The following is a 57,671-nucleotide window of genomic DNA, read 5'->3' as shown; positions in this document are numbered from 1 at the left end:
CCCAACTCTTGGGAAACGACATGGGACAGGTTGGCAATGGACATGAGCAGAGCAAACAGCGTGGCTTCGATACCAGGGGGGCAGAGTTTGGCGCAGAGAACGAGAACGGGCATAAAGGCAATTTCGCCAATGACGGTGAGAATCACGCTATCTCCTAGACTAAACCACTGATCGCCAATCCCCAAGAGTCGATTCGTATGGGTAACCAGCAGTACCGGGGTGAAGCCAAAAAGGACAGCTATGACGGTACTCCAACCAAAGATTTGCCGGAAGGGAACGGCTTTGAGGAAGCGTTGAAAAATCCAAATGCCAATTAATCCAGCAATACTGGTAAATAGACGCACGCGACCTAGAAATTCCGGTTGAAAGCCTAATTCGTTGGTGGTGAAAAAGAAAAAGGCAGAGTCGGAAGAAGGAGTGGCTTGCCAGAGGAAGAGGAAGAGGGTGGGTTTCCAGATGGAGGGGAGAAATATCGCTTCTTTAAGCTGCGATACTTGGTGTTTGATGGTATTCCATGCTGGAGTAGAGTCAGTTTCTGGGGATTCGACAATCAGCCCCGCTCCTATGGCTACAATTAATGGGAAAATTGCTGTAATGCCAAATACTTGTTGGGGAGTCAGAATTTCTAATAACCATCCGCTTAAATAAGCTGTGATTAATCCTCCTAGGGCTGACGTTCCCCAACAGAGAGATTGTAGCGATCCGACTTGACTGGTGGATTCTGTTCTGGCTCGTTCAACTACAATGGAGTCGGCAATCACGTCACTGATGGCAACGGAAAGGGAGCTAAGGGCGATCGCCCCTGTTGCCATGATTGCATTATCGACAACTGTCGCCAATACTACCCAAGCCAAACTCCCCAACAAACCCGACAAAATCAGGTAGGGACGGCGACGATAGCCCAAAATCGGCAAACCGTCAGACATAAATCCCCACAGGGGTTTAATAATCCAAGGTAGGGCTGCCACTCCCGTGAGCGCTGCCACTTGGGCGGGAGAAAGACCCAAATCATCCTTGAGGAAAAAGCTAATGGCTAATCGAGCCAGACTTAAAACCCCTTGCACGAAATACACCAGCAAAATAGCCAGTAATTCTGGGGTGGGTTCATTACCCAATAGCAGTTTTTTGAACAGATTCTGGGAGCCAGGAGAGGAAAAGCCAATCATGTTACAAATCTTTATATTCTTGAGTAACTATGATAGCGCTCTTGTTGGGTGGGGTGATGGGGAGATAGGGGGACATGACCCATTGCCTATTGCCTATTGCCTATTGCCTATTCCCCATTCCCCATTCCCTCTCTAATCTCTAGATTTCCGCGCTCCGATCGCGGCTGCACCGTAATTAATCCGACAGCCCACATTAAAAATACTTGCGCCACATTCCAAAGGAACCACCTGGTCGTTGAGAATCGCGCTACAACTGACATACTGATCGCCATTGGTATCCTTAACCATACATTCAATCGGGGTTGCGCCGGCCTGTGATGACCAGAGCCTCATACCCAAAGCCGCCACTTCATGTTGCCAAAAGAAAACCGTTAGAGCGATCGTCACTAGAACCGCGCCCACCAGTCCAACTTTCAGTTGCCAACTGGCCAATATATTACTGACCTTGGTTTGCAGAGGTTCCAGAAAACGGGTCTCCTCTTTTTGTTCAGTCACCGTTTCCACGGGTTTAGATAATTCTGAATTTCCTTGAGTTTCAGACATGGTATGGCTCCTGTAGTTTTCAGCTCAAGCGAGTCTTTGTCGATAATTATAGGAGATTTACACAAAAGCTGGCTTCTGTGAACTCCGACTGGTCTCAGAGCCGTGGACTCGGAGATAAAAGATGCAAAACTTAACATAATCTCAGAGAGACTGCGATCGAACATTGGCCCCAGACTCTGATAGACTGATACACTGAAACCGGCTAAATATAAGCATTTCACTGAATTACCTCTAGGGAGAAAAACTGTGATTGAAACCACATTGGGATTAGAAATTATAGAAGTGGTCGAACAAGCGGCGATCGCCTCTGCTCGTTGGATGGGGAAAGGGGAAAAAAACACCGCTGACCAAGTCGCCGTAGAAGCGATGCGCGAACGTATGAACAAAATCCACATGCGCGGACGCATCGTCATCGGAGAAGGAGAACGGGATGACGCTCCCATGCTCTACATCGGCGAAGAAGTCGGCATTTGCTCCCGCGAAGATGCCAAAGAATACTGCAATCCCGATGAATTAGTTGAAATTGACATCGCTGTTGACCCCTGTGAAGGAACCAACCTCGTCGCCTACGGTCAACCCGGTTCCATGGCTGTGCTTGCCATTTCTGAAAAAGGTGGACTCTTTGCTGCTCCCGACTTCTACATGAAAAAACTGGCCGCTCCTCCAGCCGCCAAAAACCATGTAGATATTCGCAAATCAGCGACCGAAAACCTAAAACTGATCTCCGAGTGTCTCGATCGCTCCGTAGAAGAATTAGTCGTTGTCGTCATGGATCGGCCTCGTCACAAAAACCTGATCAACGAAATTCGTAGCGCTGGCGCAAGAGTTCGCCTCATTGCTGATGGAGACGTATCCGCCGCCATTTCTTGTGCCTTTTCCGGAACCAACATCCACGCCCTCATGGGAATTGGAGCCGCTCCCGAAGGAGTCATTTCCGCTGCTGCCATGCGCTGCTTAGGGGGTCACTTCCAAGGTCAACTCATCTACGATCCAGAAATCGTGAAAACCGGCTTAATTGGCGAAAGCAAAGAAAGCAATCTCGAACGTCTACGCAGCATGGGCATCGAAGACCCAGACCGGGTATACAATGCTGAAGAACTCGCCTGTGGAGAAACCGTATTGTTTGCCGCGTCCGGTATTACCCCTGGAACCCTCATGGAAGGCGTTCGCTATTTCCATGGTGGAGCCAGAACCCATAGCCTGGTTATTTCCAGTCAGTCCAAAACTGCCCGGTTTGTAGACACCGTTCATATGGCTGACGCACCCAAAAATATCCAATTAAAATAGGATAACTTTTCAATTACAGTCGTTTCTGCTCTGTAAGATCCCCCCCAACCCCCTTGTTTTAGGAGATGGGGGGATGGGGAGATGGAGGGATAGGGGGTTTAATCATAGGAACTAGAACACCCTAAAACTCTATCTCCATAGGGTCTTCAGTTTCACTGAAGCCATCTTTTGTTTATAATCTGCCCAAAATCTTAGCAAGTTGCCTTAACAAACATTAACCCATGAATGTCGCAGTTATCGGTTTAAGCCATAAAACAGCTTCCGTTGAAGTTCGAGAAAAACTCAGTATTCCTGAACCCCAACTCGAACAAGCCATCACCACCCTCAAGCTCTATCCTCATATTGAAGAAGTCGCTATTCTAAGCACCTGTAACCGCTTAGAAATCTATGTGGTGATTCGTGACAATCAACAAGGCGTTTGGGAAGTTACCCAATTTCTTTCCGAACATAGCCAACTGCCCCTCTCCCAATTGCGTCCTCACCTGTTTATTCTCCTCCATGAAGATGCAATTATGCATTTAATGCGCGTGGCAGCCGGATTAGACAGCTTGGTACTCGGCGAAGGGCAAATTTTATCGCAAGTTAAACAAGGTCATAAACTCGGCCAACAGTATAAAGGTGTGGGTCGGATTCTCAACCGCTTAATGAAACAAGCTATTACTGCGGGGAAACGGGTACGCACGGAAACCAACATCGGTACAGGTGCAGTTTCTATTAGTTCAGCGGCGGTTGAACTTGCCCAAATGAAACTAGAAACCCTGGAAGAATGCAAGATTGCCATTATCGGTGCGGGTAAAATGTCCCGTTTGTTGGTACAACACTTGCTCTCCAAAGGCGGTACTCAAATTAGTATTGTCAATCGCTCCATGCAGCGTGCTGAAGAATTAGCCAATAAATTTAGTGAGGCTTCTTTAGCGCTTCATCCCATGGGAGAAATGATGGAGGTGGTTCAGGCATCGGATTTGGTTTTTACCAGTACTGGAGCAACCCAACCCTTATTAAATCGTGCCAATTTAGAACCCATTGTTAATCCAGAACGCCCCTTAACTTTAATTGATATTTCCGTTCCTCGAAATGTGGATGCTGATGTGAGAGAGTTACCCTCAGTCAAACCCTATAATGTGGATGACTTGAAGGCAGTAGTTGCCCAAAATCAGGAAAGTCGCCGTCAAATGGCGATGGAAGCTGAAAGCTTATTAGAAGAAGAAGTAGAAGCGTTTGAGGTATGGTGGCGCAGTCTGGAAACTGTACCAACGATTAATTGTTTACGTCATAAAGTGGAGACGATTCGCGAGCAAGAGTTAGAAAAAGCCCTTTCTCGTTTGGGGTCTGAGTTTGCGGAGAAACACCAAGAAGTGATTGAAGCGCTCACCCGTGGAATTGTGAATAAAATTCTACACGATCCCATGGTACAACTGCGGGCCCAACAAGATATTGAAGCTCGCAAGCAAGCCATGGAAACTCTGAAGACGTTGTTTAATCTGGAGATTGAGGCGGCTTCTAGTAATCAATATAGCTAGAGGGAATGAATCGTTATCGCTCTTCCTTCTGCTATCCGGTAGATTTCGATCGCCCTAAATCCCCCTTCTTCCGCAGGAGACGGGGGGATGAGGGGAATAATTGGCAGATTTATTTGGGATTAGAAGAAGGCGTGTAGTCGGCGATCGCAAAAATAAAGATTCCATGGATCGCCAACAGTCCCAACCAGCCTAAGCTAAACCAAGTCAGCCAGAGGAGGGTATCAGGCTTAATTTGATGGACAAACCAGAGTCCGGAGTTCGTTGCGGCATATATCGCTACATGGAGCGCAAAGTTCATCCGGTCATCTAAGCGGCGATAGTCTGGATCGTTGTTACGGTCGGGTTTTCGAGGCCAACGTGGAGGCATAGCTGATAGGGCGCTTCGTGCTAAGGAATGGGGAATAGGGAATGGGTATCGTACTCAGGGTTAGAGTCTGTAACCATGCACCTCATAGGAGCGTTAAACGCTCTACCCTCAATGTAGAATAAATCGAATCCTGAATCAATCGGCTCCCTTCGACACTTCGGCTAGGCTGCGGCGCTTCGCTCAGGGAGCGTCAGCCCCTTTGTCCCCATCCATCTCCCCATGTCTCCGTGTCCCCGATTCCCCTATCCCCCTATGGTTCAACTGATTAATATTGGATTTGGTAATATCATTAATGCGAATCGAGTCATTGCGATCGTCACTCCAGAGTCAGCACCGATTAAACGGGCGATCGCCGACTGTCGCGATCGCGGACAATTAATTGATGCCACCTATGGTAGACGCACCCGCGCTGTGATAATTATGGATTCAGGCCATGTTGTCCTATCTGCCATTCAACCAGAAACCGTTTCCCACCGGCTGATGTCTCAAAAGGGTAATCGGGAATCTTAAGGGAGCAGAGGATAACGTTCAGAATACATTGGGAATGATACAAACGGTTGGGACAGGAAAATTAGTGCTTATTACGGGCCCGAGTGGGGTGGGTAAAGGGACGTTAGTGCGATCGCTGCTCGAGCGTCATCCGGATATTTATTTGTCAGTCTCAATGACTACTCGTTCTCCTCGTTCTGGAGAAGTGAACGGTAAAGATTATTTTTTTGTCACTCCAGAACAGTTTCAAGATTTAATTGCTGCGGAGCAACTGTTGGAATGGGCCCAATTTGCTGGTAATTATTATGGCACGCCTCGCCAACAGGTCGAGGAAAAAATCAAGCAAGGAATACTGGTATTATTAGAAATCGAGTTAGAAGGCGCTCGGCAGATTCGCGCCTCCTTTCCCCAAGCTCTGAGACTCTTTATTTTGCCCCCATCGATGTCCGAGTTAGAGCGCAGATTACGCGATCGCCAAAGCGAGTCTCCAGAGGCAATTACCCGCCGTCTCAACCGTGCCATCATCGAAATTGCTGCCGCAGACGAGTTTGATGTGCAAATTGTCAATGATGACTTCGATCGAGCCTTAGCGGACGTTGAGTTGGTCTTATTTCCTGGTCTACCCGAGTTGAGCCTACAATCTTAAGGGATCAATCCTTAGCATAAGAATTAGCCTTTCTCCGATATCCACACCGTTTAAGACTGAGCTGCCATGGCTTCTTCTACCCAACTATCAAATGTCTCTTGATTATCCTCAATCCACTGATTGACATGACGTTCAATATCTTCCGGTTGGTCTTCTCCCTGTTCCATCAGATTATTTTGGTTGCTAATATCTTCAATCGGAATTTGTACGACCTCAAATAACTTTTTCGCCGCAGGATTTTCATCAACAAACTTCTTATTGGCCAAAATTCTCATGCGATCGACTGGGAAACCCAGGTTTTTTCCTTCAGCCGTTGTATCTGCTTCAGTTAACTCCGTTTGTCCTTCTGGTAAATCGGTTTTAGAAACTTGTAACCAAATGGTGTCTTCCCCAGGTTTCAATAAGCTCCCGACCCAAAATGGAGTCCACATATAAAACAGGACAGGTTCACCTTGATTATACCGAACGATGGTTTCAGCAATTAATGCTCCAAACTGCCCTTGATCGTTTTCTACCGTATCTCGCAAGCCGTAAGCGTCCAAATGATGCTCAATGGTCAATTCACAAGCCCAACCTGAGTTACATCCGATTAAGTTGGCTTTACCATCACCATCACTATCAAAAAGTTTAGCAATTTCTGGGTCTTGTAACTGCTCTAAATTGGTAATCTGGTACTTATCTGCCGTCTTTTTGTCAATTTGATACCCTTGTAAAAGGTTGGGGACAATTACTCCAAGTTTGTTTAAGTTGTCCTCACCCCCACTATTTTCATATAGTTGGGTTTGGTTATTTTCCCAATGATTGGTGGTATAGTCCACATCTCCATTGGAGATCGCCACAACCATCGTTGCAGTTTCAAGTTCTGCGGGTTCTGGAGTCTCATATCCCAATTTTTGTAGGGCTTTATTGACAATCTGAGTTTGAAACCGTTCTTCTAACAGACTCGTATGAACGGATTGAACCGTTATTCCAGTACCCGGTAAGTCCGTGTTTTCGGAGGAAACTTCACTCTGAGTAGTTGGAGTATTGGAGGGTTGACAGGCGATCGCCCCTAAGAGCAATCCCCCAACTATCGTACCCCAGGCGACAGTCTTTGTTCTGAATTGGATCATAGTTTAATCAGTTGATACAACAATCAAATATTTCATCTTTTTATTGGGTAACCTTAGCATACGAGGTTACCATGGTGGTCTAATCTTGAAAAATCATCAGACTTCCCGTATAACACGCCACCCAAACTTGATGGGTTTCGGGGTCATAGGTTACGCCAATGGGAGCCGCTTCTGTGGAAACTGTTTGCAGGACTTTCATATCCTGAGTGCGAATCTTACTCAGGGTATCGGAATGGTAATTGACTACGTATAAAAATTGTCCATCATCAGATAAGACCATGCTGCGGGGGGCACTTCCAGTGGAAACTTTACTAACAATTTCTCCAGTTTTGAGGTCTAGTTTCCCGACTTCGTTATCCAGATTAAAACTGACATACAAATAGGATTCTAAGGGGTCTAAATTTAAGTGGCGGGGAGTGACTCCCACTTGGTTAAACCATTGCACAGAATAGTCATTGAGGTTGACTTTGGCAATATTATCCGATCCCATAATGGCAACATAGGCAAATTGAGATTGGGCATCCACTTCAATTCCCCGTGGATAGGCATCGAGGGGAATACGCTTAATTTCTTGGTTCTGTTGGGTATCGATGATACTTAAGTCCCAGCTACACCAGTTGGAAACTAGAACCAGGCGGTTATTGGGGGTGGTGGCTACATATTTGGGTACAGATCCCACCCAGATGACGTTTTCAATTTGCAGGGTTTCGGTGTTGATACGATAGAGGGTGGAGGGGTCAAAGTTGGCATCGGGATGACAGACATCATCTCCAGGACGATTAAATCCGGGGCCGTACATTTGATAGTTGGATACCCAGGCATATTGACCGTTATGAGAAAAGGCGGCTTCTACGGGCGATCCTTGGAAGAGTCCGCTATATTCGGTATGACCAAAGGCTTCTAAATCGACGCGATCGCTGATTGTTCCGACTAAATTATACTCCCGGTCATAGACGGTGACCGTATGGGAATACATCATATTTTGGGCGAAGAATAGACCATTTCCTGAATGTACAATCGATTTAGGCGAGAGGTTCCCACGAATCACGTGGTTGAGTGTCATAGGAGTGGAATCGGCCCAGAGGGTCTGTTGAACAGTGTCGAGTTGCTGTTGATAGTCTGCTTTGAGGCTAGGAATCTGAGTAAACTGGGGATGATCGGGGGGTAGGGTATCGAGGGTTGCGATCGCCTGTTGCCAATAGGATTTTACTTCACGCCATTGAGCCTTAGTTCGTGCGGTAGATGTTAAAGAAGTGGCTTGATTAACCGCATTTTCCACATCTTGCCAGCGATCAGGTGTGGCTTGGGGTTCTGGTGTGGGTTCGGATGCAGCAATTTCCCACTCATACAAAGATTGTGGCACTTCTCCGTCTTGGATCAAGATTTCTGTGGCAAATAGATAAGTACCGAGGATAGACGCAGGTAAGGAAATACCTAAACAGAAGGATTTGAAGCGCCACAGTCGTCTGTATCGTCTGCGTACCTTGCGAGGAACCCTGTCAGCAGGCTTAAGTTTTGGGCTAACACCAGGATGTTTAGCTAAAGTTTGGGTTGAAGATTTGCCCACTCTAGAGGGAGCGTAGGTTAGTAATACCATGAAAGTAGGAACTGTACTGAGTCATTGCTCGTTGTTTTTGAGGGCAGCGATCGTGGATACTCAAAATTAGTATGACCCCACCTGTGTTCCCTAGGATTGTACCGACTTTTGTTCCTTAAGTCTTCTCTTGGTTTCTATGGCATGATTCCAAACTTATCCCATTGCTTACGTTCTTTAACCCCATTGAAACCGTTCTGGGGGCTAGTCAATCCTCTAGGTTGTGAAGGTTTAAGTCATTATCAGCAATGGCAACAGCGGTTTATGAAAGCGCGCTTGCAGTTGGCGTTATGGATTGCATTAGGGTTCATCTTTAGTGTGATTACCCTCAATGGGATGCGGTTTTGGCGACTGGAGGAACCCTTATGGGATTACCAGCTAGGGACTCAAGTGGCGATCGCCCTAAGCCTGTTGACCAGTCTGCGTCTGCTTCCCTTAGCGTCCACCCATCGTCATCTGAATGTCTTATTTCTACTATTTTCCTGGTCTCTTACCCTATTCCCCCTCGTCTCCAATACCGTAAATCCAGCCTCTGAAATCGACTTTTCCGGGTTAATTATTACCTTTTTTACCCAAGCAACCTTGATTTCGGTGCGTTGGCGGCTCCATTTATTCGCTCAAGGGGTAACGGTAGGATTTTATGCTCTGTTCTACTCTATGGAGCATGAGGCTTCTTTTTTCTCCGTGTTAGATTCCTCCTTGCAAGTCTCTATGGTCTTAATCCTGTTTTGGGTGTGCTTGATTTGCGATTTTTCCGTGTATCTCTATGAACGGCTGCAACAGTCCGAATTTAAGAGTCGTCGCCAACTGGAAATGGCTTATCAAGATTTGGAGAAAGCCGAGCGCCAATATCGCAGTATTTTCGAGAACGCGATCGAAGGGATTTTCCAATCGTCTCCAGAGGGACAGTATTTAAGTGTTAATCCGAGTTTAGCCCATATTTATGGTTATGATTCTCCAGAGGAATTGACCGATCTGACGGATATTAGCCAAATGTACGTCGATCCCCATCGCCGTCAAGAGTTCATGGAACTGATTCGCGAGCAAGGTCAAGTGATCGGCTTTGAATCCCAGATTTATCGGCGCGATCGCCAGATCATTTGGATTTGTGAAAATGCCAGAGTCATTACTAATCATCGGGGGGAAATTATTGCCTATGAAGGCACAGTAGAAGACATTACTCGGCGCAAAAGCATGGAAGAAGATATGAGAAAAAATTGGGAACGAGAAAAAGAGTTAAATCAGTTAAAATCTCGGTTTATTGCCATGGCTTCCCATGAATTTCGCACGCCGTTAACCCGGATTTTGGCTTCTGCTGAAGCCTTGGAGCATTACCAAAGCCAGTGGGACTCATCTAAACAACTTAAATATTTGCAACGAATTCAAATCACCGTTAATCACTTGAATTGTTTGTTGAATAATATTTTGATCATGGGGAGGTCAGACTCGGACAAACTTCCGATCAATCCTCATAAAGTTGATTTATATCAGTTGTGTAAAAATTTGATAGAAGAAACAAGCAGTTGTTTAACTCCAAAACACCATTTGAAATTCTTGACTGACGGAACCCCTGAACCGTTGGAAGTCTATCTGGATGAAAGCTTATTAAGACAGATTTTAGAAAACTTACTTTCTAATGCCATTAAATATTCTCCCCATGGAGGTGAAATCAAGTTGAGGATAGAGTATAATACCGACAAAGTTTGTTTTCAAATTCAAGATAGTGGCATTGGCATACCGGAAGAAGACCTTGGATATTTATTTCAATCCTTTCATCGCGGTCACAATGTAGGCAACTTACCCGGTACAGGGTTAGGTTTGGCCATTGTCAAAAAAGCGGTGGATTTACAGCAGGGTGAGATTACGGTAGAAAGCTCACCAGACCAAGGAAGTCTGTTTTCAGTAACCCTGCCATTATATCATTAAGGATAGTTTCGTGATGAAAATAATACTGGTTATTGAAGATGATCCAGATGTTCCGGATATTATATTAGATGTGTTAGAAGCAGAACGATATTGGGCCATTGGTGCAGAACATGGACGTGAGGGAGTTGACTTAGCGATCGCCCATCTTCCAGACTTAATTATTTGTGATGTTATGATGCCAGAATTGGATGACTATGGCGTTTTAAAAGAACTCCAAAATCAACCTCAAACGGCAACAATTCCTTTTATTTTTTTGACGGCGAAATCCACTAAATTTGATCAACGCCAAGGGATGGAGTTAGGAGCAGATGATTATATTACCAAACCATTTATGCGGACTGAGTTATTAAGTGCCATTACAACTCGGTTAAAAAAACAAGAGGTTCAAACCGAAAAAGCCGAAATCAAATTAGATGAACTGCGCCATAGTATCTCCCTCTCTTTTCCCCATGAACTCCGCACTCCCTTAAATGGGATTTTGGTTTCTTCAGAATTCTTACAGCACGATTTTGAGAATTTAGATCATCAAGAAATTTTAGAGCTTTTGGAAAACATTAATATTTCGGAAAAAAGACTCCATCGATTAATTATGAATTTCTTGTTTTATACTGATTTGCAGTTAACAAAAGCCAACCCAAAACGGTTTAGTTCTTTGAGAAGAAAGTCAATAGAATATGTGAATCTTATTATTAAAGAATTAAGTGTAGGGGTTTCTAAAAAACAGCCAAAATCCCGCATGGATGATTTGATTTTAAACGTAAAAGACGCTCATCTGCGGATAGATCGGGAAGGTTTTATTAAACTCTTGGAAGAATTGCTGGATAATGCCTTTAAGTTTTCAGAGCCGGGCACTGAGATTACAGTTTTTGGTGAAATAGAGGGGGACTTTTATCATTTAGCGATTAGCGATCGCGGACGGGGAATGAGTGCAGAACAGATCGCTAATTTCGGTGCTTACCAGCAATTCGATCGGAAAATCTATGAACAACAAGGTTCAGGATTAGGCTTATCGATTGTTAAGGAATTGGTGAATTTATATGACGGAAAATTTACGATTGAGAGTTCTCTCAACAAAGGAACAACCATCCATGTTCTTTTACCCACCCTACCGCAAGCAGAGGAATCTTGATAGACTGAGATTCTATAGTGATTCTACGTTAGGTAGGTATTAATGAGTCTATTTGAAGATCGAGACTTGATGCATCTTCCCTCTGTGTTTATTGGTGGCGAATACAATTGGCAAGCTCAGATTCATGCCGCACAAGTGGAAAGTCAGAAATTGCGGCGCTTACGCCAGCAGTGGAGTTCGGAACGTCCTAGTCATTTCAATCATCCGAAGGGGGGTTCGACTAAAAATTAGGCAATAGGCAATGATGGAGTCCCCGTGTCGTCGCTCCCTGAGCGTAGCCGAAGTGTCGAAGGAAGCGTCCTATTCCTCTATTTCCTATTACTTAACAATTACGGGGGTTCCCAAGGTTGTCCAGTTAAAGAGCCATTGGGCATGATCGACAGCGACATTCACACAACCATGGCTGACGGGTATACCAAATTGATTATGCCAGTAAGCGCCATGGATGGCATAATGACCGGAATAGTACATAGTATAGGGAACGTCGGGTAAATCGTAACCATCTCCTCGCATTCGTGCTAGTTCATGTTTGGATTGGATGGCAAAGCTGCCCCTAGGTGTTTCATGGTAGGCTTTACCGGTGGAGATAATGACGCTGTAGATGGGAATGGAGCCTTCCCAAGCCGTGAGTCGTTGGGTGGCAACGTTAACCTCGATCCAGCGTTGGCTGGAGTTTTTGAGGGTTTGAGTCTGTTCTTCTAGGGTGGGGTTTTGGGCGAAGGTGGGGATAGGTTGAATACCATGCGCTCCAAGAATAATGAGGGTGAGGATAGGAATAATAGCTTTCATGGCAGTGATGCAGAGTCGATCGCTATAGCGCTATGCGCTAGTAATGGGTAATGTCTCAAAACAGAGAGCAAGTGCTATAGCAGAGAAAGGAAGAGTTAGGACACTTTCTATTGCCTATTGCTAAAACAATAACCTAACCGTCCTAACCCACTCCTTAACTGCTATATATTCCTATTTTGCCTGAAGAACTATCGATCATCCATGCGTAATTGTGCTAGGAGTCGGTGGCTGTTTTCGGAAATTGCTTGCCAATTTTGTGCTTTGACTAAAGATGGAGGAAAAAGTTGGGTGGATAACCCAACGCCGATCGCCCCGGCTTTAATTAAATCTAGGGCATTGTTTGGAGTAACACCTCCTGTGGGAATGAGGGGAATATGACCTAAAGGGCCTTGTAAACTTTTAAGATAGTGGCTACCACCAAGAGCTTGAATGGGAAAGACTTTGACACTACTGGCTCCTGCTTGCCAAGCGCTAACAATTTCGGTGGGGGTAAGAGCGCCGGGAATGATGGGAATATGGGCTTTTATCGCCTGTTCAATGAGTGGGGGATGGGTATGGGGTGAAAATAAAAACTCTGCACCGCAGGCGATCGCGTCTTGCATCTGATCGCTGGTGAGTACGGTTCCTGCGCCGATGGTACAGTGGGGTAACTGTTGACGCAGTAAGGCGATTAGATCGGCGGGGCGATCGCTATTCCAGGTAATTTCAATTAAACCCATTCCTCCCTGCGCGACTGCATGGGCAAGTTGCATCCCCAATTTCAGATCGGGAGAACGGATGACGGCGATCGCCCGATAATGATGCAGTAAGTCTAACCACCGTTGCTTGTACATAGGGAATAGAGAACAGGAGACAGGGAATAAGGACAAAAAAAGAAACAAGGCCATTTTAAGAGCCTTGTAATTGAGTCATGGATTGGAATATTTTAAGTTGAGTTGTTGTTGCTTTAGTTGTTAGCAGTACTCCAAGGGCTACAGAGTTGGAGAATGATGCCACAACCGACTACTTTTAACAGTTCTAAGACCCAATATCCCATTTGCATGGGCATTATTTCTGAGGAAACCGAGCGCACGGTTTCAAAGAAGGTTAAGTTGAGTCCCATGGTGCTCATTTGAGGAGTTAAGCCATAGGTGTCTACTAAAGCGATCGCCAATAAAATAACGGATAAGATAAGGGCAGTATGGCGTTTTGCGTCTGAGAGTTGATGTTGATTTTCTAAAACGAGTAAGCCGGTTAAGGTTAAAGCGGCACAGAGAGTTTCTACACGGTTAAAAATCCAAAAAATAGAATAACCAGCCGAGGCAAATCCCGGTTGAGTCATCATTCCAGCCGTATATAAACCTGGCATAATTACCAGATCGATAATGAGGGTTGCACTCAACCAGAATCCTAGAGCGCCTAGGAGGATTTGTTGCCAATTGAGGTTTTTCCCATTTGTTCCAGATAGAGTTCCCATTTCGTTTCTCTCGTACACTCTCTACTTTTTTGTTGTACCGAACTTTTGCCCCAACTGCGTAAGAGTGCAATATTTATTTATATCTATCGGATCGGGTGAACGATTTTTCTAGGATTCACTTCAGTTAATATTGAGAAGTGTAAAGAAAGCTAGCCAAAGGTCATGAATCACCCAAGTGGAGGAAGTCAAAATTTAGGGATATGAATTGAATGGGATTAAGGGATTTCAGGATCAAGCTATGAACGCACAATCCAAGCTCAGAATAGGAGCGATCGCCGCTAGTCTGTTGCTCTTATTGTCCGTAATCTCACTGGAAAGTCAGTCGGTGCAAGCTCAACCCATTTCTGCTTGTACGGCGATTTTAGGGGAAGAAGACCAGGAAAATGACCTAGGGATCTATGATGGTGTTGGCACAGAATTTTACACGAGATATTATGGTAGTCCTGGCGATCGCGTCTCAATTCTGCAAGGTGATCGAGATGGATTGGCGATCGCTAACGATAAATATGGAAACAATTGGGTAAAAGTAGAATTGCTTCAAAGTCAGGCTAGGGGATGGGTACGGCGAGATAATTTGAGTGAATTTGAATGTTATAATGAAGGCAATAGTGGGATACCCACAGGTGTAGTGGTGAAAGCGAAACCCCTACTGTATCGACTGGTAATTTCATGGAGTATCAGGTGATGGATCGACAAGCACTGGTGGTATTTGATATTGATGGGGTTTTGCGAGATGTGGGTCAATCCTATCGTCGAGCGATCGCCGATACAGTGGAGAAATTTACAGATAACCAGTATCGTCCCACTTTAGCAGATATGGATGAGCTGAAAAATGAGGGAATTTGGAACAATGATTGGGAAGCGTCTCAAGAGTTAGTGTATCGCTATTGGGTGAGTCAAGGTCACACGAGGGAGAGTGTGGCACTTAACTATGAGGAACTGGTGGAATTTTTCCAATCTCGCTATCAAGGCAGCGATCGCCAGAATTTCAATGGATATATTACCCATGAACCCTTATTGGTTACGGCGGATTATCTGTATGACTTGAATAACCACGGGATTCTATGGGGCTTTTTTAGTGGAGCAACGCGGGCAGAAGCCAAATATGCTCTAGAGTATCGGTTAAAGCTGTCGAATTTAGCGTTAGTGGCAATGGAAGATGCTCCAGGAAAACCCGATCCAACCGGATTATTTCAGGTGATTGAACAGTTAGATTCCGATCCAACACTACCGGTATTTTATGTGGGGGATACGGTGGCGGATATGAAGACGGTAGAGCGAGCAAGAGCAGAGCAACCGGATCGGTTATGGGTGGCGATCGGCATTTTACCGCCCCATGTGCAAGAAACTCCAGAACGGAGCCAAGCCTATGCCCAACGATTGGAAAGTGCTGGAGCGCAAAGGGTATTTAAAAATGTAGAAGATTTAGCCGTTGATCAGATTGAAGCGTTGATTTAAGTCTGGAATATTTAGATGGAATTTAAAATGGTCTCTCAACTCTACATTAGACCTCTTTCATCAGTCGGTAGAAAATGAAGGGCTTACCTCCATTCCCTATTCCTTGACTTCTCCCAACCCAAGCTGAAGGGTTCTAAACAACTCTATTCCCAAGCGTGAAGCCCGATATACCCTGAGCAACACCAACATCCCTAAAATACACAGCCCTTACCACAGCAATAACCATCCAGGTTTCCACCATTCTCCGGTATGCACTTCTACTAGATCGGAGAGACCAAATAGAGTAAAAATGGGGACTACCCATCGAGAAAGTGTAGCATGGGGGGGAGAGGGAAGGATCGATCTCCAACCTAATCCGAGAGCAAACAGTATCCATAAACTCGCTTCCATGCAGTTACCATGATGATAAATACCCTCTAACACTCGAATTTAAACCTCAGTACTAAGATAATGGAGTTTGAGTGCCAATCCCGATCTCAGTATAGCCAAATCACTTAAAGCCAAAATGAGGCGAATTTTAGCCCAACGGGAGAAACCTAACAGAGGATTAGATAACTTCATGATGGGTGCATCCAATCAAATTACCCAAAAGTTGTCTGTCTTGTGACAACAAGTACGGTAAAATGTTACAAATCTTAATAATGAATCGACAAAATGAGATGTGACAGTAAATATTCATTCATCAAGGAGATTTTATCCAATTGGCGATACTGCTGAATCAATGGATTAATAAAGCATCTGAAAAACTTCCCTTAAGGATAGTTTTAATTGTGCCATTCTTGGTACAAATATTTGTAGTCGTAGGATTAATTGGATATTGGTCTTATCGTAATGGTCAACAAGCCATTGAAGAATTAGCAACCCAGTTACGACAAGAAACCACCAGCCGCATAACCGATCATTTAAACACTTATTTATCCAATCCCCATTTAATCAATCGAATTAATCTTCACGACTTAGAAATGGGGAAACTAGACCTCAATGAGGTGACCTTATTAGAACGTCATTTTTGGCAACAAATACAACTTTTTCCCAATATATCTTATATTTATTTAGCCACACCAAAAGGTCTTTTTAGTGGTTCAGAAAATATCGTGAATGGTCAAGTTAGAACTGCCCATTGGAGCATAGAAGATCCGGACAAAATCTATGAAATTTGGGATGTGGATCAGGCCGGATATCGGACAGAAATATACGATCAATATCCCAATTGGGATATGTTTAGTAAGGCTTGGTATATAGCAGGAAAAAATATAGATAAACCGAGTTGGGGGAAAATTTACGTTTGGTCAAATCGCCCCAAGATCTCTTTGCCAGCCTTAAGACACTATTATAATGAAGATGGAAATCTAGAAGCGGTTTTAGGAGTTGATCTATCTTTGCTAGAGATCAGCACCTTTTTACAAACTTTAGAAATTGGTAAGACGGGTCAAACATTTATAATCGAGCGGAATGGATTATTAGTTGGTTCCTCAACAGATGCATCACCTTTAATTCAAGGAGAAGAAAAACCGCAACGGTTGCCAGCAAGGGATATGGATAATCCATTAATTCAAGCAACTGCAAAATTTTTAGAAAATGAGTTTCCAGATTTTAACGATATATCAGGGAGCCAACAGCTAAAATTCAAACTAGGAGACGAATGGCAGTTAATTCAAGTCACTTCATATCGCGACGAATATGGATTAGATTGGTTGATTGTCGTGATTATTCCTGAATCTGATTTCATGGCTAAAATTAATGAAAATAATCGCACGACTATTTTACTGTGCTTCATAGCTTTAGGTGTGGCAACTATATTGGGAATTATGACTTCCCGATGGATTATCCAAGATATCTTAAGCTTGAATGAAGCCGCAAAAAAAATATCTCTTGGGGACTGGGAGCAGCAGTTAAATATTCATCGTTCCCATGAGTTGACAGAATTGTCTCGATCTTTTATGTTCATGTCCGAAAAACTTAAATCATCTTTTGAAACGTTACAAAAACAAAAAGATGATTTAGATCAAACAAATGTGCGGCTTCAGCAACTCGATCGAATGAAAGATAGCTTTTTAGCCAATACATCCCATGAGCTAAGAACACCATTAAATGGAATTATTGGGATTGCCGAATCTTTGATGGATGGAGTAGCGGGAGAACTCTCTCCTGTCACTCGTTCTAACTTATTTACCATTATTGCTAGCGCTCGTCGCTTGTCAAACTTAGTCAATGATATTTTAGACTTTTCTAAGTTACAACATCAGACCATTACGTTGCAACTCAAACCTGTCGATTTGCATTCAATTGTTGAAATTGTTTTGACTTTATCGAAACCATTAGTCGCTCAGAAAGACGTAAAACTGATTAATAATATCCCTAAAGACTATCCCCCCGCAGAAGCGGACGAAAATCGCTTACAACAAATTTTTTATAACTTGGTTGGTAATGCCATTAAGTTTACTGAGTCGGGAATTGTAGAAGTTAGTGCAGAAGCGCTCAAATCTTCTAGTCATAACTCTGAAATTGCGGTTTCAGTGTCTGATAGCGGGATTGGAATTCCTGAAGATAAATTGGAGAAGATTTTTGAATCTTTTGAGCAAGCAGATGGTTCAACAGAGCGGGAATATGGAGGGACAGGATTAGGGTTAGCAATTACTAAACAATTAGTAGAATTACATCAGGGTAAAATTTGTGTTAGTTCTCAGGTTAATAAAGGCTCAAAATTTACTTTTACACTACCTGTCTCATCTGGTAAAGTGTCTAACAACTCATCAACCTTGACCCTCCCAAGTAGTGAACTCAAAGTAGAAGATAAGTGGGAATCTCTTGAAGAGATACATCAGGTAGAAGTAGAAGAAAAATCACAAATTTTGATTGTGGATGATGAACCGGTAAATCGTCAAGTTTTAGTCAATCATTTATCTTTGAATGACTATGCTATCTGCCAAGCAAGTACCGGTCAAGAAGCGTTAGAGTTAATCGATAATGGATTAAAACCGGATTTAGTTTTGCTAGATGTCATGATGCCCAAAATGACGGGATATGAAGTAACGAGACGATTACGGGAAAAGTTTAATATTACAGAATTGCCCATTTTATTATTGACGGCAAAAAATCAAATTCAAGATATTGTCGCGGGTTTAAAGGTAGGGGCAAATGATTATCTTACTAAACCCATTGCTAAGGATGAGTTATTAGCCCGTTTACGGACTCAGCTCAATTTGAAACGTTTGAAGGCGGAAAACTTGTATTTAAGTGCAGAATTGGATATTATTCGCCGGATGCAAGAGATGGTATTACCCTCTACATCTGAGTTGAGGGCGATCTCCACTTTAGATATTGCTGGATGTATGCAACCGGCGGAAGATGTGGGTGGAGACTATTATGATGTCTTAGTGGAGGGAAATCGCCTCACAATTGGGATTGGTGATGTTACTGGCCATGGACTCGAAAGTAGTATCATCATGATTATGGCTCAAACCGCTGTCCGTACTCTGCAAGAAAGTAAACAAACCGATCCCGTAGAATTCCTATCGATTCTCAATCGCACTCTCTATCACAATATTGAGCGCATGAATTCTGATAAAAGTATGACGCTCGCACTTCTAGACTATAGCAATGGAATCATCCAACTCAGTGGACAACATGAAGAGATGATCGTTGTTCGATACAATGGAGAAGTTGAACGAATTGATACAATTGATTTAGGATTGCCCCTAGGTTTAGAAGCTAACATCAGTCAATTTATTTCCTCTGCTCAAATCGCACTCAACCCTGGAGATGTAGTGGTTTTGTATACGGATGGGATTCCCGAAGCAGAAAACAAAGATAGAGTCTTTTATGGTATTGATAAACTGTGTAAAGTGGTTCAAGCTCATCATCACCAATCGGCTGAAGAAATTCGCCAGGCAATTATTGTTAATGTTCAGAATCATATTGGCCAACATACAGTATTTGATGATATGGCCCTAGTCATTCTGAAACAAAAAGAGCCTCAACTTCCTACTTAATTATTCTCTGAATTCACAAATTTGTTATAGCTCTCTGGATCGGTTCTCAATTGAACATTGAGACTGGGAATTTTTTCTTCTTCTATCAGCTCCAATATTCTAATATTTAAACTCTCTTGAATGTTATAGTAAGAATCTAAGTCTTGTACTTTAACGCGGATATCAAAGACACGAGCATTGCCATCAATCTCTTTTAAAAAGACCGTGCATTTGGCATGCACTCCTTCAATGGAAGGTGCAATCTCTCGGAGACGCTCGCAAATCCGCTGAGTCTTTTTCGCACAGATACCATCAACTCTTAGCTTGAGTAGAATTCCCCACATTAAGGGATCGCCACTACTTCCCACTTGAGTCCAGTTTTCCACAATGCCAGAAATCATCTTCGAGTTAGGGATTTTTACTGTCGAACCCCAGGGGCCAATTTTTAGTTCGGTACTTCTAAAGCCAATATCTATCACTTGAGTGAATCCGCTCAACCCTTGAACCATAATCCAATCGCCTTGGTGATACAGTCCATCGGAGAAAATAATGAAGGTACAAAACCAGTCATAGAGAATATCTTTGAGTAACAAACCGATGGTGATTCCGGCACCGCCGAGTAGTCCAACTAAGGCTCCTGTGGAAGCTCCTAGGAAAATTTCTGCGGCTTTGATCACCATGATAACAATGGCAGCCGTTTGGAATATTTTGGGTAAAAATGGCCTAATTATTTCCTGAAATTCTCCTTCAGAACCAATAATAACTGTAGAAGCAATTTCAGCGAGTAAACTGGAGGCTCGATAAATAATATAAGCCATAATTACGACCCCTAACCAGCTCAATAAGCCATCAAGGGTTTGATTAAGTTTCGGGGTCAGGTTTTCAGAGAGAACTAACTGAATTGCCCAAATCCCTCCTAAGATAACCAGCAAACTAAAGGAAGGCTTGAAAATCTCGACTAGTTCATCATCTAAGGTTGTTTCTGTGGCTGCTGTTATTTGTTCAATCTTACGAATCACCAGTTTAGAAATGACTTGCCGTAAGAATTGAACAATAACCAGAATCAATAAGACAATTATCCATTTAGGTAAGGGGATACTGAATAACTGATAGGTAACCAATTTTTCCCAAATTTCCGCGATCGTCATCGGGTTTCTCTCTCCAACAGGATCAATGATTTAAGTCATAGACGGATTATCGGGTTTGAGAAAATTAATCTGACTATCTTCTGGTGACTTAAACCGAATAATCCGTTGAGGTAACAAAGGTGGAATTCCTGCCCGATCAAAAGCCTCTTTGATCATATCTCGGACAACTCCTTGAATTTCGTCATGGATGCCTCTGGGGTTACTGGTTGGCTTGAGTTTTGTCATGGTGCGAATGATCATATGAGAGGTCGTAAATTCCTCAATTCCATTAAAGTCAATGGGTTCTAAAACTTCGGGGTGATTCGCTTGTAACTCTTCACTAACTTGTCCTAAAATTCCATAGATTTTCTTGACATTTGCTTCATAGGAAATTGGGATATCGACTACGGCATAGATAAAATCTCTAGAATAGTTTACAACCTCTTCAATATTTCCATTACGAATGATATAAACTTGACCATTAGGATGGCGAATGCGAGTCGTTCTGAGTTCAATGGCTTCTACAACCCCTGAAGCGTCTCCTGTCTCCACAAAATCTCCAACTAAATAATAGTTTTCAAATAAAATAAAGAACCCACTGACCATATCGTTAATCAAGTTTTGTGCCCCTAAACCTACGGCTAAACCCAATAAACCCGCTGCGGCTAAAATGGGGGTGGGGTCAATTTCAAAAACATCTAAAATCAAAATACCAGCACCAAAGTATATCAAGTATTTAGATAAACTTTGCATCAGTGGCGTAATCGTCATCCGTCGCTGCTTCTGCGTGTCTGATAAGCTTTGATCGGACAACATAACTTCTTCAAGGAGGAGTTGACCCAACTCAATAAAGACACGACTGAGGAGGATAATGACAATTAAATTAATCAGTTTTTCTCCAATATTGGTCAACCCAGTAATTGCCTGAATTAATCCAATGACTTGGGTGACCATATTGACATAAATCACAGCTTCTAAACAGCGTTTAGCGAAGGGGACTAAATGCTTAAGATTGCTATAATAGCGACTGACTAAGCTGTCTTCCTTAAAATAAGATTCAATGAGATTATCGAGGCTATCAATAATCGAAGTTGCTGCTTGCAAAATGAGGATACTTAAAGCAACAATGAGATACCCAATCAATAGGGTTTTCAAGTAGCTTATGAGTGTTTCTGGTAACTTAAAAGAGTATCCACTGAGATATAAGGTCAGCAGCCAAAGGGTATTGGTGGCATGAAACTTGGTGTTTGCTAAAAACGGATCGGTTTGATCGTAAACAGCAGTTAGTTTAGCAAAAACAGCAAACTCTTTTACTTTTTTACCGGCTGGGTTGAGAACCGGATCAAGATAACGGATAATGGTAAAGGTAACGATAACTAGACCGCTGGTAATAAAGAGTCCAAACAATGTCGTTTGCCATAACTGTTTGGGTATATTTTGAAACAATCCTAGGGTGTACTTGAGTAAGTCTTTTTCACCTCGATAAATCAAAAAGACATTGGATAAAACTATGGCAATACTGAGGAAAAACCAAGAAAATGCTAGGATTTTTTTCGAGTATTTCCGAAGCCTATCAATTTGGCTTTTTTTGTCTTTCAGCCATGATAAGTGGTAGCTTTTCTTGAAGAGGAAATTTATCGCCCATTGCAGCACAATAAAGGCAACTAAAACGACTGCTAACTCACTGATGACAAAGATAAGATTGTATAAGTTTTCCATCATTTTGTTTCTATGGGATCGAATCTCAACCTAAGTTTTTCTGGCTCAACCCTGCTTTACTCATCAGAAAAACTCCTAGTTGTTGGGATTAATCACTCTAAAGAGTGACTGCGTCAAAAAACGCAGTTCCTAAGTATAAATCAAAAACCATGCTATATATATAAAGATTTTTATCTGAAGTTATAAAATCTTTACAGTTTGTGACTTCTATCAATAGGTATTTATAGAAGGAGAGTAGCACATGGATGAGCATTAATACCAATCAGGTGCTGCACCGGTTTGGGGTAATTCTGTAATGGGTTTTACGTTTGATCCATCTCGATTAATTGTAAAAATTAGATCGGAACCATTGCGAGTGGAGCGGAAAGCGAGCTTGAAACCATCGGGTGACCAAGTGGGTTCGAGGTCTCGTCCTGGGTTGCGGGTTAAGTTAACGAGGTTGGTTCCGTCTGCATTCATGAGATAAATATCGGCATCACGGGTAAAGTAACCGGGTTTAAGTTGAAAAGATTCAAAACTAAAGGCAATTTTCTCTCCATCAGGAGACCAAACGGGGGTGTTGTGAATGCCTTCACGATCGCTCAATTGAATGACATTAGAACCATCTGCATTCATGAGATAAATCTGGAAACTCTTGCCATCAGAGCGGTTCGACGTAAACAGGATCTGCTTGCCATCAGGAGACCAATCGGGAGATCGCTCCACTGCCGGATGATGGCTAATATTGGTTTGCCTGGTTCCATCAGGATTCATGACAAAAATATCCTGATTCCCGTTGCGATCGGAACTAAAGGCAATTTTCTCTCCATCGGGCGACCAAGTGGGGTAAAATTCCCAAGCGGGATTGATGGTTAATCGTCGTTGATCTCCACCATCGGCGTTCATCACATAAATTTCCCGATTTAAGTCCCGGTTGGAGACAAAGGCTATTTTACGGCGATCCGGTGACCAAGCCGGTAAGCCATCATCCCGTAAAATATGGGTCAGGCGCTTAGGATAGGAACCATCGTCATTCATGACATAGATGGACATATTGTTTTCCCGCAGGGACTGAAATACAATTTTCGGTCTATTCGCGACAAAGCTATGGGTGGTGGTTTGGCAAAGAATCACCAATAAAAAAGCAAATAAACTTAAGCGAATGGCGATCGCTCCTAATTTAACTAATTTAACTCTCATTGTTGCTCCCTACTCACCACCTTTTGACTCTTCTGCGATCAGCGCGTAAATGATAATCCCAATCAAGACTAAACCTAATGTGATAGATACTAAGATACTCATCATGCAACTAAAAATCCTCCTGAGCTTGAAGTGATTCTAAACTGTTGCACCCTATGTTATAGCAGTTGATAGTAGATAGTAGATACAGCGCTTGGCGCTGGGGAATAGGGAATAGGGTTGTGGTACATAGAGAGAGAGGATTCAAGCTTGTGTTTCATAATGCAAGCAAAGTGCTGTTATGATATCCCAAAGGTGAGGAAAGGGGCGATCGCCACTTCGCCCCTAGTTTCCCTACTCATACTAACCAATGACCCATGACCGATTATCCACTCCCCGCCCGTAGCGATCTCCTAGAAACTACCGATAATATTGGGTTATTTCCTGTAAATTTTTCACTCGAAATCCTTCCCCCTTAGCTGCCATTTGCCATTGTCCATCTTGTAAATAGACTTCTGCCATAATCATCCCAGTCATTCCCGCATAATTGGAACCCGAAAGATTATACCGCGCAATCTCCTGATTATTCGACCGGTTAACCAAGCGCACAAACGCATTTTTGACTTGCGAAAACTCCTGCTTTCGCGATAAGCACTCATAAATATTGACCACAAATACCAACTTTTTGATCCCTGGCGGCAGTTGGTCTAGCGATACTAAAATCTGTTCATCATCCCCTTCTCCTTCTCCCGTCAAGTTATCGCCCAAATGGGTTACTGCTCCTGAAGAATGGCGCAAGTTTCCAAAATAGACTAAATCCGTAACTCCCTTCAGCTTATCTTGGTCGTCCAAGCAGATTACCGACGCATCTAAATCCAGATTGGCCTCTTTTTTTAGAATTCCCAATAATCCCTTTGATTCGACAACATCCCAACCTAATCCACACAGCAAACTTTTCAAGCCCGGAGCAATTTTCTCTAAGGAAATTCGTTGTCCTTTTTCTAGGTTAATCCCCATAATTTTGAGCCTCAGTTACAGATATCGATCCAATAGAGCCTGCAAACCGCCTTGATAACCAGAACCTACTGCATTCATGCGCCATTGTCCATCACGGCGATAGAGTTCTGCCATAATTAACGCTGTTTCAATGGAATAATCTTCGGCCAAAGGATAGCGGAGTAATTCGTTTTTAGTAGAAACATCCACTAAGCGCACATAGGCATTTTCTACCTGACCAAAATTCTGTTTGCGCTTCTCGGCTTCATGAATGGTTACGGTAAACACGATTCGATGAACTTCTGGGGGCACTTTTTGCAAATTGACAATGATTACTTCATCATCACCTTCTCCTTCTCCGGTCAAATTATCCCCCATATGTTCAATGGACTTATGGGTATCGGGACTCACCTTATTATTATAGAAAATGAAGTGCTTATCGGAAATGAGTTTCTCATTTTCTCCCAACAGAAATGCGCAGGCATCTAAGTCAAAATCATAACCGGTATCGGTGGCTTTTACATCCCATCCTAAACCCACAAATACGGCTTGTAAGTTGGGGGCGACTTTATCTAAAGAAATTCGTTGGCCTTTTTGCAGACTGATGCTACTCATTAGTGTCTAAATTGAACGTCAAGGTGTGCAGTAAATCATTTTGATTCTATCCTAGTGTATCGAGTGGTTTAACGGCCTGACCAGGGTCAAAGCGGATTTAATATGAAGATTTGTAACAGAATGCCGTGAGTGCCCTTACACAGATGACAGATAAACAGAAGGGTTCATGACACACTAGGAACATCTGATAAACGATAAACCCTTGATGGTGTGTAATGGATCAAAATCAGCCGGGGGGGAAGGCTCCCTTGTTCGCCAAACTGCAACAGTTAATCCAGGAAACCTGTGCCCAGCCTCCTTTGAGTTTAGAACGGCAAAAAGGATTGGCTCAACTGGTGAAATGGATTCAACATTCCGGCAAACTGTGGAAAGAAGCGGTTCCTCACTATGAGGATGCTCTCCAACAAACCTGGTTTTATGTCTGTCGTAACCTCTGTGAAGCGGCAACGGGGGCAGCTTACGATGCTGAAAAAGGGACAATTATTACCTGGATTAATGCTTATTTGAAGCGTCGATTGCAGGATAACCGGATTGAAGGATTTCAGCAACAAAAAACTAGAGTGCAAGCCTATCGGACTTTTGAGGGAGAAGTGTACGATCCGATCGATGATTTACCGGCTCCTTCTCCGATTCCTCCGGTGTTGGAAGAGATACATGACTGGGTCAAAACTGATGCAGGGGGAAAGTTAAGACGGATTCATATGCGCGATCGCCCCGATGTCAACTGCCAAGTGTTAATTTTACGCCGTTTACCCCCAGAAACATCTTGGAAAGACTTAGCCCAGGAATTTCAGGTTGATAAAAACACCCTGAGCAGTTTTTATTCTCGTCAATGTTTACCCCGCTTGCGGGAATTTGCTCAATCTCAAGGGTATTTTTAGGGAATGGGGAATAGGCAATAGGTTTCAAAACTGAAAAACAGTCCTAACCGACCCATTTTTAATTTTTAATTTTTAATTGAGACATGACTACTATTATTGATGAACATCTGTTAATTCTTCCGATTCCAGAGCGCTATCGCCAATGGGCGAATCAGTTTGCTCAGGAACAACTGACACCGGAAAAAGTGAGGCAAGTTTATGTGAATACGTTGGCGGTTTTAGGGGTTGATGATTGTCTGCAAATGTTGGGCATAGAAACGGATCGAGAAGCGAGTGATAGCTGGAATCCGGTGATGCGATATGGTGGAGATTTAGCCGATCTGGAAGTGGTGAATTTGGGAAAATTAGAATGCCGAGCGGTGCGCGAAGGAGATACGGTTTGTCCGATTCCTTTAGAAGTTTGGTGCGATCGCATTGGTTATGCAATTGTGGAACTAGCAGAGGGCGATCGCCAAGTCACAATCCTCGGTTTTGTCCCCCAAGTTATGGACGAAACTCTGCATTTAGATCAGTTGCAACCCTTAGAAGCCTTACTGGAGCATTTATTTAATTTACGCTCTGCTTCCACTCCAGTTAATCTCTTAACGCCCATGATTCAATTAGGAGAGTGGTTAACGGGAATTATCCCCCCTGGATGGCAAGCAGTAGAAGAGCTATTGAGTTCCGATTTAGTCCTGGGATTTAACTTTAGATCGGCTCAATCTCCTGTAACCCTTCGTCAAGCAAAACCCATTGATGTGGGCGATTTGAGTTTGATCTTAGTGGTAGAAATTGAAACTGCTGTGGATGAATCGATGGATATTCGTCTGCAATTGTATCCAAGTGGAGAGCGAGCCACATTACCCCCAGGAGTAGCATTTGTTTTACTTGGCGATCGCCAAAATCCTCTCTTAACCGCCCTATCCCGTTCTCAAGATCGAGGATTACAACTGCAATTTAGTGCAGAACCCCAAGAAATCGTTAGCATTCAGGTGAATTATAACGATCGAACTTGGACACAAACCGTTCAAATTTAACCGTTATTTATAGCTGTTCTGGGTTAATTCCCTGCGATCGCAGCAATTCAGCAAGTCGTTCAGCTCGTTGGCGTTCTTGCTGTAACTCCAATTCAGCATTTTCTGCTCGCTCGCGTTCCTGCTCTAAATCCAATTCAGCCCTTTCTGCTCGCTCGCGTTCAATTCTCGCTCGTTCATCTCCTGTTAATAGCAAATTACCCTGATTATCCCACCAGCGCAGCCAAGGTAATTCTAAATTTCCATACTGTCCTCGCCAAATTCCTAACTCTACACCCATAGGCTGAATTGGATAATGACTTCGCTCATTGGCAGTCACTAACTCATAGCGATCTTCGATTAAATGATAAACTTCTACACTGGCCTTCTGCACTTCATAGATCGCGTAAAAAGCTGGACGGATGATTTGTTCGTATACCCAAAATTTACCGGGTTTTTGCCCTTTTTTCTGCACTTTCGATAGGGGAGTGGTATCTCGTTCTTCTGAACCATCTCCTGATACAAATTCGATGGCAATTAAAGGAGGAATAAATTCTTGCCATAGCACATAGGAGCGCCTCGCTCTACCCTCAAGAGTGGGAGGAACGTTAGGAACATAAAACCAATCCGGACATTCTGCTCCTCTTTCTAGGGGTTCTGTCATCCTCCAATAGATGCCACAATCTTGACCGATCGCATAGTATTGGTCTGGGTGCAGGCGATCGAGTGTCGATTGAATCGAATCTGTCAGTAAAATACTTTGGGGATGCTCCTGAAAGTTTTTCACGAAAGTACCATCGGAGTCAGGCAGTTGGGTATGGTCAGGAAGAGTGAAATTTTTGAGTTCTGATGATTTGGCGATGGTCATAGGGAATCGTTTCTCATCGCAGGGGATGGATGACAGTATAGCATTTGAGCTTGGCCCTGTTACTGGTGGAGACTTTTCTGATTCGCCCCTTTTTTAAGGGGGGTTAGGGGGGATCGAAATGTAACGTTTTCTTACAAAATCCGTAATTTTGCATAAAATCAGCCCCAAAAAACTGACTACTCTATAGAGGCTTCTATGGCTTCTGTTGTTAAATACTCAGTATGGGAGTCACAAATGATGAATTCATTCAATGCAAAACACTTACTGCTCGGATTAGCCGTAGGTATCAGCACCACTATGGCTACAGCACAAACCGCTCATGCAAGTACATTAATGTACGCATCAACATATCGGAACAACAGCACGGTTGGACTGATTAACCAAGTGACTGGAGAATACCAGACCATTGGCAATACCCCATTCATGACAGATATTGCACTCACTGACTCTGGAGCGCTCTTTGGTATCACTTCTTCCCACTTGTATTCCATTAATACTGATACCGGTGTATCGACATCCATTGGTCGAGTGGGAGCTAATATGGTTTCCTTGGGTTTTACAGATGAGGGTCGTTTATATGGAGCCGGAGGTAATGGTTTTTATGAGATTGATGTGAGTACAGGTCAAACGTCCTTGGTCTCTGCTATTCCTGGATTTTATAGTACCGGTGACGTTGTATTTGACTCTGTAAATCGTCGATTTTTAGGCACATCAGGAGGAGCTTCAGTAAATAGCTTGTGGTCAATTGAGCTAGATGGGAGAGCAGCTCAGATTGGTTCTATTGGTTACGGCCATGTGATTGGTTTAGCCTTCAGCACTCCAGAAACTCTTTTGGGATATACGGGTGATGGTAAACAGTTGAGTATCGATTTGGCTACCGGTCAAGGCCTGTTTCTCCAAAATATATCCAACCGACCTGGATTTTTAGGAGGAGCAGCGTCATCTCCAACCAATGGCAAATCTATTGAACCAACATCCGTTCCAGAACCTTCTTCTGTTCTAGGAATATTAGCCTTGGGTGCGTTGGGTGTCGGTTCCCTGCGTCAACGGAAATAGCGCTAAAGCAACTTGACTGCTCTGATTGAGAAAGTGCAAAACCTGGAAGTTGAGTGATTTTGTTGCAGAGATGGAGAAGAGCGATCTCCTGTAACTTTAAGCGTTGTCATTGTGATTGTAGGGGAGTTTATTCCTCCTACAGGTTTAACGAAGACTCGATTTCCTGGCGCAGGCGGTAGAGGATGGCTTGAGAGTCAAGTTCTTGTAAAATTTGCTGGATGACACTGCTGGGGCCTAAGTTACCCCAGGTACAGCCTTGTTGGAGATAAACGCGGGTAATTTGTCCGACTTGATACGCACCATAACCGGCGATCGCCCCTTGGAGAATCGCTCCAGGAATCCAAGCCGTTAAACCGGCAGTTTCTCCAGTTGCACCGGCAACAGTAGCAGCAGTTTTACCAATTCCCAGGAGGATGGTTACCACCTCTCCTAACACTAACCCTCCAGAACTTAAGAACATGGTTCTCCAGAGTTTTCGAGCTTCATGTCGGTTCAGAGGTAAGCCATATAAGCGACTGAGGGCACGAATCAGCGCTAAATCGGCGATCGCTCCCCCTGGAATGTCTAACAGGGCGATCGGATTAACAGCAATAGCTAAGGCTTTGGAGCGGGTATACTGCCAAATCAGAGCTTCTGCCTGTTGATGATGAACCTCTAAAGTTTTTTGGGCAATTCTAACTTCTGCTGCTTGGGTTTGCACTAACGCATTAAGAGCAAGGAGCGATCGCCCTTCACGATTGAGTACCTGCAAAATTTTCCCCCGCAATTCCTCAATTTGCGGTGCAGGATATTCCCATTCATACCGCACTTCACCATCCGATAATTCCACTCGCACTTGTCTAGGCATCGGTTCGGCAGCCACCCGTACCATTTCCTGAGTCGTTAGCAGTTGTTTTAACTCTTGGGGTTGCCCCAATTGTTGCAGGTTTCGACTAATTGCTTCTAAGTCCGGATCGGGATATAAATCGACTTTATTAAAAACTAAAATTAACGGTTTATGGGTATGGGCTAAAAACAGCAGGGCATCATATTCTGTTTGGGTAATATCTCCCGCCACCACAAACAGAATTAAATCCGCTTGTTGGGCGACTTCCCTGGCCATATCTGCCCGCACTTCTCCCCCGATTTCATCAAGTCCAGGTGTATCGATTAACTCGATTTGTACTTTACTTTGCCCCTGGGGTATCCAGCGCACCGATCGCGGCCATTGCGTCACCCCATGAATGGGCCCGGTGGGCAGAATTTTTTGACCGACTAATCCATTCAAAACCGCAGATTTTCCCCGACTGACCAACCCAAATGCAGCAATCCGAATCACATTTTGATCGAGTTTTTCCAGGTTAGCATTGAGTATTTTCAGTTCCGGTTGAATGGCCACAGTAGCACTCTGACGCAGCAAGGGGCTATACTGGGCCAGCGATCGTCGAATACTAGCACGAGCTAGGTTGAGATGATTTTCTTGACGGTTTGATCGGCTACTCAAGGGATCTAGTGGCTCTCTTAATCATATAGTAATTTTACCATAATTATGACAGAATAGATAGAACAATTGAAAAGGAATAACTTACTTAATCTGAACCTATTTTTTTAGGTGATGGAGCCAGGGCAGTAATATCCTTAAAACCCAATGATTGCGCCCTAAGTCATCTAGCTCGTTCTGGATGTCACAACCTTGATCAAAATGTTGCTTAGGGAAAAGAGTTGATCATGAAGTATATTTCTACAATATTACCTCGAAAAATATCTCTAAAAGTCGTTTTAATTGTTCCCTGCTTTCTCCAGTTAGTTACTATCGTTGGACTGGTTCAATATTTTGGTTATAATACCAGTCGATCATCTGTTGATAATTTAGCCTATCGATTATTAGATAATACTTCGAGGGAAATTATAGAAAAAGTTAATTTGTATATCAAAATCCCTCAAGAATCCCTGAAAATGAATAAAACAACTCTTAAAAGAGGGGACTTTGACTTAAATAATATTGACTCCTTACAGCCTTATTTTTGACACCAATTTCGTCTGTCTCTTTTTTTAAGATCTATTCGGTTTTCCGACGAGACTGGGCAAGAGATTAGCTATGGAAAGTTGGACAGTGAAGAATTGGTTAAAAAGGCGCAAGATTTAACCGATGAACCTTTACATAAAGGGATGTTATACTGGGCGCAAACAAACATATCTGACCCAGGGAAACGAGACTACTATACAGTCGATAGTATAGGGAAGCCTCAGCGCAAAATTTATCAGTTCCCAGTCAATAACCAGGATTTAAATTGGTATCGTTATGCTCAAAATGCCCCAAAACAGAGTTGGTCTCCCGTTTTCTTCTATCAAATTATTCCCAGTTTAGGGTTGTATGCAATTGCCCCTATTCGGGATCGAAACGGACACTTTCAGGGTGTCTTTTCCTCAGATTTGCCGCTATCAGCATTGAGTACATTTTTGAGCGAGTTAAACTTCTCTAAATCGGGTCAAAGTTTTATTTTAGAGCGTTCCGGAAAGTTGATCGCCACATCGACCTTAGAAACTCCGTTCATTAAGTCAGAGAAAGGGGAACTCCAACGGTTAAAAGCAACTGAAAGCGAAAATAAACGAACCCAAGCGATCGCCTTAGCGCTTCAAGAGTATTTTGGTACCTTGAATACTGTCCAAGAAACTCGAACCTTAGACCTCAAAATCAAGGAGCAAAGCGAGTTTGTGCGAATTACTCCCTACCAAGATGAATATGGACTCGATTGGTTGATTGTTGTTTCGATTCCAGAATCCGATTTTGCGGCTGAAATTAATGCCAATCAAAAAAGCACCTTAAAATTATCGGCGATCGCCCTAATCGTTGTCCTAGGAACTGGAACCTTAACTGCACGGATTATTGCCACTCCAATTAAGCGCCTCAGCCAAGAGAGTATAGCCTTAGCCCAACGATGCTGGGAACCCTCTATGGGCAAGGAAAGTGCGATCGCCGAAATTTCCCTTTTATCTGATTCGTTCCATCGGACTGCCGAGCAACTTCAAAACGCTCTAGAAGAATCTGAAGAAAAATTTGCCACTATTTTCCGTACTAGCCCCGATCCAATTGCTATTGCTAATCTTCCCGAAGGACGGATTATAGAAGCCAATAATCGAGAGATTGACTTCCTAGAATACTCTCGTGAGGAAGTGATCGGTCATACTACGGTAGAATTGCAACTTTGGGCAAATCTGGGCGATCGAGAACGATTTCTAGAGATGCTACAATCCCAAGGAAGCGTTTCTAATCTAGAAGTGCCACTACAAGTCAAATCCGGCGCGATTAAAATTGCACTCGTTTCGGCTGAATTATGCCACATACAAGACCAAAACTATGTCCTCGTCGTCACCAAGGATATTACTGAGCGCAAACAACTTGAATTATCTATCCAAGCCTCAGAACAAAAACTCAAAAGAATTTTTAATAGCGTCAGTGCTGCCATTACTTACTTACAAGTCTATCCGGATGGCACCTGGAAAATCAATGAAGTCTCTGAAGGCAGTCACATCATCTCTGGCTATCATCCTGGCGAATTAATGGATCCTTTTTTTTGGGTTTCCCGTATCTATCCCGATGATTGGCAACCGATTGAAGAGCAAGTTTTGGCCAATATTTTTGCTGGGGAAATCGGAGCCTATGAGTATCGGATTTATGATAAAACTGGCAAGACTCGATGGATTTCCCAAACCAGTAGTTCTACGTGGGATGAAGAGCAACAGTGCTGGAATGTAACATTCATTTCCTTAGATATCAGCGATCGCAAACAGCTAGAACTCGAACTGCAACAAGCCAAAGAAGCCGCCGAATCCGCCAATCAAGCCAAAAGTACCTTTTTAGCCAATATGAGCCACGAACTTCGCACTCCCCTGAACGCAATTCTTGGCTATCCGCAGCTTTTAATCGAGAGTCCCAGCCTGTCTCAGCGCGATCGCGAATTTGTACAAATCATTCAAGACAGTGGAGAATATTTACTCAGCTTAATCAATCAAGTCCTCGATATTTCCAAAATTGAAGCCGGTTATATCACATTTGAGCCTCAAAACTTCAAACTAGAAACTCTACTCGAAAATCTTGAAGTGATGTTCGTACCGAAAGTGAATAAAAAAGGACTAGTTTTGGAAATTAATAGGCAATCGGATATTCCTGAAATTCTGAATACTGATGAAATTAAACTGCAACAAGTTTTGGTTAATTTACTCAATAATGCCATTAAATTCACTTCTCAAGGTTCCGTAACTCTCAGCATCCAACTCTCAACCGGTGATCGCCTCCGTCTACAATTTCAAGTGAGCGATACTGGGGTGGGTATTGCCCCAGAAGAAATCCAGGATCTTTTTCAGTCTTTTGTTCAAACTCAAAGTGGTATAAATAGTCAAGAAGGAACAGGGCTGGGGTTAGTCATTAGCCAAAAAATTGTCAATTTACTCGGAGGTCAATTAACAGTAGACAGTGACCTAGGAAAAGGTACAACTTTTAAGTTCGATATTCCCATTGCCCAAGAATCAAGCATTTGTAACTTGAAATCAAGCCATGGCTATAAGTCAGTTAGGCTTGCACCTAAGCAACATCAGTATCGAATTTTGGTAGTTGATGACAATCAAATTAATCGTCAACTCTTGGTAAATATGTTAAACAATTGGGGCTTTGAAATCGCAGAAGCAACCGATGGGGAACAAGCAATTCTGCAATGGAAAACGTGGCAACCCGATCTGATTTTTATGGATATGAGAATGCCCAAACTGAATGGTGAACAAGCCACTCAAGTCATCCGTCAACAACAAACTCCAGATAACCCAGTTGTGATTATTGCCGTAACCGCTAGTGCATTGGCAGAAAACCGCAGCCAAATTCTAAGTATCGGCTGTAATGATTTTATTGGTAAACCCTTTAAGACCGATCGCATTATTAACAGTCTAAAAAAACATCTTCATGTTGAATTTGTCGAAACCTCTACGTCTGACCAATCTACCTCTGTCATTCCCTCATTCACTGTGGAGCAATTACGCCATCTGCCCCAAGCCTGGCGTAAAAACTTCCAACAAGCTGTCCTGAATGGAGATCCAGACTATATGTTACAGCTCATTATTGAACTGGAAGACTACGATGAGAGTCTGGCTAAATCCATAGAGGCTCTGGCAGATGCTTGTGAGTTTGAAGAGTTATTTGAACTTGTCGATCAAATTGATAAAATTTAGGATTGCTTAACTTAGCCAAGTCTCCAAGCTTAACCCCTTGACTATACCCGTCGCTGCGATCAAGATATCCTCAGTTTGGATCATCAGCCCACGGCGCTGCAAATCGGCATGGATCGCCGCTGCCTGCTCAAAGATTTCCATATCATCCAACGTAACGATTGGCACAATTTTCATAAAAGCCTCAGACTTTCTCATTTGTCCTGTCGCATTTTTGACCAGCAAACCTCGTCGAATTTCAAAGTAAGTCACCCCACACATCAACAGGTTTTGGTTTTGCGCTCGATACAAACCAAAATTCTGAATGATGATGGCATCTTGACGCATGATGAGGGAAACGATATTGGTATCTAACAGATAGCTGATTGTCATTGATTACCTTCCCTCAATTGCATCAATTAGCTCATCTAATTCCTGTGGACTAATATCCTTACCTGCTGTTGCCCACAAATGCATTGCCATGATACTATTGCAGCGATCGCGCAAATCCTCATCGGAGATCGCCGCAAATGTCTCTAACAAATGATTCTCTGCAACCGTTTGGAAAATGGTCTTTACCATCTCCTCCGCCAGTAAATCTTGCCGATAAAGCTCCTCCTGCACCATCAAATCATCAACAACATCTGCAATCCTTTGGCGTACTTGTTCGCGATTTACTGTTACCACAGACATTCGCATTCCCTCCTGTATTTTCAACGTCTTAACTCCTTACATTTTATATCTAGTCTGAATAATCAGTTATGCTATGTCGAAGTTTGCATGTTTCCGATAGGATCTAAAAGAAGAGAACACTTTAAAGTTGGGAGAAATAGAACATAATGGATCTGGTTGCGCTCCAGAATAGCTTGGATAATCTAAGCTTTGCCGTCCTTTTAGTGACGATGTTACTCTATTGGTCAGGGATGGCCTTTCCAAAAATCCCCTATTTAGCTGCTTTGGGAACCGCAGGGATGGCGATCGCCAATCTCTCTATTGCTTCCTTGCTTGGCGCTCGTTGGATCGAAGCAGGATACTTTCCCCTCAGTAACCTCTACGAATCCCTATTTTTCATTGTTTGGGGACTCACCGCCACCCATCTGTTGGCTGAATATCTGAGCCGTTCTCGGTGGGTGGGTGCAGTGACTTCACCCGTTGCCATGGGGATTACCGCCTTTGCTGCCCTCTCTTTACCAGATACGATGCAGGTGGCTGAACCCCTTGTACCTGCACTTCAGTCCAATTGGCTGATGATGCATGTGAGTGTCATGCTTCTGAGCTATGCCTGTTTGATGGTGGGTTCCCTGTTGGCGATCGCCTTTTTAATCGTCACGCGGGGCCAAGCCGTGAGCCTTGCGGGTAGCTCCTACGGCAATGGCAACCGTCGCCAAACCCCTCTGAATCAGATGGAAACCGTCTCCGATCTACCTGCTGTTCAGTTCAGCAGCAATGGCAGTGCGATCGCCGAGCGCAGTCAAGGGGTTACCACTCTAGAGCGGATCGCCCTCGAAACTACTCCAACTTGGTCACCAGAAACCCTGAGTCTTGCCCAAGTTTTGGACAATATCAGCTACCGGATGATCGGACTGGGCTTTCCCCTACTCACCATTGGCATTATTGCCGGAGGAGTTTGGGCGAATGAAGCTTGGGGATCGTACTGGAGTTGGGACCCGAAAGAAACCTGGGCCTTGATCACCTGGCTGGTGTTCGCTGCCTATCTCCATGCTCGCATTACCAAAGGCTGGCAAGGTCGCCGTCCCGCCATTCTTGCGGCTGCCGGTTTCTGTGTCGTCTGGGTGTGCTACATGGGTGTTAATCTATTGGGCAAAGGGTTGCATTCCTATGGCTGGTTCTTCTAAACCAGATTGGAGCGACTTACACGCCAAGTTCCAGAGTACATTGCGATCGCGGCCCCAACTGCTCCCCCCCCAGGAGTCGTTGTTGGTTGCCGTTTCGGGAGGCCAAGATTCTGTTTGCCTCCTGAAACTGCTCCTAGACTTGCAACCCAACTGGGGATGGTACTTAGCTGTTGCCCACTGCGACCATCAAATGCGCTCCGATTCCGCAGCCAATGCCCAGCATGTCTCAGAGATGACTGGACATTGGAACCTCTCATTTTATCAAAAAAACGCAGAACAGCCCCTTCAAGGGGAAGCTGCTGCCCGCTCCTGGCGTTATCATGCCTTGATAGGACTAGCCGAAACCCATGGGTTTTCCAGGATTGTAACGGGTCATACCAAGAGCGATCGCGCCGAGACCCTGTTACATAACCTGATTCGCGGTAGTGGACTCGATGGACTTGCGGCTCTGACGTGGCAGCGTCCCCTGACAGAAAACGTGCAACTGGTACGTCCGATGCTGGAAATTGGGCGATCGCAAACCGCCCAATTTTGCCAACACTTCCACCTCCCCATCTGGGAAGATAGCACCAATCAAGAGACCCGCTACACCCGTAACCAGATCAGATTGCACCTCATCCCTGCCCTAGAAGCCATTAACCCCCAAGTCCAAACCCATCTCGCTACCACTGCTGAACTCCTAGATGCCGATGTTGAGTATCTCGAATCCATAGCGAAAACTCTTTATACCCAAGTCTCGCAACCCAACTTACCCCAACTCAACCGCCAACTTCTCGCAGACGCGCCCCTATCCCTAAAACGGCGTGTCATCCGCCAATTTCTGATGCAATGGCTACCCCATGCCCCCAACTTTGCCCAAGTTGAAAAAGTTACTCAGCTGATCGCCGCGCCCAACCGCTCCCAAACCGATCCCTTTCCCGGCGGAAGGATTGCCTGTGTCCATCATCCCTGGATTGAATTGAAACTGTAAGTAAAAATTGTCAGTAGATCAGTATCAATCAATCTTTCTGATACATATTTATCTCTCCAATATCTACTGTATTTGAAAGACTCAAGATCCATTCAATCGCAGAAATTATATCCGCCAGTGAAATAGGGACTTGTTCTGTAACTCTACCCTCTTTAATGTCGTCGATTACTTCTTCGGTAGCAACATTTCCTGGATTCAGAACTGTAATACCAATCTTATAATCACGTAGAGCAAGTTTTAACGACTGGGCTGCTCCCCTTAACCCATATTTAGATGCTGTATTCGCTACTTCGATTGTTGGAGAATGATCCAACCCTGATAGTGCGCCAATAAATATAGCTCTTGGGTTGTCAGATTTAGCAAGATTCTTAGCAAGCTGCTTAGTCAGTTCAATTGGCGCAATCGTATTTACAGCTATTACAAAGCGAGTTTCTTCGTCAGGACTTGTCATAAAGTCATAGTGTTGGGTAAATGCACCATTCTCCCAAACTCCCCCCATAAATAGAAGGGCATCAACCGTTGATTCACCAATACTATTGACAATTGATTGTATGCCTTCTGGAGTAGAAATATCTGCTTGAATCCATTGTCCTGCCATAGGTTGACTTCTGGAGACTGAAAATATAGCATCCCCTTTTTTTGCAAAGTGCTGCACGACAGCCGCACCAATGCCTCGACTCGCTCCTACTAAAACAATTTTTCTTTTACCTGAGTGCATGTGTCACATTATTACTATAATTAACCTTAAAACTCGGAATACGAATTCAATTTTGCGACCATTTCCGCCCGGGCACGAACGCCTAATTTTCTCAACATAGGTTGCTGATCTGGCGATCGCTTGAAATAAAGGATGAAGAGAGGGAGGCATAACTTAAAAGTGTACCCACGTGAGGACTATTAGCAATAGCTAACTTTCCCTAGAATTATTTCATAACCAGACGTTTCGTACAACTAAGAGTAATGTCTAAACTACAAATTGGCTTTCTTATTTATCCAGGTGTCGTTCAGCTTGATGTCATGGGAGCCTATCAAGTTCTCGATTTTCCACCTAATACACAGCTCCATTTAATCTCAAAGAGTCTAGATCCCATTGTCAGTAACGAAGGTCTGACCTTTACTCCAACTGTAACCTTTGTAGAGTGTCCAACCCTAGATGTTATTTGTGTTCCCGGTGGAAGTATGGGACAAATTGAGGTGATGAAAGACCCTGAAACTTTGCACTTTCTACAACAGCAGTCAAAATCTGCTCAATATGTGACCAGTGTGTGTACAGGTTCAATGATCTTAGCAGTCGCGGGTTTACTGCAAGGCTACAAAGCGACTTGTCATTGGGCATTTCGAGATCAACTAGCGATGCTAGGGGTTGAAGTGATACCTGAGCGAGTGGTAATTGACCGCAATCGCATTACGGGGGCTGGGGTGACTTCAGGGATTGATTTTGGCTTAACCCTGCTGGCTTTACTCTGCGGTGAAGAAATCGCCAAGATGACGCAGTTGATGATGGAGTATACCCCTGAACCCCCTCTGAATGCGGGTACACCAGAAAAAGCGGGTCAGGAAATCGTACAGACTTTGATGGAGTTTGGGAAACCTCTTCTCGAAGCGTTTCTTACTCAAACAAGAGAGAGCGCAGCTCAACTCAACTTGGAGAGTTAACTCTGATGCTCCCGATACACTTTTCAACTGATGGACACTTCCGCGCGAAGGCGATCGCCCAATAGTGCAACCAAGATTCTAACGGGTCTAAACTTTCTCGCTCAAAACCCTCTTTTAACTCTTGATGGTAGGGCGCTATTTTGACACAAGGGTGGCAAATCTCAGCAGAGGGATGCCCACCCTTGTGTCAGTGTATTTAGGTTTATGTAGCCCTCCGAAAATCAAAAGATATCAGGATTAACGTACAAAATTGTCTGTTTCGTGAGCTGATCCCAAGTTGCTATCACTCATCTCCTCAATCAAAAAATCAAGAAAAGCCCTCACCTTGGAGGTGAGATAGCGCTTGGAGGGATAAATTGCATAAACGGTCGCCTCATTGGGCAACCATTCAGCCAATACCGTCTGTAAATGTCCCTTTCTCAGATCTTCTCTAACATAGATCCAAGGGATGAGGCTCAAACCAAAGCCTGCTCGCAAAGCATCACGAATAGCAAGACTGGAGTTGACCTTATAGCGGCCCTTGATCGGAACAGTAACCGTGCGATCGCCCTTTTTAAACGTCCAAACATTAGCGTGACCCGATAGTGTAAATTGAATACAGACATGATTTGTTAGGTCTTCCGGTAATGCTGGTATGCCATACTGCTCAAAATATGATGGTGCACCACAGACCACATGCCTCAACGTCATCAGCTTTCTCGCGATCAGACTGGAGTCTTCCAGGTTGTCACTCCCTCGCAGCGCCAGATCAAAACCCTGTTCAACAATATCGACGCGGCGATCGTCCAATTGTAGGTCAAGCGACACCTCTGGATAGCGAGTCAGAAACTTTGGTATAGCAGTCGATAGGCAGAGCAGTGTTACAGTCATCGGTGCGCTCACCCGTAACAGCCCCCTTGGGGTTTCTTGAGTGGCCCGAAGGGCATCATCAGCTTCTGCTAGATCATTCAACACACGGACAATGCGCTCGTAATACAGCGCACCGGCTTCCGTTAAACTCATCCGTCTAGTGGTGCGATTAAAGAGCCGTACTGCAAGATATGCCTCCAGCTCACTAATATTCTTGCTCACGGCTGCTGGCGAAAGACCTAAATGCCTTGAAGTTGCAGCAAAGCTGCCCAGTTCAACCGCATGGCGAAACACATTTAAGGCAGTCAAATGTTCCATCTATTATTCACTCTTAGTAACGACTTTAGTAAATAAATTGCTTATTGTTTATTTTAAGTGAATAAATTAGCATACAGGCAAGGCATTAAGAACGCCGTGGTTTTGTCTCTTACATATCTCTATTTGCCATGAAACGGAGTAACTCCTTGTTCGATATTCTGCTAACTGCTTTGGCTCCCATAGCTTGGGGAACAACCTATGTGGTAGCCACCGAGTTCTTACCACCCGGTCACCCGCTATTGATAGCAGCTCTCCGTTCACTTCCCATTGGCATCTTGCTGACGATCGCGCTTAGACATCTTCCTCAAGGGATCTGGTGGTGGCGAATCATAATTTTGGGAGGCTTAAACATTGGGATCTTCCAGGCCTTATTATTTATTGCAGCCTATCGTCTGCCTGGCGGTGTTGCGGCCACAGCAGGCGCAATTCAACCCTTACTCGTGGTGTTGTTTGCTTGGCTGATCTTGAATGAAAAGCCCTCTAAGTTAACGATCTACGTTGGAATCTCCGGTTTTCTGGGTGTGGGTTTATTAGTCTTGAGTCCTGGTGCAAAACTAGATTGGATCGGCATCCTGGCAGCGCTTGCCGGAGCGGTATCCATGGGACTAGGAACAGTACTGACCAAACGGTGGAAGCCTCCAGTTCCTGTCCTCGTTTTTACAGCATGGCAATTAGTTGTAGGGGGGGCTTTGCTCTTCCCCATTGCCCTGATGGTTGAAGGGCCGTTTACTTATCTTTCGAGAACTAATATCCAAGGCCTTATTTACTTGGGTGTTATTGGCACGGGTCTGGCTTATCTGCTGTGGTTTCGAGGGATTGCACAGCTTAAAGCTTCAGCAGTTTCCTACTTGGGATTGATCAGCCCTGTGATGGCGACAATGATTGGCTTTGTTTGGCTTCAGGAGACATTGACGCTGATGCAACTCATTGGAATCGCGATCATCTTCACAAGTGTTTTATTGGGTCAAAAAGTCAACGTATCCGGTCAGCAACGAAAAACACCGTTGTATAGTAATGGAGACATTTCTAATCCTCAACCATTGGGAAATCCAAGCCGATCTCGATGACCAAGAACAAACTCTACGTCTTTATTCTAGATTCGCGAATAGCGAATAACTCCCCTTGAGTTTGACGATTTTGCTTTGCTTTATCATTCAAACTTGATTAGTAACCATAACCATGAACGAGTTAAAGACTACGTATGAATGGCAATGCCTTCCTTTATAGCAGTAGACATAAATTGTTGATTTTTAATCAATAGACACTTCGGCTCGAAATAGCAGCTTTTGCTGATAGCGATATCCTGGCATCACCACGGTCACTAAGCTTCCTGGCTCGGCTATTCCCTGGGTGAGTTGATGCCATTGGGGGTCATAGGGAATGCGATCGCCAACTGCTCCTATTGCTTCTAACCGCCAACTTTGTACAAGATGCTCAACCGGTTTGACCAGTTTCACCAAATTACTGGGTTTGATATTGGCTTGCTGTTCCACTTTAGCCACGGCGATCGGCCAATAGCGCAACCAAGATTCTAACTGGTCTAAACTTTCTCGCTGAAAACTCTCTTTTAACTCTTGATGTTGTTGTTTGAGTTGTAGTTGAAGGCGATCGTATTCTTGCCGCAATTCAGTTACTGGATCGGGTAATTGTCCAAGAGCGGATAACAATTCTGGCGCACCAATGTGTAGCGCTGTCGCTAATTGCCGCAACGTACTCATTTTCAAATCGTCTATTTTACCTTGACGGATGCGCCGCAATTGTTTTATCGACACTCCTGAACTTTGACTCAAAGCTGTCCAAGAGTTTAAACCCACCTTTTCCATTAAAGGTTGAAGAACAGAATTCAAGGGAAATTTTTCGTCTACTTCAGTCATGTATTGCTTCGCACGGTAATGGGTAATGGGGGGATGGGGAGATAGGAGGATAGGGGGATCTTACAATTGAATGATTTTCTCCGATTGTGCCTCCATAGATCCTCAGATAGGCCTGAATTCTATAAAATTATCCCTTCTCCGCGTCCCCGTTTCTCCGTGTCATCCCCTAACTTTGTGCCATTTGGCTACGGATACGAGCCAATAATCGCCCGAGTTCTCCTACCCAAAGAATAATGGAGGTTCCACCCCAAATCACTAACCAATCCTGGAGATGGAGGGGAACCGTTCTAAAGAAACCATCACCCCATTGAACAATGATAATTTGTCCAAACAGGATTACCGCAGAAATGATTAAAAAGCCAGGATTATCGGGTAGGTTTTTGAAGACGGAATCTTTTAAGCCAAAGCATTTGGCATTAAATAAATTCCACCAGTTGACCATGACAAAGGTGGTAAAGAAGAGGGAAAGTTCATAGGGGTCAACCATTCCATCTTGCTGAATATAAAGGAGAAAGGCGACAAAAAAGATCAGGAATACAAAGGCCACCGATAAGAGTTGTTTAGCCATCGATGGCGTGATGATAAAGGCTTTCGGATTACGAGGAGGATGGCGCATGACCATCGGGTTGGGCGGATCGGTGGCTAAAGCGAGAGCTGCAAAGGTATCCATAATCAGGTTGACCCATAACAGTTGGGTGACAGTTAAGGGTAAATTGATGTTGATAAAGGGGCCGAGTAGGGCAATGCCACAGGCAGCCACATTAATGGTGAGCTGAAACAGGATAAATTTTTGAATGTTTTGATAGAGCGATCGCCCCCACATGACAGCATTTTCGATACTCTTAAAGGAGTGATCCAGGATAATAATATCACTGGCTTCTTTGGCTACTGAGGTACTTTCTTGACCCATGGCTAATCCCACTTGCGCTTGATTAAGGGCGGGTGCGTCGTTAGTTCCATCTCCGGTAACCGCGATGACTTCGCCATTTTCTTGTAAAAGTTTTACCAATCGTTGTTTATCCGCAGGACGGGCACGAGAGAGGACTTTTAAGTCCCGAACAGCCGTTCGTGCTTGCTCGTCGTCAAGTTGAGCAAAGTCTTGACCCGTTAAAAAGCATTCTGGGCCATCCTCATCGGTAACTAACCCAATTTGACGAGCAATATATTTGGAGGTGTTAGGATTATCGCCAGTGACAATTTTAACGCCCACATGGGCCCGTTGACAGGTTTTAATCGCTCTGGGTACATCGGGGCGAATTGGGTCAGCAATAGCCACAAAGCCTAACCAAATCATGGGTTGGCTCATGAGGCGTTCAATCTCAATTTCCGCTTCAGGATAGGGGAGAGTTAAGTTATCCCGATAGGCAAATCCTAACAGCCTCATACCATGGGCTTCGTAGGTTTGCATAGTTTGGGCGATCGCGCTATGGCTGGGAATCGGTTGCACTCCTTTTTCGGTCAGAATATGACTACATTGGGCTAACACAATTTCTGGCGCGCCTTTAATGTGAATAATGGGGCGAGAAGGCTCCGCATCACTGGCACGATGGCGAGAATAACCCAAGGTGGCCATATATTTCCGTTCTGGGGAAAAAGTTAACTGGTTTAAAGTGCGAAAACGTTCCCGTTCTTGTTCATAGTTATGCTGCTGATCGTCTAACCATAAGAGCAGCGCTCCTTCAGTAGGATCGCCAATCGGTATAACCTCTTCTTGGCCTAAATTGAGGTTGCAACTGCGCTGTAAATTGGCGGTACTATTAATGGCGATCGCCTCAGCCATCAGATCTAAGTCTCCTCCAAAACAAGCCTCACTCACTTGCATCTTATTCAGAGTCAAGGTTCCCGTCTTATCGGAACAGATCACCGTAGTTGCCCCAATCGTCTCGCACGCTTGCATTTGGCGCACCAGGGCATTTTGCCGGGTCATGCGTCGCATACTATAAGCCAGGCTCAAAACCACACTTAAGGGTAAGCCTTCGGGAACCGCCACTACAATCACCGCTACAGCAATCATAAAATAGGTCAGTAGGGACGTGGCCGCTTCTGCGGTGATCCAAGTTTGCGCTGTTTGCGGAACCCAGTTAAACAGCCAACCGATACCCAATCCCCCCGCTAGCACCAATACTCCGATGGCCAAACTTTTGAGCCATGCAAATAAACCCTCATCTTCTAACCATTCTGGGGATTTCATCTGGGGTTTAATCAAGCTCAATCCTTGATAGACAATGGGTAACCAAACCTTAGTTAAGGCGATCGTCACGCTTAGAATAACTAAACTGGTCACATACCACTGTTGGCCACTGAGATTAAATTCATCTGCCAAAATACCCCGCACAATTAAGGCCGAATCAATTAAAACAGCAATTAACAACCCACAAACCCCAATCAACTGACTCAGGCGATCGAGTTGTTGATTCAGGGGCGTTTTTTCCTCTGTTGGCCCAGCAGCCGCCCGTGCAGTGCGTCCAATTTCTGTTTGATCGCCGATGGCAATTACCTCCAGAATGCCATGGCCATCTACCACAATGGTTCCTCGCATCACCTGATCTGGAGGATAGGCTGTAGAACTAACCGTCACTTTCTCTAACTGCTTAGAGGTCACCTTAGTCACGGGTAGAGTTTCTCCAGTCAAGCTAGACTCATTAATCTGAAACGATACTGCACCAATGACTAAACCATCAGCCGGGACTTCATCTCCGGCTTCAAGTAAGACCACATCTCCAACTACAATCTCCTTTCTGGGGACTTTACTAAAAATGCTATTGCGGACTACAGTTATGGGGACTTCATCATTGACTTGGTTGAGAATATTAAATTCTTGGGTTGCCTTAAACTCATTGATAAACGAAACTGTAGTCGCTAAAAAAATCGCGATCAGAATCCCCAGACCTTCCAAATATTCTCCATCGACAAAGCCAATGGTCATGGCCAACAGTGCCGCCACAATTAGAATCCGAATAATAGGGTCTTCATACTTTTCTAGATAAAGTTTCCACCAAGGCGTTGGTTCTGGTGGGGTGAGGAGGTTGAGTCCATACCGTTGGCGACTCGCTTCAACTTCTGTCGCTGTTAGCCCCCACAGGTGTTTTGACTCTTCCAGGTGAGGTTGATGTTTTTGAATGGTCATTTGCCGTTTATATTATACAAGGGTTGAAGTTGGGTTTTAAAGACGTGGGGTATATACAGATTCTCTCTTCTATGAAGTACAGCTTGAAGCCTCAGACCCTAAGTCATATAAGCTATTACCTATTGCTAGAGTGCGAAGCGCTATATCAAGCTGCTCCATATTCTTCCATCATGATTGAATTTTGACGAAAATGCATCTGTTATCCTCAATCATTAAAGAAATGTTAACAAAAGGCTAGGTCAACCATCGCTTGAGTAGAGTGCGTTAATGATGCACCCTACTTGTGGAGAGAGTTAACCGGGATTAAAAATAGGGGAGTTGATAGACTCACGAAGCTAAAGCCACCGTGAGTCTTGACTGTTCACTGTGACTAGCAGCCTGACATGAGAGAACTAGAAAAGCTGTTCTAGAAGAACGGGGTTTTAAATCCAAGGGGTTCGATAAAAATGGAGGCGGCCAAATCCAAGAAAAGCTTTTTGGGGTTTTTCTCCGTGGGGAAAGGCGGTTACGCCAAATAGATATACGCCGGTTACATTGGGATTTCTCACGGGATACAATCCAACGGTAAATGTTGTTCCAGGGGGGATGGGTTCCTCTAAAGTGAGGGTAAGAGTCCGCTGGGCGATCGCCACCTCTTCTATGCTAAACGATCTACCCCGATTCCGGCGATCGCCGGCAAAAACCCTTGTCCGTTGAGCCTCATACCGAGGGACATCAAACCCTTGAGTTTGGGTGATTTCTAGCGTCTTGAGGGGTTCACTGGCATCTTCAGGGAGTTCGATAGTGAAGTAATAGGCGGCACTCCAAGCGCGAATAGTATTATTGGTGGTGGTAACAGAGATTAACCGAGGGACTCCCGCAAAAGCTGTAATTCCATCTCGTAGAGTAACCGCATAAATGGGTGAGGATAGAGGCATGGCTAGAATAGGAGAACCAACGGTCAATGCCAAAAGGGAAAACGGCAACACCAATGGTTTATAACCCTGTATCCAATTACCCATTACCTTTACCTCATTGATAGTATGTTTTTTGTCAATGGTGAGAATATGCCAACTTTGGGGACATCGTAGACGCAAAGCGGCTTCTCGAAGCGTTACGCCCCTACCTCCACACCGCCCTCATCCCGTTTTAGTTGATTTTACCCTAGCTCAACAGAACAGCTCAAAGTGCGATATAATAAACTACTACATTTATTGAACCAATCTAGCGTTGGAGGTTTGATTGTCAAAATTTCAATTAAAAGTTCTCTGGTTAGAGGATAACGTTGCTATTACCGTCGATCAAGTGGTAGGAAAAGGCTTGAGTCCATTGACTTGCTACTTTTTCTGGCCCCGTAATGACGCTTGGCAACAACTCAAAGATCAACTCGAAGAGAAACACTGGATTGATGAGCCTGATCGAGTTGGACTCCTCAACCAAGCAACGGAAGTGATTAATTACTGGCAAGAGGAAGGTCAAAAACGACCGATGTCAGAAGCTCAAGCCAAATTCCCAGAAGTTGTCTTTACCGGTAGCAGTTGAACCCTGCTGGTAATGGGGAATGGGTTAGACCTTTTCCCTTAAAGTCCGCTTTTTTTTCGGCTGTTACCTTGGGGGGGCAAACGCTTAGAACTTATGTTCCGCCAGAAAACAAAGCCCTCCTCTAGTTCCGAGGAGGGTTTAGGTTTTACTAAGGGCTGAGGATATTCCTCTATAACTTGACCATGCCACCAGCAGCTTGGAATTTTGCCCTCGCCCGCTTTAAGGCTTGGGTCGCTTGAAACTGTTCTTGACGGTCATCAACATTAACTTTGCTCAGGCGTTCTTGGGCTTTTTGATAAGCACTTTCAGCCTCTTCCAGATTAATATTGCCACCCACTTCTCCCCCATTCACTAGGATGGTCACTTCATCATCATCCACCTCAGCGAAACCACCCATCAAAGCAATGGGTAACCATTCTTTTTGGGATTGGGGGCGCACTTGCATTACACCAATATCGAGAGCAGACAAGAGGGGAGCGTGACCACTGAGAATTCCCAGTTGTCCAGTCGTACTCGGTAAAATCACCTCATCCGCCACATCATCCCAGACAGTCTTATTAGAAGCAATAACACGAACTTTTAGGGTCATGAGTTGATTGAAATTCTAGATTGAGAACTTATTTTTGAAGTTTTGAGCGTTAATTTTTAGGTTGGGTTTACTCAGGATGTAACCCAACCTAATGATCGGAATGCTAGAGATTAACCCTTAGCAGCCAATTTTTCCCCTTTGGCGATCGCCTGACTAATATCGCCTACCATATAGAAGGCCTGCTCAGGCATATGATCCAGCTCTCCAGAAAGGATCATCTTGAAGCCTTTGATCGTCTCATCAAGCTTCACATATTGACCCGGAGAACCGGTGAACACCTCAGCCACAAAGAACGGTTGAGATAGGAAACGCTCAATTTTACGGGCACGAGCAACCGTCAGACGGTCATCTTCAGACAACTCATCCAGGCCCAGAATGGCAATAATATCTTGCAGCTCTTTATACCGTTGCAGCGTAGACTGAACTGCACGAGCCGTTTGATAGTGATCGTCACCCACAACACTCGGTTGTAGCATAGTCGAGGTAGAACCCAGAGGATCAACCGCTGGATAAATCCCCTTAGAAGCCAAACCGCGAGACAATACCGTGGTTGCATCCAAGTGAGCAAATGTAGTTGCTGGAGCAGGATCAGTCAAGTCATCCGCAGGAACATAAACCGCTTGAATCGAAGTAATCGAACCTTCACGGGTCGAAGTAATCCGCTCTTGCAATTCACCCATTTCCGTACCCAACGTCGGCTGATATCCTACCGCCGAAGGCATCCGACCGAGCAGCGCTGATACTTCAGAACCCGCTTGTACAAACCGGAAAATATTATCGATAAACAGCAGTACGTCTTGCTTACTCACATCACGGAAATATTCCGCCATCGTCAGAGCAGAAAGACCTACCCGCATTCTTGCTCCGGGGGGTTCATTCATCTGACCATAAACCAGAGCTACCTTAGATTCGCTCAAGTTGTCCGCATTAATTACCCCAGATTCAACCATTTCGTTGTAGAGGTCATTTCCTTCACGGGTGCGCTCGCCCACGCCACCGAATACGGATACACCACCATGGGCTTTCGCAATATTGTTAATCAGCTCCATGATAATAACGGTTTTGCCCACACCTGCTCCACCGAAGAGGCCGATTTTACCCCCCCGACGATAGGGAGCGAGAAGGTCTACCACCTTAATACCCGTTTCAAAGATAGAAGGCTTGGTTTCCAGGTCGGTGAGTTTGGGGGCTTCCCGGTGGATAGGAGAAGTATCTTCGCTGGTAACCGGGCCTTTCTCATCCACTGGATCGCCTAGGACATTGAAGATCCGTCCTAGGGTGACATTTCCTACAGGTACACTAATCGGCGCACCCAAGTCAACAATGTCCATACCTCGTGTGAGTCCATCTGTAGCGCTCATCGCCACAGCGCGGACTTGGTTACCACCGAGGAGTTGTTGTACTTCGCAGGTGACAGAACGCTCTTGTCCATCTGCATCTTGTTTAACGACTCGGATTGCATTATAGACCTGGGGCAATTTGCCACTGGGAAATTCTGCATCAATAACCGGGCCAATGATTTGAACAATTTTACCAACGCTTGTTTGCTCTGATGTAGCTACCATATCTTCGCCTATTGTGATTGCTGCTCAAGAATATGACTGGGGACAGTCGCTTTTTTTCCTAACAGTTGGAGTTTTACAGGAAGAGAAGAGACGGTTTTAGGGACGAATCAATTTCCTCTGGATGCGAGGGAGTTGATCCCAGCGTTCAGAGGAGGGGATCGGGCCTCAATCCGGTTGAGCTTCCTGTTTCCTCACGAGGGTAATTCTTAAAGGGTTTAAGTTTAAGAATTTGACATCCTCACTGGGCTAAAGACCCGGTGATTCTTCGCCGCGCCACCTTGTGTATTCAGTGGTCGCTGAATGGGGTTGACGCTTCAATCGATAGTGCTGTTTTAGAAACAGTCTTATCTGTTCTTCCACGTCCGTTTTAAGTCTCGGACTGCCCGACCGCGACTCATTAAGTCATCTTTCAGATTATCACGGGATGTTCACCCAACAATAGGGGAATGGGGAATAGGGAATAGAGAATAGCGAATAGCCTCTCTCGCCTATCCTCTCTATCTCCCTACCCTAGGGTACGGTAACCCGTACTGTTTCGCCTGTTGCAAGGGTTGCTCGCCTCAGATTACATTAGCACTCAGGAGTTGAGAGTGCTAACGACTGACATAGCCCCTCAGTTCCTTAAACCTGATTAACTTTTTACAATCAAATCGGAGAAGATTTTCCTATGGCAGCAGTATCCCTGAGTGTTTCTACAGTTAAACCCCTTGGCGATCGCGTCTTTGTTAAAGTCAGCGAAGCTGAAGAAAAAACCGCTGGTGGTATCATTCTGCCTGATAACGCCAAAGAGAAACCCCAAGTGGGAGAAATTGTCCAAGTTGGCCCAGGCAAACGCAACGAAGACGGTTCCCGTCAAGAGCCAGAAGTCAAAATTGGCGATAAGGTTCTCTACTCCAAATATGCTGGAACCGACATCAAACTCGGTAATGATGACTATGTTTTGTTGTCTGAAAAAGACATCCTTGCTGTAGTAAGCTAACTGGCTGACTGCTAACCCTCCTCTACATAAACCTATCCATTTCTATACACTGATCAAGGATCTGAGAACACTATGGCAAAACGCATCATCTATAACGAAAACGCTCGTCGCGCCCTGGAAAAGGGAATGGACACTCTGGCTGAAGCAGTAGCCGTTACCCTAGGGCCTAAAGGTCGGAATGTGGTTCTAGAGAAGAAGTTTGGCGCTCCCCAAATCGTTAATGATGGGGTGACCATTGCTAAAGAAATCGAACTCGAAGATCATGTGGAAAATACAGGTGTTTCCCTGATCCGTCAAGCGGCTTCTAAAACTAATGATGCTGCTGGTGACGGAACCACCACCGCTACCGTATTAGCCCATGCTATGGTCAAAGCGGGTCTACGTAACGTGGCGGCTGGTGCTAACCCTATTGCCCTGAAGCGCGGTATTGATAAAGCGACCGGTTTCTTGGTAGACAAAATTGCCGGTCACGCTCGTCAAATCGAAGACTCCAAAGCGATCGCCCAAGTTGGCTCTATCTCCGCCGGTAACGACGAAGAAGTGGGAACCATGATTGCTGAAGCCATGGATAAAGTCGGTAAAGAAGGGGTCATTTCCTTAGAAGAAGGAAAATCCATGACTACCGAGCTGGAAATCACCGAAGGGATGCGCTTCGATAAAGGCTATATCTCTCCCTACTTCGCCACCGATACCGAGCGCATGGAAGCGGTTCTTGATGAGCCTTACATCCTGCTAACCGATAAGAAAATTACCCTGGTTCAAGACCTCGTACCGGTTCTAGAGCAAGTAGCTCGCTCTGGCAAACCCCTCCTAATTATTGCTGAAGACATCGAAAAAGAAGCTCTAGCGACCCTAGTGGTCAACCGTCTGCGTGGTATTCTAAATGTCGCTGCGGTTAAAGCGCCTGGTTTCGGCGATCGCCGTAAAGCGATGCTCGAAGACATTGCGGTACTCACTGGCGGTCAAGTCATCACGGAAGACGCAGGTCTAAAAATCGACAACGCCAAACTCGATCAACTGGGTAAAGCACGCCGTATTACCCTCACCAAAGACAACACCACCATTGTTGCAGAAGGCAACGAACAGGGTGTGAAAGCCCGTTGCGAACAAATCCGCCGTCAAATGGATGAAACGGATTCTTCCTATGACAAGGAAAAACTGCAAGAGCGGTTAGCGAAACTGGCTGGTGGCGTTGCCGTAATCAAAGTCGGTGCGGCTACCGAAACCGAAATGAAAGACCGCAAACTGCGCCTCGAAGATGCCATCAACGCGACTAAAGCTGCGGTTGAAGAAGGTATCGTTCCTGGTGGTGGTACAACTCTAGCTCACCTTGCTCCTAGCTTAGAAGAATGGGCGAATGCTAACCTGAGCAACGAAGAACTGACAGGTGCTTTAATCGTCAGCCAAGCTCTGGTTGCTCCTCTGATGCGGATTGCTGAAAATGCCGGTCAAAACGGCGCAGTTATCGCTGAACGGGTGAAAGAAAAAGACTTCAACGTGGGCTACAATGCTGCGGATAACAGTTTCGGCGATCTCTTTGAAGCCGGTATTGTTGACCCCGCGAAGGTTACTCGCTCTGCCATGCAAAATGCGGCTTCTATCGCTGGCATGGTCTTGACTACCGAATGTATTGTTGTAGACAAGCCCGAACCCAAGGATAATGCGGCTGCGGGCGCAGGTATGGGTGGTGACTTCGATTACTAATTCCCCATCTACTACATTGAATAGTTTCTAGTCTTCATCCCCCGGTTGCTATGGCAACCGGGTTTTTTCGTGTCATGTAGCAGAGCATGAGTTGGTTCGGACAGGCACAAGTTTGGATTAATCTAGGTGGAGAGATGAGGATCGGCAAAGAGGGGACAGATCTGTAAACCGACTGGGGTATCAATCACGGCAACTTGCACGCCAAAAACAGCCGCTAGGGTTTCTGGGCTTAAGACGGTTTCTGGGGAGCCAACGGTGAATAACTGACCTTGTTTGAGGAAGGCGAGACGATCGCTATATCGAGCGGCTAAATTAATTTCATGTAAAACGGTGATAATTGTTAGATTTTGCTCTTGATTCAGACGCTTTAATAAGTCCAACAATTGCAGTTGATAATGGATATCTAAATAGGTTGTGGGTTCATCTAACAGCAGTACCCGGGGATTTTGGGCTAAGGCTAAGGCCAGAAATGCCCGTTGGCGCTCTCCTCCAGAGAGTTCACTAACCGGTCGATCGCGGTATGCTTGTAGCTCAGTTTCTGCTAAAGCCTCTTCAACCGCTTGGCGATCGCCTGATTCTAAATCCCATTGCCACCATTCCAAATAAGGATTACGCCCTAAACTGACCAACTGATAAACGGTTAGCCCCATGGGAGGTGAGGATTGTTGGGGTAAAATAGCCAACTGACGCGCTACCTGATTGGGGGACAACTCATGAATGGAGCGACCCTCTAATAATACAACGCCTCCTTGGGGGGAGAGCAAACGACTCAATAGTTTGAGAAACGTCGATTTACCGGAGCCATTCGCCCCCACTAAACTCAACCATTCTCCAGTCTCTAAACTCAGGTTAATCTGTTTAACAATTGTTTTTTGGTGATATCCACCACTTAAGTTATCAGTAACAATGGGCATGGCAATGATTGAGTTCAGTAAGTATAGTGCTTTGCGCTAGGCAATAGGGAAGAGATTGCTTGATTCCGCTGGCGCAAGCTTTGCAATGACATACAGCGCTTTGCGCTGTAATGACCAACCCTACTGCTCTTGCACTAAACGAAGATAGTTTTGCTGTAACTGAATTGTTTCTTCGGTCATGCGATCGCACAGTTGCTTTTCTACATTGCTGAGTTCTTCCCAAAAGAGGGCAGAACGGTTCGCTCGGATCGCTTCGTCCCAGAGGAGGGTGAGCAGAGCAGCCGCTTGGGGATTGTCTTGCGCCAGGCGATCGCACCATTGTCTAAATTCTGCTTTAGCCCTCTCGTGGGTTTCCAACTTATGGGCTAGCTCAATGCATTCTTGCAGGTACTGGCGATCGCCCTCCCATGCTCTTGAGTCGGATCTTGAGTCCATGATTGAATTCACCCTCAAAATTTAACAATTTGTTCCAGATTAGTGTATTGTAATAAAAATTAATACCCAAAAACCACCTCTTTTGTCATCCTCTGGGCAGGTTAGCGCCTAACCCCGGTTTTTGGCTATATTCCTGAGCTGACCTGTCCAACCTTGACTCCTGCCGTCCCTTCCCAAAAGTATGAGTAAACAGCGCATTCTTTCTGGTGTTCAACCCACCGGTAACCTTCATCTCGGTAACTATTTAGGTGCGATCCGGAACTGGGTTGAGGGACAAAGCGAATATGAAAACTATTTTTGTGTGGTCGATCTCCATGCAATCACGGTTCCTCATACCCCAGAAACCCTAGCCGCCGATACTTATACCATTGCAGCGCTCTATCTAGCCTGTGGTATCGATTTAGAGCATAGCACCATTTTTATTCAATCCCATGTCCCTGCCCATAGTGAATTAACCTGGTTGCTTAACTGTATTACTCCTCTAAACTGGTTAGAAGATATGATTCAGTTTAAAGAAAAAGCGATTAAACAGGGCGAAAATGTAGGCACAGGATTGTTAGATTATCCTGTGTTAATGGCAGCGGATATTTTGCTCTATCAAGCCGATCGCGTGCCCGTGGGAGAAGATCAAAAACAACATCTAGAACTCACTCGCGATATTGCAGCTCGCTTTAATCATTTTTATGGCAAAGGAGAAACGGTACTGAAGTTACCCAATCCTTTGATTAGAAAGGAAGGCGCACGGGTGATGAGTTTGACGGATGGCACGAAAAAGATGTCAAAATCCGATCCGAGCGAACAAAGTCGAATTAGTGTACTCGATCCCCCAGAGGCGATCGCTCGCAAAATTAAGCGCTGTAAAACCGATCCCGTTCGGGGCTTAGAATTTGATAATTTAGACCGGCCAGAATGTCATAACCTATTGAGCCTTTATATGCTACTCTCTGGACAAACGAAGGAAGCAGTAGCAGCAGAATGTCAAGAGATGGGATGGGGACAATTTAAGCCCTTGCTGACGGAAACCGTGGTAGAAGCGCTCAAACCCATTCAAGACAAATATCAGGAAATTATGGGCGATCGTCCGTATCTAGAATCAGTTTTGCGCGAAGGTCGGCAAAAGGCAGAGGCGATCGCTTCTCCTACCTTAGCTGAAGTCAAAAAAGCCCTCGGCTATTCCAGTCCCTTGTAAATAACATTACTTTTTTTATTATGGTTAATTCTTTTCGTCAAGCCTTACATTCAGGAGAATTCCTAGTGACGGCTGAAGTTATGCCCCCCAAAGGAGGCGACACCAGCCATATGATAGAAATGTCTAAACACCTGAAAGGCCGGGTTCATGCAGTCAATATTACTGATGGTAGTCGTGCGGTTTTACGCATGTGTCCCTTGGCTGCCAGCGTGCTTTTATTGCAACAAGGGATTGAACCCATTTGCCAAGTCGCTTGCCGCGATCGAAACCGTATGGGCATTCAAGCCGATCTCATGGGGGCCAATGCTTTAGGCATTCACAATATTCTCGCCCTCACTGGAGACCCACCAAAAGCTGGAGATTATGGCGATGGTCGCCCCGTATTTGAACTCGAATCAGTACGTCTGTTGAAAGTCATTGACCTCCTCAACCAAGGGTTTGACGCTCATCAAAAGAAACTCCCCGATGGCCCCCTCAACCTCTTAGCGGGAGCTGCGGTAGACCCCCAACTTGACAGTTGGTCAGGATTGCAACGACGGTTTAAAAGAAAGTTAGATGCTGGCGCTCAGTTTTTCCAAAGTCAAATGGTCACTGATTTTGAGCGTTTGGATAAATTCATGACCCAAGTTGCCGCCGGATCGGATAAACCTATTTTAGCCGGAATTTTCTTACTCAAATCCGCTAAAAATGCCAAATTTGTTAAGCGCTGTGTGCCCGGTGTTCATATTCCCGATTCCTTGATCGAGCGCCTCGCCAATGCAGAAAAACCACTCTTAGAAGGCATGAAAATTGCCGCTGAACAAATTAAACTGGCTCGCAATATTTGTCATGGTGTCCATCTGATGGCGGTGAAGCGCGAGGACTTAATTCCCCAAATTTTGGATTTAGCCGATATTGGGCCTCTGTCTTAATTTTTGCGTTGATATGACATTCATCTCTCTTTGGTAGGCAGGGGAGACAAGGGGCTAGGGGCCCCTTGTTCTATTAAGATTGCAGATATAAAGGAGTGGACTCTCTACTCGCTAAAGACTAATATTTCGGCACAGAAGGATCGACTTCATCACTCCAGGCTAAAATTCCGCCCTTCACATTAATACCTTCAATGCCTGCTTCTTTGAGAATACCCAAAGCTGTAGCCGATCGCCCTCCCATCTTACAATGGGCAATTAGCTTATGACCATTGAGCAATTCCTTCACTTTATCGACCCCTGTTCCGTCTTCAATGTCTGCTAAAGGAATCAACACTGCACCAGGAATTTGGGCAATATCGTATTCATGGGGATTACGGACATCAATTAACAGTATATCGTCGGCACTACTATCGAGCAGGGCTTTCAATTCCGTAACTGTCATTTCCGGAATTGCCGATTGCTGTTGAGCTTCCTGTTCTCTGGCTTGAGGAATGCCACAAAACTGCTCGTAATCAATCAATTTGTCGATGACCGGGCGCTCTGGATTGGGTCTTAATTTTAACTCCCGGAATTTCATATCTAGGGAATTATATAAGAGCAAACGACCGCTTAACGTTGTTGGGGAACCGAGGATAATTTTGACAGTTTCTGTCGCTTGAATGACTCCAATCATTCCGGGTAAAATCCCTAACACACCTCCTTCTGCACAAGAAGGAACCATTCCCGGCGGTGGGGGTTCGGGATAGAGGTCGCGATAGTTGGGCCCCCCTTCATAGTTGAAGACAGTGGCTTGTCCTTCAAACCGGTAAATTGACCCATAAACATTGGGTTTATTGAGTAAAACACAGGCATCATTCACCAAATAGCGGGTGGGGAAGTTATCTGTTCCATCCACTACGATGTCATAGGGTTCAACGATCTCTAGAGCGTTTTCTGAACTTAGGCGCGTTTCGTACAGATCGACTTGGCAATAGGGGTTAATCTCGTGAATCCGATTTTTAGCCGATTCAATTTTGGGTTTCCCGACCCAGGATATGCCGTGAATGACTTGACGTTGAAGGTTAGAGCGATCGACGATATCAAAGTCAACGATACCAATGCGTCCGACACCGGCTGCTGCTAGGTAGAGCAGTAGGGGTGAGCCGAGACCCCCTGTACCGATACACAGAACACTGGCCGCTTTGAGGCGTTTTTGCCCTTCCAGTCCAATTTCTGGCAAAATCAGATGGCGAGAGTAGCGTTCGTACTCTTCTGGGATGAGTTGAATATCGTCCAGATTAGGATTGAGCATAGAAGTTTAGGGGACAAGTTGCAAGAATTTCCCATATGGAGTCTCTTATTGTAACGCTCTCTTTCACCCGTGGGTATCTGTGTTAAGAATATTTTCGAGTGGCGAGGGTTGGAATTGGCGATTTCCATCTAAAACCCAGTCGTTAATCACTGTGGCGCGTCCTTCGATGACGGAGACGATGATATAGTGGTAATCTTGCCAAGCTAAGAGGCGATCGCACTCCGAAGGCACAGCGGGATGATCGGGATGGGAATGATAGAATCCCACAATCTGGAGATGGCGAGAACGGGCATCTTTTTGTAAGGTTAGCAGGGTTTGGGGGGCGATCGTATACCGTTCCCGTTTCGTCTTTCCCCTCATCCCCATCTCTTCTAGTCGCTCTGCCATCTCTTCATTCCAACCATTCTCCGTCCGCACCACCTCCACCAAAACCCTCTCATCTTCCTCAATTGTACCCAACAACACCCCACAGCATTCTTGCGGATAACACTCCTGTGCATGAGCGCGAATGATCTCTAGATGCTCCGATTTAACCTGCATTTTGGCCCGATATCAATAATCAGATGTAAGTATGATAGTTGTACCATAGCGATCGCCAGTAGGGAAGCGATCGCGGAACAGGGACAGTTTAGACTGAGGCGATTGTCAAGTGATGCGGAGTATGATGGCGATCGACCTAGACATTGCTCTAGCTGGCTACGGATTCTCTGATAATTTTGATTTGTCCTCGCCGTACCGCTCTTAAGATACGATGTACTGCTTTGTGTTCTTCGCAGTTAGAACTGAGTATTTGGAAGGTTGTTTGCAGGAAAAACCACTCTTCAAAAGAGATGGCATTGATAGAACCGACTGAGCCAAACAGATCTGAGATATAGTCGGATACTCCTTCTGTGCTAGTTAACATGCTTATTTTTCCTAATTCGTTATGTTCCTATCCTCTCCCAATTCTTTTGAATAGTGGGTGATACCCCTCATAGCCAATGATGATCTTTTACGAGCCAAACTGTGATGGGAATTGAGCTGTGCTGGCGACGGCGATCACCATAGTATGGCGATCGCCGAACGTACAACTGGGGACGCTAAACCCCCATGATATTAACAACAACAGAACACTGACTCAAAGAGAGCTACAGCTTGCAATTCCTAGATTTCATCCCATCCGGTTACCCCAGAGGACATCACATAACTGGTGACTCCTGCTTCAAAGAAATTCGCCTTCGTATGACCTTCTTTCTTCGTATCCGAAAAGCGCTCTAGATGAGCATAGGGACTCTTCTTGTACTTATCATCTGCGTACAAAGGCGGAAGACCGATCGCTCCTAAGCGAATATTCGCCAAGTATTTCGTATACTGCTCCGTACTCGCATCCGTAACTCCCAGGATTTGGTTGCCAATAATATGGTTGGTCCACTGACATTCATGGCGCACGGCTTGATCGAACATTTCATAAACTTGATCGAGCGAATGGGGAAACACCGTCATCGCTTCCGGAATAATTTTTTGATAAAGACGGACATGGGATAATTCATCTCGATTAATCAATTTGAAAATATCCGCACTTCCTGGCATCAACATCCGCGAAGCTAGATTATAGAAAAAGCAAAAACCATTGTAAAAATAAAGCCCCTCCAAAACATAATCTGCTACCAAAGAAATGAAGTAATTTTCTGGAGTAGGATCGTCAACATACTGCTGATAGAGTCCTGCCACAAACGTACACCGCTCTTTCAATACTTTATCGGTGCGCCAGAAATCATACACTTCATTCCTTCTCTCTGAAGGAATAATGGTCTCTATCATGTATTGTTATCTAAGCTAAAAGGTCACCCTTTTAACTCGACTTCAGAACGGAACGTGAAAGTTTCCCTTCATTCCGCTCCTGG

54 protein-coding genes and 1 pseudogene (1 of these 55 running past the window's edge) are annotated in these 57,671 nt (G+C 44.6%); 23 read left to right on the top strand and 32 right to left on the bottom strand.

Annotated features, from left to right (window positions below; genetic code table 11):
* Together J7529_RS03340 and J7529_RS03335 are read right to left on the bottom strand one after the other, a co-directional pair.
* A protein-coding gene (locus tag J7529_RS03340) for a folate/biopterin family MFS transporter (RefSeq protein WP_318727822.1) crosses the window boundary here: on the bottom strand, window positions 1-1,166 show its 5' portion. Its footprint begins 238 nt before the window's first position; the window shows 1,166 of its 1,404 coding nt (coding positions 1-1,166); the start codon lies at window positions 1,164-1,166; its stop codon lies beyond the left edge, outside the window.
* A 132-nt stretch (window positions 1,167-1,298) separates the two neighbouring features.
* Complete coding sequence (locus J7529_RS03335) at window positions 1,299-1,709, bottom strand: hypothetical protein (protein ID WP_318727821.1); 411 nt, start codon at window positions 1,707-1,709, stop codon at window positions 1,299-1,301.
* Between the two features lie 249 nt (window positions 1,710-1,958).
* Between J7529_RS03335 and glpX the strand changes: the two genes are divergently transcribed.
* Together glpX and J7529_RS03325 are read left to right on the top strand one after the other, a co-directional pair.
* Window positions 1,959-2,996 (top strand): class II fructose-bisphosphatase, encoded by a 1,038-nt coding sequence (gene glpX / locus J7529_RS03330; protein ID WP_271945440.1) that lies wholly within the window; start codon window positions 1,959-1,961, stop codon window positions 2,994-2,996.
* A 221-nt stretch (window positions 2,997-3,217) separates the two neighbouring features.
* Window positions 3,218-4,516, top strand: coding sequence for a glutamyl-tRNA reductase (locus J7529_RS03325; protein ID WP_271945352.1), 1,299 nt, complete (start codon window positions 3,218-3,220; stop codon window positions 4,514-4,516).
* A gap of 109 nt (window positions 4,517-4,625) precedes the next feature.
* On the opposite strand, the gene J7529_RS03320 is transcribed toward J7529_RS03325, so the two are convergent.
* A complete protein-coding gene (locus tag J7529_RS03320; protein WP_271945350.1) occupies window positions 4,626-4,883 on the bottom strand; it encodes a 2TM domain-containing protein in 258 nt (85 codons plus the stop codon).
* A 252-nt stretch (window positions 4,884-5,135) separates the two neighbouring features.
* On the opposite strand from J7529_RS03320, the gene remA reads away from it, so the two are divergent.
* Window positions 5,136-5,393 (top strand): extracellular matrix/biofilm regulator RemA, encoded by a 258-nt coding sequence (gene remA, locus J7529_RS03315; protein ID WP_271945348.1) that lies wholly within the window; start codon window positions 5,136-5,138, stop codon window positions 5,391-5,393.
* Between the two features lie 34 nt (window positions 5,394-5,427).
* Window positions 5,428-6,018 carry a guanylate kinase gene (gmk, locus tag J7529_RS03310; protein WP_318727820.1) on the top strand — a complete coding sequence of 197 codons (591 nt, stop codon included), beginning with the start codon at window positions 5,428-5,430 and terminating at the stop codon, window positions 6,016-6,018.
* A gap of 50 nt (window positions 6,019-6,068) precedes the next feature.
* On the opposite strand, the gene proX is transcribed toward gmk, so the two are convergent.
* Window positions 6,069-7,130 (bottom strand): glycine betaine/L-proline ABC transporter substrate-binding protein ProX, encoded by a 1,062-nt coding sequence (gene proX, locus J7529_RS03305; RefSeq protein WP_318727819.1) that lies wholly within the window; start codon window positions 7,128-7,130, stop codon window positions 6,069-6,071.
* A gap of 79 nt (window positions 7,131-7,209) precedes the next feature.
* Window positions 7,210-8,727: a YncE family protein gene (locus tag J7529_RS03300; protein ID WP_318727818.1), complete on the bottom strand. Its 1,518-nt coding sequence runs from the start codon at window positions 8,725-8,727 to the stop codon at window positions 7,210-7,212.
* Between the two features lie 141 nt (window positions 8,728-8,868).
* On the opposite strand from J7529_RS03300, the gene J7529_RS03295 reads away from it, so the two are divergent.
* Genes J7529_RS03295 through J7529_RS03285 form a run of 3 tightly spaced genes read left to right on the top strand, consistent with a single transcriptional unit; the run spans window position 8,869 to window position 12,010 of the window.
* Window positions 8,869-10,650 carry a PAS domain-containing sensor histidine kinase gene (locus tag J7529_RS03295; protein ID WP_318727817.1) on the top strand — a complete coding sequence of 594 codons (1,782 nt, stop codon included), beginning with the start codon at window positions 8,869-8,871 and terminating at the stop codon, window positions 10,648-10,650.
* Window positions 10,651-10,663: 13 nt separating this feature from the next.
* Window positions 10,664-11,779: a response regulator gene (locus J7529_RS03290; protein WP_318727860.1), complete on the top strand. Its 1,116-nt coding sequence runs from the start codon at window positions 10,664-10,666 to the stop codon at window positions 11,777-11,779.
* 42 nt (window positions 11,780-11,821) lie between these two features.
* On the top strand, window positions 11,822-12,010 hold the full coding sequence (locus J7529_RS03285; protein ID WP_318700014.1) for a hypothetical protein: 189 nt from the start codon (window positions 11,822-11,824) through the stop codon (window positions 12,008-12,010).
* An 87-nt stretch (window positions 12,011-12,097) separates the two neighbouring features.
* Here J7529_RS03285 and J7529_RS03280 read toward each other — a convergent pair whose 3' ends face one another.
* From J7529_RS03280 to J7529_RS03270, 3 genes are all read right to left on the bottom strand, one after another.
* Window positions 12,098-12,568, bottom strand: a complete 471-nt coding sequence (locus tag J7529_RS03280) for a L,D-transpeptidase (protein WP_271945338.1) — start codon at window positions 12,566-12,568, stop codon at window positions 12,098-12,100.
* 188 nt (window positions 12,569-12,756) lie between these two features.
* Window positions 12,757-13,401: a bifunctional 4-hydroxy-2-oxoglutarate aldolase/2-dehydro-3-deoxy-phosphogluconate aldolase gene (locus tag J7529_RS03275; RefSeq protein ID WP_271945336.1), complete on the bottom strand. Its 645-nt coding sequence runs from the start codon at window positions 13,399-13,401 to the stop codon at window positions 12,757-12,759.
* Window positions 13,402-13,514: 113 nt separating this feature from the next.
* Entirely contained in the window at window positions 13,515-14,024 is a 510-nt protein-coding gene (locus J7529_RS03270) for a DUF4149 domain-containing protein (protein ID WP_318727816.1), read from the bottom strand.
* Between the two features lie 238 nt (window positions 14,025-14,262).
* Between J7529_RS03270 and J7529_RS03265 the strand changes: the two genes are divergently transcribed.
* Window positions 14,263-14,709: a hypothetical protein gene (locus tag J7529_RS03265; protein ID WP_318727815.1), complete on the top strand. Its 447-nt coding sequence runs from the start codon at window positions 14,263-14,265 to the stop codon at window positions 14,707-14,709.
* A complete protein-coding gene (locus J7529_RS03260; RefSeq protein ID WP_318727814.1) occupies window positions 14,709-15,482 on the top strand; it encodes a TIGR01548 family HAD-type hydrolase in 774 nt (257 codons plus the stop codon). Before J7529_RS03265 ends, J7529_RS03260 begins: the two co-directional genes overlap by 1 nt.
* 207 nt (window positions 15,483-15,689) lie before the next feature.
* Here J7529_RS03260 and J7529_RS03255 read toward each other — a convergent pair whose 3' ends face one another.
* Together J7529_RS03255 and J7529_RS03250 are read right to left on the bottom strand one after the other, a co-directional pair.
* Window positions 15,690-15,872, bottom strand: a complete 183-nt coding sequence (locus tag J7529_RS03255) for a hypothetical protein (protein WP_318727813.1) — start codon at window positions 15,870-15,872, stop codon at window positions 15,690-15,692.
* 39 nt (window positions 15,873-15,911) lie between these two features.
* A complete protein-coding gene (locus J7529_RS03250) occupies window positions 15,912-16,043 on the bottom strand; it encodes a hypothetical protein (protein WP_318727812.1) in 132 nt (43 codons plus the stop codon).
* A gap of 140 nt (window positions 16,044-16,183) precedes the next feature.
* On the opposite strand from J7529_RS03250, the gene J7529_RS03245 reads away from it, so the two are divergent.
* Window positions 16,184-19,474, top strand: coding sequence for a SpoIIE family protein phosphatase (locus J7529_RS03245; RefSeq protein ID WP_318727811.1), 3,291 nt, complete (start codon window positions 16,184-16,186; stop codon window positions 19,472-19,474).
* Here J7529_RS03245 and J7529_RS03240 read toward each other — a convergent pair.
* The 5 genes from J7529_RS03240 to J7529_RS03220 form a co-directional block, all read right to left on the bottom strand.
* Complete coding sequence (locus J7529_RS03240) at window positions 19,471-20,601, bottom strand: mechanosensitive ion channel family protein (RefSeq protein ID WP_318727810.1); 1,131 nt, start codon at window positions 20,599-20,601, stop codon at window positions 19,471-19,473. The genes J7529_RS03245 and J7529_RS03240 overlap by 4 nt on opposite strands.
* 30 nt (window positions 20,602-20,631) lie before the next feature.
* On the bottom strand, window positions 20,632-22,302 hold the full coding sequence (locus J7529_RS03235) for a mechanosensitive ion channel family protein (RefSeq protein ID WP_318727809.1): 1,671 nt from the start codon (window positions 22,300-22,302) through the stop codon (window positions 20,632-20,634).
* 249 nt (window positions 22,303-22,551) lie between these two features.
* Window positions 22,552-23,478, bottom strand: coding sequence for a hypothetical protein (locus J7529_RS03230; protein ID WP_318727808.1), 927 nt, complete (start codon window positions 23,476-23,478; stop codon window positions 22,552-22,554).
* 399 nt (window positions 23,479-23,877) lie between these two features.
* Entirely contained in the window at window positions 23,878-24,474 is a 597-nt protein-coding gene (locus tag J7529_RS03225) for a TerD family protein (protein WP_318727807.1), read from the bottom strand.
* A 15-nt stretch (window positions 24,475-24,489) separates the two neighbouring features.
* Window positions 24,490-25,068 carry a TerD family protein gene (locus J7529_RS03220; protein ID WP_271945316.1) on the bottom strand — a complete coding sequence of 193 codons (579 nt, stop codon included), beginning with the start codon at window positions 25,066-25,068 and terminating at the stop codon, window positions 24,490-24,492.
* A 215-nt stretch (window positions 25,069-25,283) separates the two neighbouring features.
* Here J7529_RS03220 and J7529_RS03215 point away from each other — a divergent pair, with 215 nt between their 5' ends.
* Together J7529_RS03215 and J7529_RS03210 are read left to right on the top strand one after the other, a co-directional pair.
* Window positions 25,284-25,949: a hypothetical protein gene (locus tag J7529_RS03215; protein ID WP_318727806.1), complete on the top strand. Its 666-nt coding sequence runs from the start codon at window positions 25,284-25,286 to the stop codon at window positions 25,947-25,949.
* Window positions 25,950-26,032: 83 nt separating this feature from the next.
* Window positions 26,033-26,965, top strand: a complete 933-nt coding sequence (locus J7529_RS03210; RefSeq protein ID WP_318727805.1) for a DUF1822 family protein — start codon at window positions 26,033-26,035, stop codon at window positions 26,963-26,965.
* A 7-nt stretch (window positions 26,966-26,972) separates the two neighbouring features.
* Here the strand turns inward: J7529_RS03210 and J7529_RS03205 are convergent, their stop codons facing one another.
* Window positions 26,973-27,809, bottom strand: coding sequence for a Uma2 family endonuclease (locus tag J7529_RS03205; RefSeq protein ID WP_318727804.1), 837 nt, complete (start codon window positions 27,807-27,809; stop codon window positions 26,973-26,975).
* Window positions 27,810-28,043: 234 nt separating this feature from the next.
* On the opposite strand from J7529_RS03205, the gene J7529_RS03200 reads away from it, so the two are divergent.
* A complete protein-coding gene (locus J7529_RS03200; protein WP_318727803.1) occupies window positions 28,044-28,865 on the top strand; it encodes a PEP-CTERM sorting domain-containing protein in 822 nt (273 codons plus the stop codon).
* Window positions 28,866-29,001: 136 nt separating this feature from the next.
* On the opposite strand, the gene J7529_RS03195 is transcribed toward J7529_RS03200, so the two are convergent.
* Entirely contained in the window at window positions 29,002-30,348 is a 1,347-nt protein-coding gene (locus tag J7529_RS03195; protein ID WP_318727802.1) for a GTP-binding protein, read from the bottom strand.
* A 602-nt stretch (window positions 30,349-30,950) separates the two neighbouring features.
* Here J7529_RS03195 and J7529_RS03190 point away from each other — a divergent pair.
* On the top strand, window positions 30,951-34,064 hold the full coding sequence (locus J7529_RS03190; RefSeq protein WP_318727801.1) for an ATP-binding protein: 3,114 nt from the start codon (window positions 30,951-30,953) through the stop codon (window positions 34,062-34,064).
* 6 nt (window positions 34,065-34,070) lie between these two features.
* Here J7529_RS03190 and J7529_RS03185 read toward each other — a convergent pair whose 3' ends face one another.
* Both J7529_RS03185 and J7529_RS03180 read right to left on the bottom strand, forming a co-directional pair.
* Complete coding sequence (locus J7529_RS03185) at window positions 34,071-34,433, bottom strand: PIN domain-containing protein (protein ID WP_318727800.1); 363 nt, start codon at window positions 34,431-34,433, stop codon at window positions 34,071-34,073.
* A 3-nt stretch (window positions 34,434-34,436) separates the two neighbouring features.
* The gene (locus tag J7529_RS03180; protein ID WP_318727799.1) at window positions 34,437-34,733 is read right to left on the bottom strand and encodes a hypothetical protein; all 297 of its coding nucleotides are present in this window, start codon (window positions 34,731-34,733) and stop codon (window positions 34,437-34,439) included.
* A 146-nt stretch (window positions 34,734-34,879) separates the two neighbouring features.
* On the opposite strand from J7529_RS03180, the gene ccsB reads away from it, so the two are divergent.
* Window positions 34,880-35,896: a c-type cytochrome biogenesis protein CcsB gene (ccsB, locus tag J7529_RS03175; RefSeq protein ID WP_318727798.1), complete on the top strand. Its 1,017-nt coding sequence runs from the start codon at window positions 34,880-34,882 to the stop codon at window positions 35,894-35,896.
* A complete protein-coding gene (gene tilS / locus J7529_RS03170; protein WP_318727797.1) occupies window positions 35,880-36,866 on the top strand; it encodes a tRNA lysidine(34) synthetase TilS in 987 nt (328 codons plus the stop codon). Before ccsB ends, tilS begins: the two co-directional genes overlap by 17 nt.
* 28 nt (window positions 36,867-36,894) lie before the next feature.
* Here the strand turns inward: tilS and J7529_RS03165 are convergent, their stop codons facing one another.
* Window positions 36,895-37,584, bottom strand: a complete 690-nt coding sequence (locus tag J7529_RS03165; protein WP_318727796.1) for an SDR family oxidoreductase — start codon at window positions 37,582-37,584, stop codon at window positions 36,895-36,897.
* Between the two features lie 242 nt (window positions 37,585-37,826).
* On the opposite strand from J7529_RS03165, the gene J7529_RS03160 reads away from it, so the two are divergent.
* On the top strand, window positions 37,827-38,522 hold the full coding sequence (locus tag J7529_RS03160) for a DJ-1/PfpI family protein (protein WP_318727795.1): 696 nt from the start codon (window positions 37,827-37,829) through the stop codon (window positions 38,520-38,522).
* Between the two features lie 237 nt (window positions 38,523-38,759).
* Here the strand turns inward: J7529_RS03160 and J7529_RS03155 are convergent, their stop codons facing one another.
* Window positions 38,760-39,689: a LysR family transcriptional regulator gene (locus J7529_RS03155; RefSeq protein WP_318727794.1), complete on the bottom strand. Its 930-nt coding sequence runs from the start codon at window positions 39,687-39,689 to the stop codon at window positions 38,760-38,762.
* Window positions 39,690-39,817: 128 nt separating this feature from the next.
* Between J7529_RS03155 and J7529_RS03150 the strand changes: the two genes are divergently transcribed.
* Window positions 39,818-40,756 (top strand): EamA family transporter, encoded by a 939-nt coding sequence (locus J7529_RS03150; protein ID WP_318727793.1) that lies wholly within the window; start codon window positions 39,818-39,820, stop codon window positions 40,754-40,756.
* A 183-nt stretch (window positions 40,757-40,939) separates the two neighbouring features.
* Here J7529_RS03150 and J7529_RS03145 read toward each other — a convergent pair whose 3' ends face one another.
* From J7529_RS03145 to J7529_RS03135, 3 genes are all read right to left on the bottom strand, one after another.
* Window positions 40,940-41,563, bottom strand: coding sequence for a helix-turn-helix domain-containing protein (locus J7529_RS03145; RefSeq protein ID WP_318727792.1), 624 nt, complete (start codon window positions 41,561-41,563; stop codon window positions 40,940-40,942).
* 166 nt (window positions 41,564-41,729) lie between these two features.
* Entirely contained in the window at window positions 41,730-44,690 is a 2,961-nt protein-coding gene (locus J7529_RS03140) for a calcium-translocating P-type ATPase, PMCA-type (protein ID WP_318727791.1), read from the bottom strand.
* Window positions 44,691-45,112: 422 nt separating this feature from the next.
* Complete coding sequence (locus tag J7529_RS03135; RefSeq protein ID WP_318727790.1) at window positions 45,113-45,691, bottom strand: DUF2808 domain-containing protein; 579 nt, start codon at window positions 45,689-45,691, stop codon at window positions 45,113-45,115.
* A gap of 220 nt (window positions 45,692-45,911) precedes the next feature.
* On the opposite strand from J7529_RS03135, the gene J7529_RS03130 reads away from it, so the two are divergent.
* Entirely contained in the window at window positions 45,912-46,211 is a 300-nt protein-coding gene (locus J7529_RS03130) for a 30S ribosomal protein PSRP-3 (RefSeq protein ID WP_271945277.1), read from the top strand.
* A 169-nt stretch (window positions 46,212-46,380) separates the two neighbouring features.
* On the opposite strand, the gene atpC is transcribed toward J7529_RS03130, so the two are convergent.
* On the bottom strand, window positions 46,381-46,800 hold the full coding sequence (gene atpC, locus J7529_RS03125; protein WP_318727789.1) for an ATP synthase F1 subunit epsilon: 420 nt from the start codon (window positions 46,798-46,800) through the stop codon (window positions 46,381-46,383).
* A 110-nt stretch (window positions 46,801-46,910) separates the two neighbouring features.
* Window positions 46,911-48,365 carry a F0F1 ATP synthase subunit beta gene (gene atpD / locus J7529_RS03120; RefSeq protein ID WP_271945271.1) on the bottom strand — a complete coding sequence of 485 codons (1,455 nt, stop codon included), beginning with the start codon at window positions 48,363-48,365 and terminating at the stop codon, window positions 46,911-46,913.
* 667 nt (window positions 48,366-49,032) lie between these two features.
* Here atpD and groES point away from each other — a divergent pair.
* Together groES and groL are read left to right on the top strand one after the other, a co-directional pair.
* Entirely contained in the window at window positions 49,033-49,344 is a 312-nt protein-coding gene (gene groES / locus J7529_RS03115; protein ID WP_271945269.1) for a co-chaperone GroES, read from the top strand.
* A gap of 72 nt (window positions 49,345-49,416) precedes the next feature.
* Complete coding sequence (gene groL / locus J7529_RS03110) at window positions 49,417-51,048, top strand: chaperonin GroEL (protein WP_318727788.1); 1,632 nt, start codon at window positions 49,417-49,419, stop codon at window positions 51,046-51,048.
* Between the two features lie 122 nt (window positions 51,049-51,170).
* Here the strand turns inward: groL and J7529_RS03105 are convergent, their stop codons facing one another.
* Entirely contained in the window at window positions 51,171-51,962 is a 792-nt protein-coding gene (locus J7529_RS03105) for an ABC transporter ATP-binding protein (RefSeq protein ID WP_318727787.1), read from the bottom strand.
* 120 nt (window positions 51,963-52,082) lie between these two features.
* Window positions 52,083-52,397 carry a hypothetical protein gene (locus J7529_RS03100; protein WP_271945259.1) on the bottom strand — a complete coding sequence of 105 codons (315 nt, stop codon included), beginning with the start codon at window positions 52,395-52,397 and terminating at the stop codon, window positions 52,083-52,085.
* Window positions 52,398-52,578: 181 nt separating this feature from the next.
* Here J7529_RS03100 and trpS point away from each other — a divergent pair, with 181 nt between their 5' ends.
* Window positions 52,579-53,586 (top strand): tryptophan--tRNA ligase, encoded by a 1,008-nt coding sequence (gene trpS, locus J7529_RS03095; protein ID WP_318727786.1) that lies wholly within the window; start codon window positions 52,579-52,581, stop codon window positions 53,584-53,586.
* Between the two features lie 20 nt (window positions 53,587-53,606).
* Window positions 53,607-54,497, top strand: coding sequence for a methylenetetrahydrofolate reductase (locus J7529_RS03090; RefSeq protein ID WP_271945253.1), 891 nt, complete (start codon window positions 53,607-53,609; stop codon window positions 54,495-54,497).
* A gap of 118 nt (window positions 54,498-54,615) precedes the next feature.
* Here the strand turns inward: J7529_RS03090 and moeB are convergent, their stop codons facing one another.
* From moeB to J7529_RS03070, 4 genes and pseudogenes are all read right to left on the bottom strand, one after another.
* Window positions 54,616-55,788 carry a molybdopterin-synthase adenylyltransferase MoeB gene (gene moeB / locus J7529_RS03085; protein ID WP_318727785.1) on the bottom strand — a complete coding sequence of 391 codons (1,173 nt, stop codon included), beginning with the start codon at window positions 55,786-55,788 and terminating at the stop codon, window positions 54,616-54,618.
* Between the two features lie 63 nt (window positions 55,789-55,851).
* The gene (locus tag J7529_RS03080; protein WP_318727784.1) at window positions 55,852-56,328 is read right to left on the bottom strand and encodes a M67 family metallopeptidase; all 477 of its coding nucleotides are present in this window, start codon (window positions 56,326-56,328) and stop codon (window positions 55,852-55,854) included.
* A gap of 148 nt (window positions 56,329-56,476) precedes the next feature.
* The gene (locus J7529_RS03075; RefSeq protein WP_271945245.1) at window positions 56,477-56,692 is read right to left on the bottom strand and encodes a hypothetical protein; all 216 of its coding nucleotides are present in this window, start codon (window positions 56,690-56,692) and stop codon (window positions 56,477-56,479) included.
* 239 nt (window positions 56,693-56,931) lie between these two features.
* Window positions 56,932-57,594 (bottom strand): annotated as a pseudogene (locus tag J7529_RS03070) (ribonucleotide-diphosphate reductase subunit beta); the annotation flags it as partial.
* Window positions 57,595-57,671 lie beyond the last annotated feature (77 nt).

It is taken from the genome of Roseofilum sp. Guam (genome assembly GCF_017746735.1).
Classification (GTDB): Bacteria; Cyanobacteriota; Cyanobacteriia; order Cyanobacteriales; family Desertifilaceae; genus Roseofilum; species Roseofilum reptotaenium.
This window is presented reverse-complemented; position numbering and strand designations above follow the sequence as displayed.

Excerpts from the sequence above, each read along its gene's own strand:
- J7529_RS03335 (WP_318727821.1), bottom strand. The coding sequence starts at position 1,709 with ATGTCTGAAACTCAAGGAAATTCAGAATTATCTAAACCCGTGGAAACG.
- J7529_RS03325 (WP_271945352.1), top strand. The coding sequence starts at position 3,218 with ATGAATGTCGCAGTTATCGGTTTAAGCCATAAAACAGCTTCCGTTGAA.
- J7529_RS03320 (WP_271945350.1), bottom strand. The coding sequence starts at position 4,883 with ATGCCTCCACGTTGGCCTCGAAAACCCGACCGTAACAACGATCCAGAC.
- remA (WP_271945348.1), top strand. The coding sequence starts at position 5,136 with ATGGTTCAACTGATTAATATTGGATTTGGTAATATCATTAATGCGAAT.
- gmk (WP_318727820.1), top strand. The coding sequence starts at position 5,428 with ATGATACAAACGGTTGGGACAGGAAAATTAGTGCTTATTACGGGCCCG.
- proX (WP_318727819.1), bottom strand. The coding sequence starts at position 7,130 with ATGATCCAATTCAGAACAAAGACTGTCGCCTGGGGTACGATAGTTGGG.
- J7529_RS03300 (WP_318727818.1), bottom strand. The coding sequence starts at position 8,727 with ATGGTATTACTAACCTACGCTCCCTCTAGAGTGGGCAAATCTTCAACC.
- J7529_RS03295 (WP_318727817.1), top strand. The coding sequence starts at position 8,869 with ATGATTCCAAACTTATCCCATTGCTTACGTTCTTTAACCCCATTGAAA.
- J7529_RS03290 (WP_318727860.1), top strand. The coding sequence starts at position 10,664 with ATGAAAATAATACTGGTTATTGAAGATGATCCAGATGTTCCGGATATT.
- J7529_RS03285 (WP_318700014.1), top strand. The coding sequence starts at position 11,822 with ATGAGTCTATTTGAAGATCGAGACTTGATGCATCTTCCCTCTGTGTTT.
- J7529_RS03280 (WP_271945338.1), bottom strand. The coding sequence starts at position 12,568 with ATGAAAGCTATTATTCCTATCCTCACCCTCATTATTCTTGGAGCGCAT.
- J7529_RS03275 (WP_271945336.1), bottom strand. The coding sequence starts at position 13,401 with ATGTACAAGCAACGGTGGTTAGACTTACTGCATCATTATCGGGCGATC.
- J7529_RS03270 (WP_318727816.1), bottom strand. The coding sequence starts at position 14,024 with ATGGGAACTCTATCTGGAACAAATGGGAAAAACCTCAATTGGCAACAA.
- J7529_RS03265 (WP_318727815.1), top strand. The coding sequence starts at position 14,263 with ATGAACGCACAATCCAAGCTCAGAATAGGAGCGATCGCCGCTAGTCTG.
- J7529_RS03260 (WP_318727814.1), top strand. The coding sequence starts at position 14,709 with ATGGATCGACAAGCACTGGTGGTATTTGATATTGATGGGGTTTTGCGA.
- J7529_RS03255 (WP_318727813.1), bottom strand. The coding sequence starts at position 15,872 with ATGGAAGCGAGTTTATGGATACTGTTTGCTCTCGGATTAGGTTGGAGA.
- J7529_RS03250 (WP_318727812.1), bottom strand. The coding sequence starts at position 16,043 with ATGAAGTTATCTAATCCTCTGTTAGGTTTCTCCCGTTGGGCTAAAATT.
- J7529_RS03240 (WP_318727810.1), bottom strand. The coding sequence starts at position 20,601 with ATGACGATCGCGGAAATTTGGGAAAAATTGGTTACCTATCAGTTATTC.
- J7529_RS03235 (WP_318727809.1), bottom strand. The coding sequence starts at position 22,302 with ATGATGGAAAACTTATACAATCTTATCTTTGTCATCAGTGAGTTAGCA.
- J7529_RS03230 (WP_318727808.1), bottom strand. The coding sequence starts at position 23,478 with ATGAGAGTTAAATTAGTTAAATTAGGAGCGATCGCCATTCGCTTAAGT.
- J7529_RS03225 (WP_318727807.1), bottom strand. The coding sequence starts at position 24,474 with ATGGGGATTAACCTAGAAAAAGGACAACGAATTTCCTTAGAGAAAATT.
- J7529_RS03220 (WP_271945316.1), bottom strand. The coding sequence starts at position 25,068 with ATGAGTAGCATCAGTCTGCAAAAAGGCCAACGAATTTCTTTAGATAAA.
- J7529_RS03215 (WP_318727806.1), top strand. The coding sequence starts at position 25,284 with ATGGATCAAAATCAGCCGGGGGGGAAGGCTCCCTTGTTCGCCAAACTG.
- J7529_RS03210 (WP_318727805.1), top strand. The coding sequence starts at position 26,033 with ATGACTACTATTATTGATGAACATCTGTTAATTCTTCCGATTCCAGAG.
- J7529_RS03205 (WP_318727804.1), bottom strand. The coding sequence starts at position 27,809 with ATGACCATCGCCAAATCATCAGAACTCAAAAATTTCACTCTTCCTGAC.
- J7529_RS03200 (WP_318727803.1), top strand. The coding sequence starts at position 28,044 with ATGATGAATTCATTCAATGCAAAACACTTACTGCTCGGATTAGCCGTA.
- J7529_RS03185 (WP_318727800.1), bottom strand. The coding sequence starts at position 34,433 with ATGACAATCAGCTATCTGTTAGATACCAATATCGTTTCCCTCATCATG.
- J7529_RS03180 (WP_318727799.1), bottom strand. The coding sequence starts at position 34,733 with ATGTCTGTGGTAACAGTAAATCGCGAACAAGTACGCCAAAGGATTGCA.
- ccsB (WP_318727798.1), top strand. The coding sequence starts at position 34,880 with ATGGATCTGGTTGCGCTCCAGAATAGCTTGGATAATCTAAGCTTTGCC.
- tilS (WP_318727797.1), top strand. The coding sequence starts at position 35,880 with ATGGCTGGTTCTTCTAAACCAGATTGGAGCGACTTACACGCCAAGTTC.
- J7529_RS03165 (WP_318727796.1), bottom strand. The coding sequence starts at position 37,584 with ATGCACTCAGGTAAAAGAAAAATTGTTTTAGTAGGAGCGAGTCGAGGC.
- J7529_RS03160 (WP_318727795.1), top strand. The coding sequence starts at position 37,827 with ATGTCTAAACTACAAATTGGCTTTCTTATTTATCCAGGTGTCGTTCAG.
- J7529_RS03155 (WP_318727794.1), bottom strand. The coding sequence starts at position 39,689 with ATGGAACATTTGACTGCCTTAAATGTGTTTCGCCATGCGGTTGAACTG.
- J7529_RS03150 (WP_318727793.1), top strand. The coding sequence starts at position 39,818 with ATGAAACGGAGTAACTCCTTGTTCGATATTCTGCTAACTGCTTTGGCT.
- J7529_RS03145 (WP_318727792.1), bottom strand. The coding sequence starts at position 41,563 with ATGACTGAAGTAGACGAAAAATTTCCCTTGAATTCTGTTCTTCAACCT.
- J7529_RS03140 (WP_318727791.1), bottom strand. The coding sequence starts at position 44,690 with ATGACCATTCAAAAACATCAACCTCACCTGGAAGAGTCAAAACACCTG.
- J7529_RS03135 (WP_318727790.1), bottom strand. The coding sequence starts at position 45,691 with ATGGGTAATTGGATACAGGGTTATAAACCATTGGTGTTGCCGTTTTCC.
- atpC (WP_318727789.1), bottom strand. The coding sequence starts at position 46,800 with ATGACCCTAAAAGTTCGTGTTATTGCTTCTAATAAGACTGTCTGGGAT.
- atpD (WP_271945271.1), bottom strand. The coding sequence starts at position 48,365 with ATGGTAGCTACATCAGAGCAAACAAGCGTTGGTAAAATTGTTCAAATC.
- groES (WP_271945269.1), top strand. The coding sequence starts at position 49,033 with ATGGCAGCAGTATCCCTGAGTGTTTCTACAGTTAAACCCCTTGGCGAT.
- groL (WP_318727788.1), top strand. The coding sequence starts at position 49,417 with ATGGCAAAACGCATCATCTATAACGAAAACGCTCGTCGCGCCCTGGAA.
- J7529_RS03105 (WP_318727787.1), bottom strand. The coding sequence starts at position 51,962 with ATGCCCATTGTTACTGATAACTTAAGTGGTGGATATCACCAAAAAACA.
- J7529_RS03100 (WP_271945259.1), bottom strand. The coding sequence starts at position 52,397 with ATGGACTCAAGATCCGACTCAAGAGCATGGGAGGGCGATCGCCAGTAC.
- trpS (WP_318727786.1), top strand. The coding sequence starts at position 52,579 with ATGAGTAAACAGCGCATTCTTTCTGGTGTTCAACCCACCGGTAACCTT.
- J7529_RS03090 (WP_271945253.1), top strand. The coding sequence starts at position 53,607 with ATGGTTAATTCTTTTCGTCAAGCCTTACATTCAGGAGAATTCCTAGTG.
- moeB (WP_318727785.1), bottom strand. The coding sequence starts at position 55,788 with ATGCTCAATCCTAATCTGGACGATATTCAACTCATCCCAGAAGAGTAC.
- J7529_RS03080 (WP_318727784.1), bottom strand. The coding sequence starts at position 56,328 with ATGCAGGTTAAATCGGAGCATCTAGAGATCATTCGCGCTCATGCACAG.
- J7529_RS03075 (WP_271945245.1), bottom strand. The coding sequence starts at position 56,692 with ATGTTAACTAGCACAGAAGGAGTATCCGACTATATCTCAGATCTGTTT.